The sequence below is a fragment of the Mycobacterium terramassiliense genome, assembly GCF_900157385.1.
GTDB classification, from domain to species: Bacteria; Actinomycetota; Actinomycetes; order Mycobacteriales; family Mycobacteriaceae; genus Mycobacterium; species Mycobacterium terramassiliense.
The window spans coordinates 1,723,862-1,778,768 of record NZ_LT717701.1; the positions used below are offsets into that span (position 1 = coordinate 1,723,862).

The 54,907-nt window shown below is 68.7% G+C and carries 58 protein-coding genes and 2 pseudogenes (2 of these 60 cut by a window edge); 36 read left to right on the forward strand and 24 right to left on the reverse strand.

Going from position 1 to position 54,907, the window contains the following annotated elements; all coding sequences use genetic code 11:
- On the reverse strand, nt 1-147 hold the 5' portion of the coding sequence (locus tag MTAB308_RS22925) for an enoyl-CoA hydratase/isomerase family protein (RefSeq protein WP_077102436.1). 900 nt of this gene lie to the left of the window's left edge; the window shows 147 of its 1,047 coding nt (coding positions 1-147); its start codon is at nt 145-147; its stop codon lies off the left edge, out of view.
- Between the two features lie 232 nt (nt 148-379).
- On the opposite strand from MTAB308_RS22925, the gene MTAB308_RS22930 reads away from it, so the two are divergent.
- The 3 genes from MTAB308_RS22930 to MTAB308_RS22940 all read left to right on the forward strand — a co-directional run bounded on the left by MTAB308_RS22930 (nt 380) and on the right by MTAB308_RS22940 (nt 3,474).
- Nucleotides 380-1,216 carry a Bax inhibitor-1/YccA family protein gene (locus MTAB308_RS22930; RefSeq protein ID WP_077102438.1) on the forward strand — a complete coding sequence of 279 codons (837 nt, stop codon included), beginning with the start codon at nt 380-382 and terminating at the stop codon, nt 1,214-1,216.
- Between the two features lie 207 nt (nt 1,217-1,423).
- Nucleotides 1,424-2,584, forward strand: coding sequence for an NAD(P)/FAD-dependent oxidoreductase (locus MTAB308_RS22935; protein ID WP_077102440.1), 1,161 nt, complete (start codon nt 1,424-1,426; stop codon nt 2,582-2,584).
- Nucleotides 2,581-3,474 (forward strand): RNA polymerase sigma-70 factor, encoded by an 894-nt coding sequence (locus MTAB308_RS22940; protein WP_077102442.1) that lies wholly within the window; start codon nt 2,581-2,583, stop codon nt 3,472-3,474. Before MTAB308_RS22935 ends, MTAB308_RS22940 begins: the two co-directional genes overlap by 4 nt.
- Before the next feature lie 16 nt (nt 3,475-3,490).
- On the opposite strand, the gene MTAB308_RS22945 is transcribed toward MTAB308_RS22940, so the two are convergent.
- Both MTAB308_RS22945 and MTAB308_RS22950 read right to left on the reverse strand, forming a co-directional pair.
- The gene (locus tag MTAB308_RS22945) at nt 3,491-4,708 is read right to left on the reverse strand and encodes an acetyl-CoA C-acetyltransferase (protein ID WP_077102444.1); all 1,218 of its coding nucleotides are present in this window, start codon (nt 4,706-4,708) and stop codon (nt 3,491-3,493) included.
- 72 nt (nt 4,709-4,780) lie between these two features.
- Nucleotides 4,781-5,761: an SGNH/GDSL hydrolase family protein gene (locus MTAB308_RS22950; RefSeq protein WP_077102446.1), complete on the reverse strand. Its 981-nt coding sequence runs from the start codon at nt 5,759-5,761 to the stop codon at nt 4,781-4,783.
- Between the two features lie 231 nt (nt 5,762-5,992).
- Here MTAB308_RS22950 and MTAB308_RS22955 point away from each other — a divergent pair, with 231 nt between their 5' ends.
- From MTAB308_RS22955 to MTAB308_RS22970, 4 genes are all read left to right on the forward strand, one after another.
- The gene (locus MTAB308_RS22955) at nt 5,993-7,060 is read left to right on the forward strand and encodes an alpha/beta hydrolase (RefSeq protein ID WP_077102448.1); all 1,068 of its coding nucleotides are present in this window, start codon (nt 5,993-5,995) and stop codon (nt 7,058-7,060) included.
- Between the two features lie 40 nt (nt 7,061-7,100).
- Entirely contained in the window at nt 7,101-8,507 is a 1,407-nt protein-coding gene (locus MTAB308_RS22960; RefSeq protein WP_077102450.1) for a cystathionine beta-synthase, read from the forward strand.
- A gap of 108 nt (nt 8,508-8,615) precedes the next feature.
- The gene (locus MTAB308_RS22965; RefSeq protein WP_077102452.1) at nt 8,616-9,305 is read left to right on the forward strand and encodes an RDD family protein; all 690 of its coding nucleotides are present in this window, start codon (nt 8,616-8,618) and stop codon (nt 9,303-9,305) included.
- A gap of 59 nt (nt 9,306-9,364) precedes the next feature.
- The gene (locus MTAB308_RS22970; protein WP_077102454.1) at nt 9,365-10,531 is read left to right on the forward strand and encodes a cystathionine gamma-synthase; all 1,167 of its coding nucleotides are present in this window, start codon (nt 9,365-9,367) and stop codon (nt 10,529-10,531) included.
- A 39-nt stretch (nt 10,532-10,570) separates the two neighbouring features.
- On the opposite strand, the gene greA is transcribed toward MTAB308_RS22970, so the two are convergent.
- Both greA and MTAB308_RS22980 read right to left on the reverse strand, forming a co-directional pair.
- On the reverse strand, nt 10,571-11,065 hold the full coding sequence (greA, locus tag MTAB308_RS22975) for a transcription elongation factor GreA (RefSeq protein WP_077102456.1): 495 nt from the start codon (nt 11,063-11,065) through the stop codon (nt 10,571-10,573).
- 199 nt (nt 11,066-11,264) lie between these two features.
- Complete coding sequence (locus MTAB308_RS22980) at nt 11,265-11,699, reverse strand: DUF4307 domain-containing protein (RefSeq protein ID WP_077102458.1); 435 nt, start codon at nt 11,697-11,699, stop codon at nt 11,265-11,267.
- A gap of 143 nt (nt 11,700-11,842) precedes the next feature.
- Between MTAB308_RS22980 and mca the strand changes: the two genes are divergently transcribed.
- From mca to MTAB308_RS23000, 4 genes are read left to right on the forward strand one after another with little or no spacing between them, the layout of a single operon-like run.
- The gene (mca, locus tag MTAB308_RS22985; protein ID WP_077102459.1) at nt 11,843-12,715 is read left to right on the forward strand and encodes a mycothiol conjugate amidase Mca; all 873 of its coding nucleotides are present in this window, start codon (nt 11,843-11,845) and stop codon (nt 12,713-12,715) included.
- A complete protein-coding gene (locus MTAB308_RS22990) occupies nt 12,712-13,005 on the forward strand; it encodes a hypothetical protein (RefSeq protein WP_077102460.1) in 294 nt (97 codons plus the stop codon). The genes mca and MTAB308_RS22990 overlap by 4 nt, the downstream gene beginning before the upstream one ends.
- Nucleotides 12,992-15,007: a thioredoxin domain-containing protein gene (locus tag MTAB308_RS22995; protein ID WP_077102461.1), complete on the forward strand. Its 2,016-nt coding sequence runs from the start codon at nt 12,992-12,994 to the stop codon at nt 15,005-15,007. Before MTAB308_RS22990 ends, MTAB308_RS22995 begins: the two co-directional genes overlap by 14 nt.
- Nucleotides 15,008-15,029: 22 nt before the next feature.
- Nucleotides 15,030-15,413 (forward strand): nuclear transport factor 2 family protein, encoded by a 384-nt coding sequence (locus MTAB308_RS23000; protein ID WP_077102462.1) that lies wholly within the window; start codon nt 15,030-15,032, stop codon nt 15,411-15,413.
- 9 nt (nt 15,414-15,422) lie between these two features.
- On the opposite strand, the gene trhA is transcribed toward MTAB308_RS23000, so the two are convergent.
- Entirely contained in the window at nt 15,423-16,169 is a 747-nt protein-coding gene (gene trhA / locus MTAB308_RS23005) for a PAQR family membrane homeostasis protein TrhA (RefSeq protein ID WP_077102463.1), read from the reverse strand.
- Between the two features lie 150 nt (nt 16,170-16,319).
- Here trhA and MTAB308_RS23010 point away from each other — a divergent pair, with 150 nt between their 5' ends.
- From MTAB308_RS23010 to MTAB308_RS23025, 4 genes are all read left to right on the forward strand, one after another.
- On the forward strand, nt 16,320-17,108 hold the full coding sequence (locus MTAB308_RS23010) for a (2Z,6E)-farnesyl diphosphate synthase (protein ID WP_077104688.1): 789 nt from the start codon (nt 16,320-16,322) through the stop codon (nt 17,106-17,108).
- Nucleotides 17,109-17,284: 176 nt separating this feature from the next.
- Entirely contained in the window at nt 17,285-18,658 is a 1,374-nt protein-coding gene (locus tag MTAB308_RS23015; protein WP_077102464.1) for a hypothetical protein, read from the forward strand.
- 168 nt (nt 18,659-18,826) lie between these two features.
- Nucleotides 18,827-19,798, forward strand: a complete 972-nt coding sequence (locus tag MTAB308_RS23020) for an acetylserotonin O-methyltransferase (RefSeq protein ID WP_245831476.1) — start codon at nt 18,827-18,829, stop codon at nt 19,796-19,798.
- A 199-nt stretch (nt 19,799-19,997) separates the two neighbouring features.
- The gene (locus tag MTAB308_RS23025; protein ID WP_077102466.1) at nt 19,998-20,411 is read left to right on the forward strand and encodes a hypothetical protein; all 414 of its coding nucleotides are present in this window, start codon (nt 19,998-20,000) and stop codon (nt 20,409-20,411) included.
- Here MTAB308_RS23025 and coaA read toward each other — a convergent pair whose 3' ends face one another.
- A complete protein-coding gene (coaA, locus tag MTAB308_RS23030) occupies nt 20,412-21,350 on the reverse strand; it encodes a type I pantothenate kinase (protein ID WP_077102467.1) in 939 nt (312 codons plus the stop codon).
- 115 nt (nt 21,351-21,465) lie between these two features.
- Between coaA and glyA the strand changes: the two genes are divergently transcribed.
- From glyA to MTAB308_RS23055, 5 genes are all read left to right on the forward strand, one after another.
- Nucleotides 21,466-22,746: a serine hydroxymethyltransferase gene (gene glyA, locus MTAB308_RS23035; RefSeq protein WP_077102468.1), complete on the forward strand. Its 1,281-nt coding sequence runs from the start codon at nt 21,466-21,468 to the stop codon at nt 22,744-22,746.
- A gap of 85 nt (nt 22,747-22,831) precedes the next feature.
- Nucleotides 22,832-23,659: an acyl-ACP desaturase gene (locus tag MTAB308_RS23040; RefSeq protein WP_077102469.1), complete on the forward strand. Its 828-nt coding sequence runs from the start codon at nt 22,832-22,834 to the stop codon at nt 23,657-23,659.
- A 264-nt stretch (nt 23,660-23,923) separates the two neighbouring features.
- Complete coding sequence (gene phoH2, locus MTAB308_RS23045; RefSeq protein WP_077104690.1) at nt 23,924-25,225, forward strand: RNA 5'-3' helicase PhoH2; 1,302 nt, start codon at nt 23,924-23,926, stop codon at nt 25,223-25,225.
- A gap of 133 nt (nt 25,226-25,358) precedes the next feature.
- Nucleotides 25,359-26,234, forward strand: coding sequence for a polysaccharide deacetylase family protein (locus MTAB308_RS23050; RefSeq protein WP_077102470.1), 876 nt, complete (start codon nt 25,359-25,361; stop codon nt 26,232-26,234).
- Between the two features lie 84 nt (nt 26,235-26,318).
- Complete coding sequence (locus MTAB308_RS23055) at nt 26,319-27,785, forward strand: adenylate/guanylate cyclase domain-containing protein (protein WP_077104692.1); 1,467 nt, start codon at nt 26,319-26,321, stop codon at nt 27,783-27,785.
- Here the strand turns inward: MTAB308_RS23055 and MTAB308_RS23060 are convergent.
- From MTAB308_RS23060 to glpX, 3 genes are read right to left on the reverse strand one after another with little or no spacing between them, the layout of a single operon-like run.
- On the reverse strand, nt 27,748-28,788 hold the full coding sequence (locus MTAB308_RS23060) for a hypothetical protein (protein WP_077102472.1): 1,041 nt from the start codon (nt 28,786-28,788) through the stop codon (nt 27,748-27,750). The two genes, MTAB308_RS23055 and MTAB308_RS23060, sit on opposite strands and share 38 nt — an antisense overlap.
- Nucleotides 28,789-28,805: 17 nt before the next feature.
- On the reverse strand, nt 28,806-30,218 hold the full coding sequence (locus MTAB308_RS23065) for a class II fumarate hydratase (RefSeq protein WP_077102474.1): 1,413 nt from the start codon (nt 30,216-30,218) through the stop codon (nt 28,806-28,808).
- A gap of 37 nt (nt 30,219-30,255) precedes the next feature.
- The gene (gene glpX, locus MTAB308_RS23070) at nt 30,256-31,296 is read right to left on the reverse strand and encodes a class II fructose-bisphosphatase (RefSeq protein WP_108637385.1); all 1,041 of its coding nucleotides are present in this window, start codon (nt 31,294-31,296) and stop codon (nt 30,256-30,258) included.
- Nucleotides 31,297-31,351: 55 nt separating this feature from the next.
- On the opposite strand from glpX, the gene MTAB308_RS23075 reads away from it, so the two are divergent.
- The 3 genes from MTAB308_RS23075 to MTAB308_RS23085 are packed head-to-tail and all read left to right on the forward strand — an operon-like array spanning nt 31,352 to nt 34,384.
- Entirely contained in the window at nt 31,352-32,026 is a 675-nt protein-coding gene (locus MTAB308_RS23075; protein WP_077102476.1) for a DUF4245 domain-containing protein, read from the forward strand.
- An 11-nt stretch (nt 32,027-32,037) separates the two neighbouring features.
- Nucleotides 32,038-32,835, forward strand: coding sequence for a dienelactone hydrolase family protein (locus MTAB308_RS23080; protein ID WP_077102478.1), 798 nt, complete (start codon nt 32,038-32,040; stop codon nt 32,833-32,835).
- A 13-nt stretch (nt 32,836-32,848) separates the two neighbouring features.
- Nucleotides 32,849-34,384 (forward strand): carboxylesterase/lipase family protein, encoded by a 1,536-nt coding sequence (locus tag MTAB308_RS23085; protein ID WP_077102480.1) that lies wholly within the window; start codon nt 32,849-32,851, stop codon nt 34,382-34,384.
- Between the two features lie 97 nt (nt 34,385-34,481).
- Here the strand turns inward: MTAB308_RS23085 and MTAB308_RS23090 are convergent, their stop codons facing one another.
- From MTAB308_RS23090 to MTAB308_RS23105, 4 genes are all read right to left on the reverse strand, one after another.
- On the reverse strand, nt 34,482-35,564 hold the full coding sequence (locus tag MTAB308_RS23090) for a 3-beta-hydroxysteroid dehydrogenase (protein ID WP_077102482.1): 1,083 nt from the start codon (nt 35,562-35,564) through the stop codon (nt 34,482-34,484).
- A gap of 77 nt (nt 35,565-35,641) precedes the next feature.
- Entirely contained in the window at nt 35,642-35,878 is a 237-nt protein-coding gene (locus MTAB308_RS23095; protein WP_077102484.1) for an exodeoxyribonuclease VII small subunit, read from the reverse strand.
- Entirely contained in the window at nt 35,868-37,115 is a 1,248-nt protein-coding gene (gene xseA, locus MTAB308_RS23100) for an exodeoxyribonuclease VII large subunit (protein WP_077102486.1), read from the reverse strand. Before xseA ends, MTAB308_RS23095 begins: the two co-directional genes overlap by 11 nt.
- A complete protein-coding gene (locus MTAB308_RS23105; protein ID WP_077102488.1) occupies nt 37,112-37,714 on the reverse strand; it encodes a lipid droplet-associated protein in 603 nt (200 codons plus the stop codon). The genes xseA and MTAB308_RS23105 overlap by 4 nt, the downstream gene beginning before the upstream one ends.
- A gap of 65 nt (nt 37,715-37,779) precedes the next feature.
- On the opposite strand from MTAB308_RS23105, the gene MTAB308_RS23110 reads away from it, so the two are divergent.
- Nucleotides 37,780-38,778 (forward strand): 4-hydroxy-3-methylbut-2-enyl diphosphate reductase, encoded by a 999-nt coding sequence (locus MTAB308_RS23110; RefSeq protein ID WP_077102491.1) that lies wholly within the window; start codon nt 37,780-37,782, stop codon nt 38,776-38,778.
- Here the strand turns inward: MTAB308_RS23110 and MTAB308_RS23115 are convergent.
- A pseudogene (locus tag MTAB308_RS23115) lies at nt 38,775-39,798 on the reverse strand (DUF6542 domain-containing protein). The gene MTAB308_RS23110 and the pseudogene MTAB308_RS23115 sit on opposite strands and share 4 nt — an antisense overlap.
- A 122-nt stretch (nt 39,799-39,920) precedes the next feature.
- On the opposite strand from MTAB308_RS23115, the gene ychF reads away from it, so the two are divergent.
- Both ychF and MTAB308_RS23125 read left to right on the forward strand, forming a co-directional pair.
- The gene (gene ychF, locus MTAB308_RS23120) at nt 39,921-41,012 is read left to right on the forward strand and encodes a redox-regulated ATPase YchF (RefSeq protein WP_077102493.1); all 1,092 of its coding nucleotides are present in this window, start codon (nt 39,921-39,923) and stop codon (nt 41,010-41,012) included.
- A 127-nt stretch (nt 41,013-41,139) separates the two neighbouring features.
- Nucleotides 41,140-41,520, forward strand: a complete 381-nt coding sequence (locus MTAB308_RS23125; protein ID WP_077102495.1) for a hypothetical protein — start codon at nt 41,140-41,142, stop codon at nt 41,518-41,520.
- 38 nt (nt 41,521-41,558) lie between these two features.
- On the opposite strand, the gene MTAB308_RS23130 is transcribed toward MTAB308_RS23125, so the two are convergent.
- On the reverse strand, nt 41,559-42,035 hold the full coding sequence (locus tag MTAB308_RS23130) for a hypothetical protein (protein WP_077102497.1): 477 nt from the start codon (nt 42,033-42,035) through the stop codon (nt 41,559-41,561).
- 179 nt (nt 42,036-42,214) lie between these two features.
- On the opposite strand from MTAB308_RS23130, the gene MTAB308_RS23135 reads away from it, so the two are divergent.
- Together MTAB308_RS23135 and MTAB308_RS23140 are read left to right on the forward strand one after the other, a co-directional pair.
- The gene (locus MTAB308_RS23135) at nt 42,215-42,610 is read left to right on the forward strand and encodes an Mtp family mycobacterial-type pilin (RefSeq protein ID WP_077102499.1); all 396 of its coding nucleotides are present in this window, start codon (nt 42,215-42,217) and stop codon (nt 42,608-42,610) included.
- Between the two features lie 106 nt (nt 42,611-42,716).
- A complete protein-coding gene (locus MTAB308_RS23140) occupies nt 42,717-43,115 on the forward strand; it encodes a VOC family protein (RefSeq protein ID WP_077102502.1) in 399 nt (132 codons plus the stop codon).
- Nucleotides 43,116-43,161: 46 nt separating this feature from the next.
- On the opposite strand, the gene MTAB308_RS23145 is transcribed toward MTAB308_RS23140, so the two are convergent.
- Nucleotides 43,162-43,767, reverse strand: a complete 606-nt coding sequence (locus MTAB308_RS23145; RefSeq protein WP_077102505.1) for a TetR/AcrR family transcriptional regulator — start codon at nt 43,765-43,767, stop codon at nt 43,162-43,164.
- A gap of 102 nt (nt 43,768-43,869) precedes the next feature.
- On the opposite strand from MTAB308_RS23145, the gene MTAB308_RS23150 reads away from it, so the two are divergent.
- The 4 genes and pseudogenes from MTAB308_RS23150 (at nt 43,870) to MTAB308_RS23165 (ending at nt 46,723) form a co-directional block, all read left to right on the forward strand.
- On the forward strand, nt 43,870-45,054 hold the full coding sequence (locus MTAB308_RS23150; RefSeq protein WP_077104697.1) for an aromatic ring-hydroxylating oxygenase subunit alpha: 1,185 nt from the start codon (nt 43,870-43,872) through the stop codon (nt 45,052-45,054).
- The gene (locus tag MTAB308_RS23155) at nt 45,054-45,536 is read left to right on the forward strand and encodes a nitroreductase family deazaflavin-dependent oxidoreductase (RefSeq protein ID WP_077104699.1); all 483 of its coding nucleotides are present in this window, start codon (nt 45,054-45,056) and stop codon (nt 45,534-45,536) included. Before MTAB308_RS23150 ends, MTAB308_RS23155 begins: the two co-directional genes overlap by 1 nt.
- A 121-nt stretch (nt 45,537-45,657) precedes the next feature.
- Nucleotides 45,658-46,089, forward strand: a pseudogene (locus MTAB308_RS23160) (peptidoglycan endopeptidase); the annotation flags it as partial.
- Nucleotides 46,090-46,399: 310 nt separating this feature from the next.
- Nucleotides 46,400-46,723, forward strand: a complete 324-nt coding sequence (locus MTAB308_RS23165) for a putative quinol monooxygenase (protein WP_077104701.1) — start codon at nt 46,400-46,402, stop codon at nt 46,721-46,723.
- On the opposite strand, the gene MTAB308_RS23170 is transcribed toward MTAB308_RS23165, so the two are convergent.
- From MTAB308_RS23170 to MTAB308_RS23180, 3 genes are read right to left on the reverse strand one after another with little or no spacing between them, the layout of a single operon-like run.
- Entirely contained in the window at nt 46,720-47,400 is a 681-nt protein-coding gene (locus MTAB308_RS23170; protein WP_077102509.1) for a guanylate cyclase, read from the reverse strand. The two genes, MTAB308_RS23165 and MTAB308_RS23170, sit on opposite strands and share 4 nt — an antisense overlap.
- Before the next feature lie 10 nt (nt 47,401-47,410).
- Nucleotides 47,411-47,782, reverse strand: a complete 372-nt coding sequence (locus tag MTAB308_RS23175) for a carboxymuconolactone decarboxylase family protein (RefSeq protein WP_077102511.1) — start codon at nt 47,780-47,782, stop codon at nt 47,411-47,413.
- Nucleotides 47,775-48,593 (reverse strand): SDR family oxidoreductase, encoded by an 819-nt coding sequence (locus MTAB308_RS23180; protein WP_077102513.1) that lies wholly within the window; start codon nt 48,591-48,593, stop codon nt 47,775-47,777. The genes MTAB308_RS23175 and MTAB308_RS23180 overlap by 8 nt, the downstream gene beginning before the upstream one ends.
- A gap of 21 nt (nt 48,594-48,614) precedes the next feature.
- Here MTAB308_RS23180 and MTAB308_RS23185 point away from each other — a divergent pair, with 21 nt between their 5' ends.
- Nucleotides 48,615-48,824, forward strand: a complete 210-nt coding sequence (locus MTAB308_RS23185; RefSeq protein ID WP_077102515.1) for a hypothetical protein — start codon at nt 48,615-48,617, stop codon at nt 48,822-48,824.
- Here MTAB308_RS23185 and MTAB308_RS23190 read toward each other — a convergent pair.
- Nucleotides 48,776-49,621 carry an adenylate/guanylate cyclase domain-containing protein gene (locus tag MTAB308_RS23190; protein ID WP_245831477.1) on the reverse strand — a complete coding sequence of 282 codons (846 nt, stop codon included), beginning with the start codon at nt 49,619-49,621 and terminating at the stop codon, nt 48,776-48,778. The genes MTAB308_RS23185 and MTAB308_RS23190 overlap by 49 nt on opposite strands.
- 129 nt (nt 49,622-49,750) lie before the next feature.
- Between MTAB308_RS23190 and MTAB308_RS23195 the strand changes: the two genes are divergently transcribed.
- Nucleotides 49,751-51,160: a glucose-6-phosphate dehydrogenase gene (locus MTAB308_RS23195; protein ID WP_077102519.1), complete on the forward strand. Its 1,410-nt coding sequence runs from the start codon at nt 49,751-49,753 to the stop codon at nt 51,158-51,160.
- Between the two features lie 14 nt (nt 51,161-51,174).
- Nucleotides 51,175-52,197 carry a phosphogluconate dehydrogenase (NAD(+)-dependent, decarboxylating) gene (gene gnd / locus MTAB308_RS23200; RefSeq protein WP_077102521.1) on the forward strand — a complete coding sequence of 341 codons (1,023 nt, stop codon included), beginning with the start codon at nt 51,175-51,177 and terminating at the stop codon, nt 52,195-52,197.
- On the opposite strand, the gene MTAB308_RS23205 is transcribed toward gnd, so the two are convergent.
- The gene (locus tag MTAB308_RS23205) at nt 52,194-53,060 is read right to left on the reverse strand and encodes an alpha/beta fold hydrolase (protein ID WP_077102524.1); all 867 of its coding nucleotides are present in this window, start codon (nt 53,058-53,060) and stop codon (nt 52,194-52,196) included. The genes gnd and MTAB308_RS23205 overlap by 4 nt on opposite strands.
- A 44-nt stretch (nt 53,061-53,104) precedes the next feature.
- Nucleotides 53,105-54,247, reverse strand: coding sequence for an amidohydrolase family protein (locus MTAB308_RS23210; RefSeq protein ID WP_077102526.1), 1,143 nt, complete (start codon nt 54,245-54,247; stop codon nt 53,105-53,107).
- A 130-nt stretch (nt 54,248-54,377) separates the two neighbouring features.
- On the opposite strand from MTAB308_RS23210, the gene MTAB308_RS23215 reads away from it, so the two are divergent.
- Nucleotides 54,378-54,860: a VOC family protein gene (locus tag MTAB308_RS23215; RefSeq protein WP_077102528.1), complete on the forward strand. Its 483-nt coding sequence runs from the start codon at nt 54,378-54,380 to the stop codon at nt 54,858-54,860.
- Here MTAB308_RS23215 and MTAB308_RS23220 read toward each other — a convergent pair.
- Nucleotides 54,850-54,907, reverse strand: the 3' portion of a protein-coding gene (locus MTAB308_RS23220) for a TetR/AcrR family transcriptional regulator (RefSeq protein ID WP_077102530.1). Its footprint extends 530 nt past the window's final position; only the last 58 of its 588 coding nucleotides appear in the window; its start codon lies off the right edge, out of view — the gene reads right to left on this strand; it ends in the stop codon at nt 54,850-54,852. The genes MTAB308_RS23215 and MTAB308_RS23220 overlap by 11 nt on opposite strands.

Below are 54,907 nucleotides of genomic sequence, written 5' to 3' on the forward strand. Positions count from 1 at the left end.
GTCGTCGGTTTCCCAACGGGTGAGTACGGCGCTCAACGCGTCCACCATGTTCTGATTCAGCGAGTTGATGGCCTTGGGGCGATTGAGCGTGATCAGCCCGACGGCGCCTTCGACTCGGGTCAAAACCTCATCGGATTCGTCACTCAACGCGCCAGCCTCCCAATCGCCGCCCGGTCTCGACCAGCAATCTAGATCGTCACGACTGCAGCGATGCCCGCGGGTAAGGTTTATGTTTGACAGGACGACAACAACAGAGCCCGTTTAAATAGCCTCGAAACGCCGAGAAAACAGCAGGTCCGTTGGGAACCCTGGCGACCCGCTGGTCGTTGAGCAAGTGTTCGCACAGCTCGAACCCACAGCCATAAGAGAGGATCAGACGGTGCGGGAGACAAGTAACCCGGTATTTCGCTCGCTGCCCAAGCAGCAGGGCGGATACGCGCAATTCGGCACTGGAGCAGCCCCCGGCTACTACCAGGCCGACCCCTACACAGCTCCCTACCAGGAGACCAAGGCTTCCCGTCCGCTGACCATCGACGACGTCGTCACCAAGACCGGCATCACGCTGGCCGTGCTGACCGCCGCGGCCGTCGTGTCCTACTTCATGGTGGCGTCCAACCTCGCGTTGGCGATGCCGCTGACCCTCATCGGCGCGCTCGGCGGCCTCGGTTTGGTGCTGATCGCGACCTTCGGTCGCAAGCAGGACAACCCCGCGATCGTGCTCAGCTACGCCGTTCTCGAGGGGCTGTTCCTCGGCGCCGTCTCGTTCGTCTTCGCCAACTTCCAGGTCTCCAACGCCAACGCGGGCGCGCTGATCGGCGAGGCCGTGCTGGGGACCTTCGGCGTGTTCTTCGGGATGCTCGTGGTCTACAAGACCGGCGCCATCCGGGTCACGCCCAAGTTCACGCGGATGGTGGTCGCCGCCCTGTTCGGGGTGCTGTTCCTGATGCTCGGCAACTTCGTGCTGGCGATGTTCCACGTGAACGGCGGCGCGGGTCTGGGCCTGCGCAGCGGCGGACCGATCGCGATCATTTTCTCGCTGGTGTGCATCGCCATCGCGGCGTTCAGCTTCCTGATCGACTTCGACGCGGCCGACCAGATGATTCGCGCCGGCGCGCCGGAGAAGGCGGCATGGGGCATCGCGCTCGGCCTGACCGTGACCCTGGTCTGGCTGTACCTCGAGATCCTGCGCCTGCTCAGTTACCTGCAAAACGACTAGCCCCGGCTCTGACGGGGAAAAACCGGCACGCCTGTGGGCGTGCCGGTTTTTTGTGCCCTGACGGCGTTGCGCGTGCCATGACGGCGGGGTTTGTCGCGGCGTGTCGCCGCCCTGATTTCACACCCGAGGCCGCCGTGCATGTCACAACCGCGACGGCCGGATGCGTCTGCTGATGGTCAGACGCATCCACTCGTGAAAGGCAGGACCATGAAGCACATCGTGATCATCGGCGGCGGCTACGCGGGCATGGCGGCGACGACCCGCTTGGCACGTCGGGTCAAGGGCCGCGACGACGTGCGCCTCACCCTAGTGAATCCGCAGACGCGTTTCACCGAGCGGCTGCGGTTGCACGAGGCGGCCTCGGGACGGCAGCTGGCCGATCTGCAGATCCCGGAGATGCTCGCCGGCACCGACGTCGAGTTCGTCCAGGGCTGGGTCACCGGCATCGACGCCGACGCGCGGACCGTTCGTCTCGACGACGAGCGCACGATCGGCTACGACACGCTGGTGTACGCGCTGGGCAGCGTCGCGGATAGCCAGGACGTGCCCGGCGTCGACGAATTCGCCTACACGCTCGACAGCTCCCACAACGCCGGGCTGCTGGCCCGGCAGCTGGACCGGCTCGGCTCCGGCCCGGTGGTGGTGGCGGGCGGCGGCCTGACCGGAATCGAATCGGCGGCCGAGATCGCCGGGCGGCATCCGGGACTCGACGTCGTCCTGCTCAGCAGGCAGGCGCCCGGGTCCGCCATGGGCCCCAAGGCGCGCGCCCGCCTGCACGCGGGTCTGGACCGGTTGGGCGTGCGGATCCGCGCCGGCGTCGACGTCGTCAAGGTGATGCCCGACGGGGTTGCCCTGGCCGACGGCGAGGTGGTCGCGGCGCGGGCGGTGCTGTGGGTGACGGGAGTGCGGGTGTCACCGGTGGCGGCGGCCGCGGGGTTGTGCGTCGACGAGCGCGGCCGGATCGTCACCGATGCCTCGCTGCGCTCGGTGTCGCACCCCAACGTCTACGTCGTCGGTGACGCCGCGGCGATCCGGCAACCGTACGGCGTGATGCACGGGACCTGCCAGAGCGGCATCCCGACCGGTTTGCACGCCGCCGCCAACATCGTCCGCGAACTCAAGGCCAAGCAGCCCAAGCGGTTCCGATTCGGCTACATCCATCAGCCGGTGAGCCTCGGACGGCGCGACGGCGTCATCCAGTTCACCCATCCCGATGACAGCCCGACGCGGTTCTATTTGGCGGGACGCTGGGCCGTGGCATACAAGGAAACGGTGAGCGCGAGCCCGTGGACGACGTACCGCCTGCTCAAAGTGCTGCCCTGGCTAGGCGCGGCGACCTGGCGGCGGGGTGGAAGCTTCACCCGATGAGCCCCGCCGAGCAGACCTTCATCGAACATCGAAAACTGTTGTTCGCCATCGCCTATCGGATCCTGGGTTCGGTGGCAGACGCCGAGGACGTGGTTCAGGATGCGTGGCTGAAGTGGTCGGCGGCTGATCGGGGCCAGGTCGCCGACCCCAAGGCGTACCTGTCCCGAGTCGTGTCGAACCTGTCGATGGAACGGCTACGCTCGGCCCGGCACAAGCGCGAAACCTACGTGGGGCCTTGGCTTCCCGAGCCCATCCTGACGAGCGCCGACTCGGCCGAGGACGTCGCGGCCGCCGAATCGGTGTCGATGGCGATGTTGGTCGTGCTCGAGACGCTCAGCCCGCTGGAACGCGCGGTGTTCGTCCTCAAGGAGGTTTTCGACTTCAGCTACGCCGAGATAGGTGCGGCCGTCGAGCGTTCGGAGTCGGCCGTGCGCCAGGCGGGCCACCGCGCCCGCAGTCACGTGCAGGCGCGCCGGCCCCGGTTCGAAGCCGACCGGGGCACGAAACGCGCGGTGACCGAACGTTTCTTCGCCGCGGCGACCGGCGGCGACATCAACGACCTCATGCAACTGCTCGCCCCCGACGTCACGCTGTGGACCGACGGCGGCGGAAGGGTGCGCCAGGCGCTGCGCCCCGTCGAGGGCAGCGCCAAGGTGGCCGCATGGCTCGCCGGCGTCACCAAGCGGCCCTACGAAGGCGTCGAGATCGCCGACATGATGGCCGAAGTCGTCGACATCAACGGTGGCCCCGGCGTCGTGTTCTCAGCCGCGGGCCGCGTCATCGCGACGCTCACCGTCGCCCTGGACGCCGACGGGCGCATCGCCGCCATCCATAACGTGGCCAACCCGGACAAATTGCATGCCGTCGCCGACGGCATCCGCCGCGGCTGAGTGACGGCGCGGCGGCCTAACTCAGCCGCTCGATCACCATCGCCATGCCCTGGCCGCCGCCGACGCACATCGTCTCGAGGCCGAGCGTCTTGTCGTGCGTCTGCAGGTTGTTGATCAGCGTGGTGGCGATGCGCGCGCCGGTCATGCCGAACGGGTGACCCAGGGCGATCGCCCCGCCCGACACGTTCAGCTTGTCCTCGTCCATGCCGAGCTCGCGCGCCGAGCCCAGCACCTGCACCGCGAACGCCTCGTTGATCTCGTACAGGTCGATGTCGCCGATCGACATGCCGGCCCGGGCCAGCGCCTTCTTGCACGCCTCGATGGGGCCCAGCCCCATGATCTCCGGCGACAGCCCGCTGACACCGGTGGACACGATGCGCGCCAGCGGCGTCAGGCCCAGCTCCTTGGCCTTGGTGTCGCTGGTGATCACCAAGGCGGCCGCGCCGTCATTGAGGGGACACGCGTTGCCCGCGGTGATGGTGCCGTTGGGCCGGAACACCGGCTTGAGCTCGGAGACCTTCTCGTAGGTGGTGCCCGCGCGGGGGCCGTCATCGGTGCTGACGGTGGTGCCGTCGGGCAGGGTCACCGGGGTGATCTCCCGCTCGAAGAAGCCGCTCTTGATCGCCTCCTCGGCCCGGTTCTGGCTGCGCACCCCCCAGCGGTCCTGGTCCTCGCGGCTGATGCCCGTCAGGATGGCGACGTTCTCCGCGGTCTGGCCCATCGCGATGTACACGTCGGGCAGGTTTCCGTCGGCGCGGGGATCGTGCCATTCGTCGGCGCCCGCGGCCGCCGCCGCCGAACGCTCCTGGGCCTCGTCGAACAGCGGGTTCTTGGTGTCGGGCCACGAGTCGGAGTTGCCCTTGCCGAAGCGGGAGACGGTCTCCACCCCCGCGGCGATGAACGCGTCGCCCTCGCCCGCCTTGATCGCGTGGAACGCCATCCGCGTGGTCTGCAGCGACGACGAGCAGTACCGGTTGACGGTGGTGCCGGGCAGGAAGTCATAGCCGAGCTCGACGGCGACGACGCGGGCCATGTTGAAGCCGGATTCGCCGCCCGGCAGGCCACAGCCGAGGATCAGGTCGTCGATCTGGTGCGGGTTCAGGGCGGGCACCTTGTCGAGCGCGGCCCGCACCATCTGGGCGGCAAGGTCGTCGGGCCGCATGGACACCAGCGACCCCTTCATGGCGCGGCCGATGGGCGAGCGGGCGGCTGAGACGATGACGGCTTCGGGCATGGCTGTTCCTTCCAGCGGATGCGGGCTCGCTTCGTAGGCGGGTGTTGTTCACCCCGACGGGCCAGAACAAATCTAGTCGGTGGTGACGGGAGCCCACGCAGACGGGGCGGGCGCCGACCCCGGCGCCGGGCGCCGCCACAGCCGCGACATCGTGCTCAGGCGTGTGTGCGCCGGGCCCAGCACCGGCGCCCCCGCGGGCACCGGGACGTCGGGCGCCGGGCTCGCGGCCGGTATGCCCAGCGCGTCGCACACCGCGACCAGCAGCGCCTCGGCGGCCAGCGCGTACGCGGTCGGCGACGGGTGGAACCCGTCGGCGGAGAACATCTGCTCGCGCTGGGTGCGGAAGCGGGGTGCGAGCAGCTGCGCCATGGGAACCGGCACGCCGCCGGCGCCGCGGACGGCGGCCGTCTGGGCGCGGGCGAGCTGCGTCGTCCGGGCGTGCGCCAGCGACCGGAGCGGTTGCGGGATGGCGCTGACCACGCCCAGGTCCGGGCAGGTGCCGACGACGACGACCGCCCCCCGGGAGCGCAGCTTGCGGACGGTCAGGGCCAGCCGCTGGGCCGACTGGCTGATGCCGTTGAGGGCGGTGACGTCGTTGGCCCCCAGCATCATCACGGCCACGTCCGGCGGCGGTCCTGCCACGAACATCGCGTCGACCTGACCGGCGACGCCCTTCGACGTGGCGCCGACGATGGCCTTGGTGCTCAGGCGCACCGGGTTGCCGGTCCGTTCGGCCAGCCCGCGCGCGATCAGCACACCCGGCACTTCCTCGGCGCTGGTGCACCCGTACCCGGTGGCGGTGGAGTCGCCGAAGATCATCAGGTGGACGGCGACGGGCATGCCGCGCTGCCACCGCTGCACGGGCCCGCCGCCGGGGCTGTACACGCCGTCGGCGCGCGGCGGGATGTCCCAGGCCTTCGGGATGACCGTGCGCGTGTGCGCCGCCTGGCCCACGAGCAGGTTGCGTGCGCCCAGATAGGCCGTACCTGTCGAGGCGAGCGCGCCCGCTGTGGCCAGGGCGATCGTCGAACGACGTGGCACCCGGATGGTCACGAAATCAGTTTAGATCCGCTCCGGGGTTTGCGCGGCCGGGTTGTCAACAATGCGGTCACGGTGTGAATCAAATGTGGTATCAAAACAGATTCTTCAAACGTTCTACTCAGTAACGCCTGTCAAGCTACTTTTTAGGGGTTGGCTGAACGCCCTGGGAGTCGGGCTGAACCGGACGCTTAGCTGCCTCGTCACATGCTGTATCGCACTACAACGGCGTAGGAAGTGTTGAGCATGACCGCACCCAGCAAGGTATCCGGCTCACCCCGGAATACCGTTCGGCCACACGAGGTCCTCAAGCGACGTAGAGTTGAGGCACGCAGATTTGCAATCAGCGACGGCGCACCGGTCGAGGTACTCGAGTCAGGGCCCAGCGTTGCTGCACGGGTAGCTAACCTCGCCTCACGCCTGACGATCCGGCCGGTTCTGGCCGTCGGCAGCCACGCCCCCAACTGGCCCTGGCCGTGGGGCCTCATCGACGTCGCCGCCCGCGTCCTGCTCCCGGTGTCCGCCACCGTCCGCGAGACCGTGAACTTGCCCAATGCCTCGGCGCAGCTGGTGCGCGCGCCCGGGGTGCTGCCCGCCGACGGCACCCGCCGGGTCGTCGTGTATCTGCACGGCGGGGCGTTCCTGACTTGTGGAGCAAACTCCCACGGCCGGCTCGTCGAAGCGCTGTCGGAGTTTGCTGACACGCCCGTGCTGGTGGTCAACTACCGCCTGTTGCCCAAGCATTCGGTCGGGATGGCGCTGTCCGACTGCCACGACGCCTACCGCTGGCTGCGCGAGCGCGGCTACCAACCGGACCAGATCGTGCTGGCCGGCGACTCCGCGGGCGGGTACCTCGCGCTGGCGCTGGCGCAACGCCTGCAGGAGGAGGGCGAGGAGCCGGCGGCGCTGGTGGCGATCTCGCCACTGCTGCAGTTAGCAAAGGAATGCAAGCAGGCCCATCCCAACATCAAGAGCGACGCGATGTTCCCCGCTAACGCGTTTGACGCGCTGGTCGAGTTGGTTGCTAGCGCCGCCCAGAAGAACATCGTGGACGGCAAACCCGAAGAGGTTTACGAGCCCCTGGAACACATCAAGCCCGGCCTGCCCCGGACCCTGATCCACGTTTCCGGATCCGAGGTCTTGCTGCACGACGCGCGGCTGGCGGCATCCCGGCTGGCGGCGGTCGGCGTGCCGGCCGAGGTGCGGGTGTGGCCCGGCCAGGTCCACGACTTCCAGCTGGCCGCGCCGCTGGTGCCCGAGGCGATCCGGTCGCTGCGCCAGATCGGCGACTACATCCGCGAGGCCACCGGCTAGCGGTTGTGCGCCGCCCGAACCCGCCTGACACGATGAACGCATGCGGATCGCGCAGCACATCAGTGACCTCATCGGTGGGACGCCGCTGGTTCGGCTGAACTCGGTCGTCCCCGACGGCGCCGGCACGGTGGCGGCCAAGGTCGAATACCTCAACCCCGGCGGCAGCTCCAAGGACCGGATCGCGGTCAAGATGATCGACGCCGCCGAGGCCAGCGGGCAGCTCAAGCCCGGGGGCACGATCGTCGAGCCCACGTCGGGCAACACCGGCGTGGGCCTCGCGCTGGTCGCCCAGCACCGGGGGTACAAGTGCGTGTTCGTCTGCCCGGACAAGGTCAGCGAGGACAAGCGCAACGTGCTGCTCGCCTACGGCGCGGAGGTGGTGGTGTGCCCGACGGCCGTGCCGCCCGACCACCCGGACAGCTACTACAGCGTCTCCGACCGTCTCGTCACCGAAATCGACGGCGCCTGGAAGCCCGACCAGTACGCCAACCCCGAAGGCCCGGCCAGCCACCACGCCACCACCGGCCCGGAGATCTGGGCCGACACCGACGGCAAGGTCACCCATTTCGTCGCCGGCATCGGGACCGGCGGCACGATCACCGGCGCGGGCCGCTACCTCAAGGAGGTGTCCGGTGGCCGGGTCCGCGTCATCGGCGCCGACCCCGAAGGCTCGGTGTATTCGGGCGGCAGCGGCCGGCCGTACCTGGTCGAGGGCGTCGGCGAGGACTTCTGGCCGGCGGCGTACGACCCCACGGTGCCCGACGAGATCATCGCGGTGTCGGACTCCGACTCCTTCGACATGACGCGGCGGCTGGCCCGCGAGGAGGCGATGCTGGTCGGCGGGTCGTGCGGGATGGCGGTCGTCGCCGCGATCCGCGTCGCGGAGGAAGCCGGGCCCGACGCGCTGGTCGTGGTGCTGTTGCCCGACGGCGGGCGCGGATACATGTCCAAGATCTTCAACGACGCCTGGATGTCGTCGTACGGGTTCCTGCGGGCCCGCCTCGACGGTTCGACGGAGGAGTTCAGCGTGGGCGACGTGCTGCGCCGCAAATCGGGCGCGCTGCCCGACCTGGTGCACACCCATCCGTCGGAGACGGTGCGCGACGCCATCGGCATCCTGCGGGAGTACGGGGTGTCCCAGATGCCGGTGGTGGGCGCGGAGCCGCCCGTGATGGCCGGCGAGGTGGCCGGCAGCGTGTCCGAACGCGAGCTACTGTCGGCCGTCTTCGAGGGCCGGGCGAAGCTGGCCGACGCCGTCTCTCAGCACATGAGCCCGCCGCTGCCGATGATCGGCGCCGGCGAGTTGGTCAGCGCGGCCGGCAAGGCGTTGCGGGACTGGGACGCCCTGATGGTGGTGGAGGAAGGCAAACCGGTCGGCGTGATCACCCGCTACGACTTGTTGGGATTCCTGTCGGAGCCGCCCCGCGGGACGTCGGGCCGGCGTTAGCGGAGCGCCGGGTGTCCGTGGCGCAATTCTCGCTTAATCCGCTTCGCGGACCCGGCCCTCAGGTACTGTAATGCGGCCTGGTTCAGCTAACTCAGTGGAGGGTTGTCCATGACCGATCAACCGTCGTCCGGCGAGCCTTATCAGCCACCCCCTGGGCCCGGCGGCCCGGCGTCTCCGCCACCGCCCCCCGGCGGGGGGTCCTACCGCGGCCCGGCGTCTCCGCCACCGCCCCCCGGCGGGGGGTCCTACCCGCCCCCGCCCCCGTCGTCGGGCGGCTATGCGCCGCCACCGCCCGGGCCGGCCATCCGCGCCCTGCCGCCGGAGTCCTACACGCCGTGGGTGACCCGGGTGCTGGCGTTCCTGATCGACAACATCCCGGCCGGCGTCCTGGTGGGTATCGGTGTGCTCATCCAGGCCCTCACGACGCAACAGTCGTGCGTCAGCGACATCAACCAGTACAGCGTCAACCAGTACTGCGTGAGCCAGCCCAGCGGCATCGGCATGCTCCTGTATTGGCTGACCGTCCTGCTGGCGCTGGCGTACCTGGTCTGGAACTACGGCTACCGCCAGGGCACCACCGGCTCGAGCATCGGCAAGTCCGTGATGAAGTTCAAGGTGGTCAGCGAGGTCACCGGCCAGCCGATCGGCTTCGGGATGTCCGTCGTGCGCCAGCTCGCGCACTTCGTCGACCAGGTCATCTGCTACATCGGTTACCTGTTTCCGCTCTGGGACGCCAAGCGGCAAACGTTGGCGGACAAGATCATGACGACGGTGTGCCTGCCGATCGAACAAGCCTGATCGGGGGCGGCATTCGGTCGGCATGGGGCCGCCGGAGGGTGGCACTAGGCTGATCCTCGATGAGCGAGGACCGTAGCCGGCACCACCGGTTCCAAGGGCTGGCCACCAAAGCCATTCACGCCGGTTATCGGCCGGATCCGGCGACCGGGGCGGTGAACGCCCCGATCTACGCGAGCAGCACGTTCGCCCAAGACGGTGTCGGCGGCCTGCGCGGCGGCTTCGAGTACGCGCGCACCGGCAACCCGACGCGCGCGGCGCTGGAGGCCTCGCTGGCCGCGGTCGAAGAGGGCGCCTTCGGGCGGGCGTTCAGTTCCGGGATGGCCGCCACCGACTGCGCGCTGCGGGCGATGCTGCGGCCCGGCGACCACGTCGTCATCCCCAACGACGCGTACGGCGGCACGTTCCGGCTGATCGACAAGGTCTTCACCATGTGGAACGTCAAGTACACGCCGGTGGCGCTGTCCGACCTGGACGCCGTCCGCGCCGCGATCACCCCGCAGACCCGGCTGGTCTGGGTGGAGACGCCGACCAATCCGCTGCTGACCATCGCCGACATCTCGGCCATCTCCGACATCGGCAAGCAGAGCTCCGCGAAGGTGTTGGTGGACAACACTTTCGCGTCGCCCGCGCTGCAGCAGCCGCTGACGCTGGGCGCCGACGTCGTGCTGCACTCGACCACCAAATACATCGGCGGCCATTCCGACGTCGTGGGCGGCGCGCTGATCACCAACGACCAGAACTTGGACGACGCCTTCGCGTTCCTGCAGAACGGGGCCGGCGCGGTGCCCGGTCCGTTCGACGCCTACCTGACGATGCGCGGCCTGAAGACGCTGGTGCTGCGGATGCAGCGGCACAGCGAAAACGCCTCGGCCGTAGCGGGATTCCTCGCCGAACACCCTTCGGTGAGCGCCGTGCTGTACCCGGGCCTGCCCGGCCACCCCGGGCACGAGGTCGCGGCGCGGCAGATGCGCGGCTTCGGCGGCATGGTTTCGGTGCGGATGCGGGGCGGCCGGCGAGCCGCCGAGGACCTGTGTGCCCGCACCGAGGTGTTCATCCTGGCCGAATCCCTGGGCGGGGTGGAGTCGCTGATCGAGCTGCCCAGCGCCATGACGCACGCGTCGACGGCCGGCTCGCAGCTGGAGGTGCCGGACGACCTGGTGCGGCTTTCCGTGGGCATCGAGGATGTCGCCGACCTGCTCGCCGACCTGGAACAGGCGCTGGCCTGATACGGCTCGCAAGCGGGAGGTGCCCCGCCTCACGCCAACTCAGGAGTGGTACGGCTCCGCGCTGACCAGCGTGACCTCGACGGTGTTGCCGTTGGGCACGGTGTAGCTGCGGGTCTCGCCCACCTTGGCGTCGATCAGGGCGCCGCCCAGCGGTGAGTTCGGCGAGTAGACCTCGAGCTTGCCCTCGTTGACGCCCTCCTGGCGGGTGGCGATCAGAAACGTCTCGCTGTCGGACTTGTCGCCGTTGTAGTAGACCTTGACCACCGAGCCGGGCAGCGCGACGCCGGACTGCTTGGGCGCTTCGCCGACCTTGGCGTTGTTGAGCAGGTCCTGCAGCTGGCGGATGCGGGCCTCCTGCTGGCCCTGCTCTTCGCGGGCGGCGTGATAGCCGCCGTTCTCCCGGAGGTCACCCTCCTCGCGGCGGTCGTTGATTTCCGCGGCGATAATCGGACGATTCGCGATCAACTGGTCGAGCTCGGCCTTCAGTCGGTCATGTGATTCCTGAGTCAGCCAGGTCACCTGAGTATCCGTCATCTTGTCGTGCTCCTCGTATCTGTATGTTCCGCGTAACCGCGTAAGCCTGTGAACCCCGCTGCTTGGGGCTACCGCCGCTCCGTTCTCACGGCCATTAATGCAGCAATACACGGTCCCAGCAGGAACCGTGCATTCACCCATGTTACCACCGCGCAAACAGTTGATGACTCGATATTCACCGTTCGCGTTTGTCGTGCGGTCAGGAGGCTCGCAGGTAGCCGGGCACGTCGGTGCCGCAGCCGTAGATGTCGGCCATCACCGGCGGCTGGGAGGATTTCACCGTGGTGGTCACCTGCACCGTGGCCGCCTCGGAGGGCGGGACCAGCACCTCCCGCCGGCCCGTCTCACTGCCGTCTTTGGCCTTGACCCGCACGATGCAGTCTACCGGGCGCGACGGGTCGGATCTCGTCACGCTGATCGTTACCGACGCGGTCTCGTTGTCGACCACCTGGTAGCCGGCCAGCGTGCCCGCGACGTCGCCGGTGCCGAGCCGCTGATAGCCGACGACCGCGACGGCGACGCCGGCCGCGACCACCAGCACGGCCAGCCCGATGACCACGCGACGGCGGGAGACGCGCGACAGCCGCGACCGGCCGTAGCGGGTCTCGGGGCGCGGAAGGGGAGTTTCGGTCATGCCTGGGTATGCCTGGGTGAGTGGGCTGCCGGACACCGGCCGACAGGATGCAACGATCGGAACTGGAATTATAAGGTCGCTTCTAGCTCTTGTAGCCCTTCAGGGGCGACCAGCGAATCGACTCGGAGAACTTTAGGGGGCACGTGAGCGAACTGCGGTTGATGGCGGTGCACGCCCACCCCGACGACGAGTCCAGCAAGGGTGCGGCGACACTCGCCCGCTACGCCGACGAGGGTCACCGTGTGCTGGTGGTGACGCTGACCGGCGGCGAGCGCGGCGAGATTCTCAATCCGGCGATGGACCTGCCCGACGTGCTGGAGCACATGGCCGAGATCCGCCGTGACGAGATGGCGAAGGCGGCGGAGATCCTCGGCGTGGAGCACACGTGGCTGGGTTTCGTCGACTCCGGCCTGCCCCAGGGCGACCCGCCGCCCCCGCTGCCCGACGGCTGCTTCGCGCTGGTGCCGCTCGAGGAACCGGTCGAGGCGCTGGTGCGGGTGATCCGCGAATTCCGGCCGCACGTGATGACCACCTACGACGAGAACGGCGGCTACCCCCACCCCGATCACATTCGCTGCCACCAGGTTTCGGTGGGCGCGTTCGAGGCGGCGGGCGACTACGCCCGCTTCCCGGAGGCCGGCGAGCCGTGGACGGTGTCCAAGCTGTACTACAACCACGGCTTCCTGCGCGCACGGATGCAGCTGCTGCACGACGAGTTCGTCAAGCGCGGCCAGGAGGGGCCGTTCAAAAAGTGGCTCAAGCATTGGGATCCCGAGCACGACCCGTTCGAGTCCCGGGTGACGACGCGCGTCGAATGCTCGGCGTACTTCAGCCAGCGCGACGACGCCTTGCGGGCGCACGCCACCCAGATCGACCCGAACGCCGAATTTTTCGCCGCACCCATCGAATGGCAGCAAAGGCTATGGCCGACCGAGGAATTCGAGCTGGCCCGCTCCCGCGTCCCCGTCAAATTCCCCGAGGACGACCTGTTCGCCGGAATCGAGGGTGACGGGTGAATCACTACCTGATCGGGGTGATCGCGGACGGTCCGCACAACCACGGCCCCGATTTCGGCAAGGCCAGCCCGGTGGGCCTGTTGGTCGTCGTGCTGCTGCTGATCGCGATCCTGTTCCTGTTGCGGTCGATGAACCGGCAACTGAAGAAGGTTCCCAAAACGTTCGACCCCGAACATCCCGAACCCGACCAGGCCGCCGACGAGGGCACCGACACGGTCGGCGAAGACCCGCCGCGGGGGCAGCCGAACGGATCCGCGCGGGCGCCAGGACCCGGCGATGAGCCCGGCTGATTCCGCCGGAACGAACACCCTTGGGCTGGCCACCAGCCCCTACCTGCGCCAGCACGCCGACAACCCCGTGCACTGGCGGCAGTGGACGCCGGAGGCGCTGGCGGAGGCCGCCGCCCGCGACGTGCCGATCCTGCTTTCCATCGGCTACGCCGCCTGCCACTGGTGCCACGTCATGGCCCACGAATCGTTCGAGGACGACGAGGTGGCCGCGGTGATGAACGCGGGTTTCGTCTGCATCAAGGTCGACCGCGAGGAGCGGCCGGATCTCGACGCGGTCTATATGAACGCCACCGTCGCGCTCACCGGGCAGGGCGGTTGGCCGATGACGTGTTTCCTGACGCCGGACGGCCGGCCCTTCTTTTGCGGCACGTACTACCCGAAAGATGGCTTCCTGCAGCTTCTTTCGGCTGTCTCCAGCACCTGGCGGGAACGCCGCGGGGAGGTCGAGGAGGCGTCGGACCGCATCGCCGGCGAGCTGCGCAAGATGGTTTCGGCGCTGCCCGGCGATGGTCCGGACGTGGCGCCGGCGCTGTGTGATCACGCGGTCGCCTCCGTGCTGGGCGACCAGGACACGGTGCGCGGCGGGTTCGGCGGCGCCCCCAAGTTCCCGCCGTCGGCGATCCTCGAGGCCCTGCTGCGCAACTACGAGCGCACCGGATCGGCGGCGGCGCTGCAGGCGGTGGCGCGCACGGGCAACGCGATGGCCCGCGGCGGCATCTACGACCAACTCGCGGGCGGCTTCGCCCGCTACAGCGTCGACAATGCTTGGGTGGTACCGCATTTCGAGAAGATGCTGTACGACAACGCGCTGCTGCTGCGGGTGTACGCGCACTGGGCCCGGCGCACCGCAGACCCGCTGGCCCGCCGCGTCGCCGCCCAGACCGCGGCGTTTCTGATCGACGACCTGGGCGAGGCCGACATGTTCACGTCGTCGCTGGACGCCGACGCCGACGGGCGGGAGGGCTCGACGTACGTCTGGACCCCGGCGCAGCTGACCGAGGTTCTAGGCGTCGACGACGGTCGTTGGGCCGCAGAGGTTTTCGCGGTCACCCCCAGCGGCACGTTCGAACACGGCAGCTCGGTGCTGCAGTTGCCCGCCGATCCGGACGATCCGCCACGGGCCGAACGCGTCCGGGCCGCGCTGCTGGCCGCGCGGCGCACCCGGGCCCAGCCGGCGCGCGACGACAAGGTCGTCACGTCGTGGAACGGGCTGGCGATCACGGCGCTGGCCGAGGCGAGCGTGGCGCTGGAGGATCCCGCGCTGGCCCAAGCGGCTCGGCGTTGCGCGTCGGCGCTGCTGGACACCCACGTCGTCGACGGCCGGCTGCGGCGCGCCAGCCTGGGCGGGGTGGTCGGCGACGGCCCCGGCATCCTCGAGGACCACGCGATGCTGGCCACCGGCCTGCTCGCGCTGTATCAGCTGACCGCCGAGGAGCCCTGGCTGAGCGCGGCGACCGAGCTGCTGGACACGGCCCTGCGCCGTTTCGCCGACCCGCAGCGGCCCGGTCGCTGGTTCGACACCGCCGACGACGCCGAGCAGTTGATGCTGCGACCCGGCGACCCGATGGACGGGGCCACGCCGTCGGGCGCGTCGTCGGTCACCGAGGCGCTGCTGACCGCGGCGCACCTGGTCGACGGTGAACGCGCCGAGCGGTACCTGCGGGCGGTCGCCGACTCGCTCGCCGCGCACTCCGTGCTGCTCGAGCGCGCGCCGCGCTCGGCCGGTCACTGGCTGGTCGTCGCCGAAGCCGCGGTGCGCGGGCCGCTGCAGATCGCGGTCGCCTGCGATCCGTCCCGGTCGGCGCTGCTGGCCGCCGCGCGCCGGCTGGCGCCCGGCGGGGCGATCGTCGTCGGCGGCGAACCCGACTCCTCGGCGCTGCTGGCCGGCCGGGGCCGGGTGGGAGGTGCCGATGCCGCCTACGTGTGCCGCGGTCGGGTGTGCGATCTGCCGGTGACCGGGGCGGCCGAACTGGCGGGCGCCCTGGGTGTTTCGGAGCGGTAGTCCGGCGGTTACCCTGCGTCCCATGCCGAACGCCACCGACAGGGTCCAAGCGATCACCGAGACCGTCAACCGCTACATCGAGCTGGTCGCCAAGGGCAGCGCCGACGACATCGTCGAGCTCTACGCCGACGATGCGACCGTCGAGGACCCGGTCGGCGGCGAGGTGCACATCGGGCGTCAGGCGATCCGCGGTTTCTACGCCGCGGTCAGCGACGTGCAGCGCGAATGCGAGCTGGTGACGCTGCGCGTGGCCGGCCATGAGGCGGCCTTCCAGTTCCGGCTGACGGTGACCGCGGGGGAGCACAAGATGGTGATCGAGCCGATCGACGTGATGGTCTTCGATGCCCAGGGCAAGGTCGCCGCGATGAAGGCCTACTGGTCGACCGCCGACGTGCGGCAGCTCTAGCGTCAGGCGTCAGGCGGGATTGCCGACGTAGAAGACCGCCAGCCACATCGCGATGTAGTGCAGGATCGCCGCGATCGCGGTGAAGGCATGGAAGAACTCGTGGTAGCCGAACGTCTTCGGCCACGGGTCCGGCCAGCGCAGCCCGTAGAGCAGGCCGCCGATGCTGTAGAACGCGCCGCCGACGGCGAGCAGCACCATCGCGGCCACCCCGGCGACGTGAATGATCGTCGGCGCGTACCAGACCGCCACCCAACCCAGCAACAGATACAGCGGCACGCCCACCCAGCGCGGCGCCGAGGGCCAGCACACTTTCAGCGCGACGCCCGCCAGGGCGCCGCCCCACACGATCCACAACACCACCCGCCCGTCCGCGGGCGGCATGGCCAGCATCGCGAACGGTGTGTAGCTGCCCGCGATGAACAGGAAGATCATCGAATGGTCGAGCCGCTTCATCAGCGTGCGGCTCTTGGCGGATTTCCAATTGACGCGGTGATAGGTGGCGCTGACGCCGAACATCGCCACCGTGGCGAGGGCGTAGGCGAACGTCGTCAGGCCGGCGCGGGTGGATGCCACCGCCCAGGACACCGACACCAGGGTCGCGCCGCAGACAATCGCCAACCACGCGGAGTAGAAGTGGATCCAGCCGCGCATGCGCGGCTTGGACATGGCCTCGGCGGCACCCTCGACGAGCTGTTCGACGGGATTACCTGGCGCGATGGCTTCTGTCTCGTGCGGCGCGTCGGTCTGGCTACTCATGACTCCCTCGGGACTGCATTGCGTCGTGTTGCCGTTCGCTCCTTTGCGCCAACAGTAGCCGTGAATCGCCACAGCACGCTGCCGGACGTGCGGTGACGACGCGGAAATGCACGCCGGAATTTGGCGCCGGTCACAGTAGTGTGGAGCTTCGTGGAGATCATCCCGCCGCGGCTCAAGGAGCCGTTGTACCGCGTCTACGAGCTGCGGCTGAGGCAGGGTTTGGCGGCCTCCAAATCCGAACTTCCCCGCCACATCGCGGTGCTGTGCGATGGAAACCGCCGGTGGGCGCGCAACGCGGGCTACGACGACGTCAGCTACGGCTACAGAATGGGCGCCGTCAAGATCGCCGAGATGCTGCGCTGGTGCCAAGAAGCCGGCATCGAAATGACCACCGTGTATCTGCTCTCCACCGAGAACCTGCAGCGCGATCCCGACGAGCTGGCCGGGCTCATCGAGATCATCACCGATGTGGTGGAGGCGATCTGCGCGCCGGCCAACCGCTGGAGCGTGCGCACCGTCGGGGACCTCGCGCTGATCGGTGAGGAGCCGGCCCGCCGCCTGCGCGACGCGGTGGAATCCACCCCGGCCGAGGCGCCCTTCCACGTCAACGTCGCCGTCGGCTACGGCGGCCGCCGCGAGATCGTCGACGCGGTGCGCGCGCTGTTGAGCAAGGAACTCGCTAATGGCGCCACGGCCGAGGAGCTCATCGACACGGTGACGGTCGACGGCATCTCCGAAAACCTTTACACCTCAGGGCAACCCGACCCCGACCTGGTGATCCGGACGTCGGGGGAGCAGCGGCTGTCGGGATTCTTGCTGTGGCAAAGCGCCTACTCGGAGATGTGGTTCACCGAGGCGCACTGGCCCGCGTTCCGCCGCGTCGATTTCCTGCGCGCGCTGCGCGACTACAGCCAACGGCATCGCCGCTACGGCAAGTAGCCCGTGCCGATCGCAAGCGCGGCGAAGCCGGGCGCGGCGGGTCGGCACGCATCGGGCCGTGCCGATCGCAAGCGCGGCGAAGCCGGGCGCGGCGGGTCGGCACGCATCGGGCCGTGCCGATCGCAAGCGCGGCGAAGCGAGTCGGTACGTTTCGGACCGCGTGACAGACTAGGTGCATGGCTGCGCTGTCGGCTGTCGTGTTCACGCTGAGCGGATGGCTGGGGTTGTACCTTCTCGCCCGCGATCCGCGGAAGCCGGTGCTGGCACTCGCGGCGGCGGGATTGTGCGGCTTCGCTTTGGTGGTGGCGCTGGACGCGGTGCGCTCCGTCGACGCCCCGCATCTCGCGCTGCTCGGGCGGCTCGAGATCTATTTGGTGGCGGTCCCCAGCGTGGCGTGGTTCGCGGTGCTCATCGAGCTGTCGCGGCCGGGCGATCACTGGCGGGTGCGCACCGGTGAGCTGCTGCTGATCGGGGGTGTCGCCGCGCTCACTTTGTTCGGGGCGATGATGGCCGGCACCGTCGAGGGCCCGCTGCGGCCGGGTCACGTGCTGATGATGGCCGTGATCTCGGTATCGACTCTGGGGGCGATGCTCGCCGCGCTGCGCCGGCGCGCCCAGCCGACGCCGGTCGCCGGCGTGGTGGTCATGGCGACCCTGTTCTTCGCGCTGGCCAACGCCATCCTGATCATTCCGCTCGGTCTGGTCCCCAGCCGGCTTGCCCTGGCCTCCACGGGCTTCGACGTCCTGGCGCTCGGCGTGGCGGTGGCGCTGTGGGACGCCTTCGACGAGGGCCAGGCGTTGCGCGCCGACATGCTGCGCTCGTTCGTGGGCTCGTCGGCGGTGGCCGTGCTGTTCGGCGGGCAGGCGCTGATCGGGCTCGCGGTGACCCGGCACGAGCCCACCACGCAGACGGTGCTGACCGTGCTGATGTTCAGCACCCTGGCGATCGCGATCACGGTGCAGGTGCTGGCCGATCCGCTGGCCGGGGTGCTGGACCGGCTGGCGTTCTCCAGGTCGCCCTCGCTGCGCGCCGACCGCGCCGCGCTGCGCCACACCGGGGCGGCGCTGCCGCTGCGCTCGGCCGATCCGCTGGTCGACGTCGACGACGACACCTTCGCCCGGCTCACCCGCCGGGCGCTGGGCCACTACGCCGACCTGACCAAGCTGGTCGCCAGCCCGCTGACGGCGCTGCCCGTGATCGACGAGCGGCTGGCCGCGCGGGGCGCGCCCGATCAGCCGCTGGAGCGAGCCAACGAGCTCAAGGCCGTCCTCGCCGACGGGATCGCCCGGCTCAAACCCCGCAACGCGGGCGATTTCGGCACCACCGAAGAGTGGCGTTACTACAACGCGCTGTACTTCCCCTACGTCGTCGGGGTGCGCGCGTACGCGCAAAACGCCACCGCCGCCGGATTGGACCCCACCGCCCGGCAGGCGTGGCAGTGGCTGGTCACCGAGGTCCCGCAGCGCTCCCTGCACAACTGGCAAAACGCCGCCGCCCGACTCATCGCCGCCGATCTGCGCGAGCGCGTCAGCTTGGCGCGACGGGGGTAACGCCGCAGGTTACGCTCCGGAAAGGTATTCCGACGCAAGGGGCAGCGATGGCTTCAACCAAGATTCCGCCGGCAAAGGCCGTCCGGGTCGTCGAACTGGCCAGGCATTTTCTGAGCCGGCTCCACGCCCGGACCTTTCCCGGCGCCGGCCGCGCTGATGGAAATGGTCATGAACGCCTGGGTTGCGCAGGCGATTACGGCCGCCGCCGACCTCGGCATTGCCGATGCACTGGCGAACGGGCCGCTGTCGGCAGAGGACCTTGCGACGGCGGTTGACGCGGACCGCGAGGCTCTGATCCGACTGATGCGGGCCCTGATCTCGCGCGGGATCTTCCGCCAGCGCCGCGACGGCCGCTACGACCTCACCCCACTGTCGCAACCTCTTCGCCGCGACGCCGAGGTATCCCTGGCGGCGTGGGCCCGATGGATGGGTTCGCCGGAGAATCGTGAGCATTGGAGTCACCTGAGCGAAAGTCTCCGTCGCGGCGAGTGCGTCGCCTGCGAAACGCGGGGCGGATCCCTGTTCGAGTACCTGGCCGGTCAGCCCGAATTGCAGGAAATCTTCAACCAGGCCATGACCGGCATCTCGGAAATCTCGATCGCACCGCTCGTCGCCGCGTACGACTTCAGTCCCTACGCCACCATCGTCGACGTCGGGGGCGGCCGTGGCCGGCTGCTTGCCGCGATGCTGAACGCCGCGCCGCAGGCGCGCGGCATCCTCTTCGACCAACCTCATGTCGTCATCGACGCCCCGGCCGAACTGCGCAAACACCGGGTCTTGGACCGGGTTCGGATCGCCGAGGGGTCCTTCTTCGATGACGACATACCGGCCGACGGCGATGCGTACGTTCTCAAGAACGTCATTCACGACTGGCCCGACGAGCAGGCCGTGCACATCCTGTCCAACGTGCGGGCGTCGGCAGGCGCGGGCAAACATCTGCTGCTCGTCGAGCTCGTGATTCCGGCACACAACCGCGAGTTCGCGGGCAAGTGGCTGGACCTGGAAATGTTCGTCAGTGCCGCCTCGCGTGAGCGCACCGCGGACGAATACGGTCGGCTGCTCGAGCGCGCCGGGTTTGAGCTGAGTCGGGTGGTGGAAACGGTTTCACCGTTCAGCGTCGTGGAGGCGATCGCGGTCTAGTCTCCCGCCGACGGATCGCGCCACCGACCCCACCGTTTGAGACACGTGTGGAATTAATTGTCCCGGGCGGGAATAGCCGGTGGAAATCCCTGGTCATTCTCCTCGTGGCAGCAGTTGGCAGCGCCACGCGTCGATATGGCAGTGCTCTGGCGGCACGCTCAAACCAGTTCGACCCCCCGCCATCGCAAGGAGTGATCACATGACCGCAGTTTCCGGTCTCCCCACCCGACCCCTATACGACTCGACCGACTCGCTGCTGCGTTTCGCCATGCGTGCCGATGCCACGCTGACGGGGCTGTGCGGCTTGGGCGTCGCCTTCTTCGCCGACCAGATCTCGTCGCTGACGGGGCTGACGTCCGGCCAGGAGTACGCGGTGGGCGCGTTCTTCGTGCTTGCGGGCCTCGCCGTGTTCACCCTCGCGGCGGCGCCGAACTTGCGGCGCGTCGGGATCGGCATCGTCGCGGCCAACATCGTCTTCACGCTGGCCGCAATCCTGGCCGCCGAGGCCTTGCCAATGACGGCCACCGGGGTGGCCGCGACGCTGGCCACGGGCGTCTACACCGCGGCGTTCGCCGGTTTGCAGTACCTGGGTGTGCGCCGCCTGGCGACGTAGCTACAGCTTGCGCAGCCGCAGCCGGTTGATGGAGTGGTCGGCGTCCTTGCGCAACACCAGGGTGGCGCGCGGACGGGTCGGCAGGATGTTCTCGACCAGGTTGGGCCGGTTGATCGAGCGCCAGATCTCCCGCGCGGCGGCGACGGCCTTGGTGTCGTTGAGGGCCGAGTAGTGGTGGAAGTGCGATTCCGGGTCGGCGAACGCCGTGCCGCGCAGCGACAGGAACCGGGACACATACCACTGCTCGATGTCCTCGATCCGGGCGTCCACATATAGCGAGAAGTCGAACAGGTCCGACACCATCAGCGTCGGGCCGGTCTGCAGGACGTTGAGGCCCTCCAGGATCAGGATGTCGGGATGGCGGACGACGTGCTTGGCGCCGGGGATGATGTCGTACTTCAGGTGCGAGTACACCGGCGCGCAGACGTAATCCGCGCCGGATTTGACCGACGTCACGAACCGCATCAGCGCCCGGCGGTTGTAGCTTTCCGGAAAACCCTTGCGGTGCATCAAGTTTCGCCGATCCAGCTCCGCGTTCGGATAGAGGAAGCCGTCGGTGGTCACCAGGTCCACCCGGGGGTGGGGATCCCAGCGGGCCAGCAGCGCCTGCAGCACGCGGGCGGTGGTCGATTTGCCGACGGCGACGCTGCCGGCCACGCCGATGACGAACGGCACCGGCCGGTCCGGGTTTTGTTGCGGTTCGCCGAGGAACTCCGCGGTGGCGGCGAACAGCCGCTGGCGGGCGGCGACCTGAAGGTGGATCAGCCGGGCCAGCGGCAGGTAAACCTCTTCGACCTCCAGCAGGTCGATCTGCTCACCGAGGCCGCGCAGGCCGACGAGTTCCTCTTCGGTGAGGGCCAGCGGCGTCGACATACGAAGCGCACGCCATTGCTTCCGGTCGAACTCCACATACGGGCTCGGCTCGCTAAGCCGCGGCATGGTGCCAAGTGTTGCAGGGGCGGACGCGCGCCCGACGGCTGGGCTGGCTAAAGCCACCCTGGATAGACTGGCGCCCGTGACTGCCGCACCCGACGCCCGTACTGCCTCCACAGTGATGTCGGCCCCGCTCGCCGAGGTCGACCCCGACATCGCCGAGTTGCTCGACAAGGAACTGCACCGGCAACGCGACACCCTGGAAATGATCGCCTCGGAGAACTTCGTGCCCCGCTCGGTGCTCCAGGCCCAGGGCAGCGTCCTGACCAACAAGTACGCCGAGGGATTGCCGGGCCGGCGCTATTACGGCGGCTGCGAGCACGTCGACGTCGTGGAGAACATCGCCCGGGACCGGGCCAAGGCGTTGTTCGGCGCGGAGTTCGCCAACGTCCAGCCGCACTCGGGTGCCCAGGCCAACGCCGCGGTGCTGCACGCCCTGATGTCTCCCGGCGAGCACCTGCTCGGCCTGGACCTGGCCAACGGCGGCCACCTCACCCACGGCATGAAGCTGAACTTCTCCGGCAGGCTCTACGACGCCGGCTTCTACGGCGTGGACCCCAAGACCCACCTGGTCGACATGGACGCGGTGCGGGCGAGGGCGCTCGAGTTCCGCCCCAAGGTGATCATCGCCGGCTGGTCGGCCTACCCCCGCATCCTCGACTTCGCCGCGTTCCGGTCGATCGCCGACGAGGTCGACGCCAAGTTGTGGGTGGACATGGCGCACTTCGCCGGGCTGGTCGCGGTGGGCCTGCACCCGTCGCCGGTGCCGCATGCCGACGTGGTCTCCACCACCGTGCACAAGACGCTCGGCGGCGCCCGTTCCGGCATGATCCTGGGTAAGCAGGAGTACGCCAAGGCCATCAACTCGGCGGTGTTCCCCGGCCAGCAGGGCGGCCCGCTGATGCACGTCATCGCGGGGAAGGCGGTCGCGCTCAAGATCGCCACCACCCCGGCGTTCGCCGACCGCCAGCAGCGCACGCTGTCCGGCGCGCGCATCGTGGCCGACCGGCTGCTGGCGGCCGACGTCGCCAAGGCCGGTGTCTCCGTGGTCAGTGGCGGCACCGACGTGCACCTGGTGCTGGTCGACCTGCGCGACTCGCCGCTGGACGGCAAGGCCGCCGAGGACCTGCTGCACGAGGTCGGCATCACCGTCAACCGCAACGCCGTCCCCAACGACCCGCGGCCGCCGATGGTGACGTCGGGCCTGCGGGTGGGCACCCCGGCGCTGGCCACCCGCGGCTTCGGGGACTCCGAATTCGCCGAGGTCGCCGACATCATCGCCACCGCTTTGGCGGCCGGCGCCTCCGCGGACGTGTCGGCGCTGCGGGACCGGGTGACGCGGCTGGCCAGGGATTTCCCGCTCTACGAGGGACTCGAGAGCTGGACGCTGGTCGACCGCTGACCCGATTAGGGACGAAAGTCACCAATCGGCTACAACACGCGCCAACAATTTCACAGCACCTGTACCTACGAGTTACAGTAACCGCATGGCACAGAAACCTGTTCCTAACGCGCTGACCCTCGAGCTCGAGCCCGTGGTCGAGCGGCTCATGGACAACCACCTCAACACCGAGGACCTCTGGTTCGCCCACGACTACGTTCCGTTCGAGCAGGGCGAGAACTTCGCGTTCCTGGGCGGACGCGACTGGGACCCGTCCCAGGCGACCCTGCCCCGGACCATCACGGACGCCTGCGAGATCCTGCTGCTGCTCAAGGACAACCTCGCCGGCCATCACCGCGAGCTCGTCGAGCACTTCATCCTCGAGGATTGGTGGGGCCGCTGGCTGGGCCGGTGGACCGCCGAGGAGCACCTGCACGCGATCGCGCTGCGGGAGTACCTGGTGGTGACCCGCGAGGTCGACCCCACCGCCAACGAAGAGGCCCGCGTCCAGTACGTGATGAAGGGCTACCGCGCCGACACCTACACCCAGGTCGAGACCCTCGTCTACATGGCCTTCACCGAGCGCACCCACGCCGTGTTCTGCCGCAACCTGGCCGCCAAGATCGAGGAGCCCATCCTGGCCGGCCTCATCGACCGGATCCGCAGGGACGAGGAGCGCCACGAGCACATGTTCGCCAGCCTCGTCGCGCACTGCCTCGAGTACACCCGTGACGAGACGATCGCGGCCATCGCCGCGCGGGCGGCACAGCTGCAGGCCGTGGGCGCCGACATCGACTCCTACCAAGACAAGGTGCGAAACGTCGCCGACGCGGGCATCTTCACCCCCGAGGATCTGCGCCAGGCGATCTCCGACCGCATCGCCGACTGGGGTGTGGCCGACGAACCGGCGCTCAAGCAATTCAGCGCCGGTTAAGTTCCAATAGGTCTGATCTTCACCCAAACCGGCCGCGGCCGCCGCGGCCGGTTTTTGGTGCCGCCGTGTCGGTCTCGGCGCGCCTGCCCGGCGGCCGAGCGGCCACAAGAGTAGCGTCGTTCTCGATGGCCAGCGACATGCTTTGCTGCCAGGGCGGCACCTCCCGTCACGACAAGGGCAGGACCGGCCCCGGTCCTGGTGCTGCGGCTCCCGCCGACATGCCTGTGCGGGTCCGCGCGGGCTTTCCCGCTCGAGGAGCGCTTCGTGACCGATCTCCGGACCTATGTGCTCGACACCTCCGTGCTGCTGTCCGACCCGTGGGCGTGCAGCCGGTTCGCCGAACACGAAGTGGTGGTGCCGCTGGTGGTGATCAGCGAACTGGAGGCCAAACGCCACCACCACGAACTGGGCTGGTTCGCCCGTCAGGCGTTGCGCCTGTTCGATGATCTTCGGCTCGAGCACGGAAGACTGGATCAGCCGATTCCCGTTGGGACACAAGGCGGCTCGCTTCATGTTGAACTGAACCACACCGACCCGTCGGTGCTGCCCGCGGGCTTTCGCACCGACAGCAACGACTCCCGGATCCTGAGCTGCGCCGCCAACCTCGCCGCCGAGGGCAAACGAGTTACGTTGGTCAGCAAGGATATTCCGCTTCGGGTGAAGGCCGCGGCGGTGGGTCTGAGCGCCGACGAATACCACGCGCAGGATGTCGTGGCCTCCGGGTGGTCGGGGATGCACGAGATCGAGACGGCCACCGAGGACATCGACGCGCTGTTCGCCGACGGCGAGATCGACCTCGCCGAGGCCCGGGATCTGCCCTGCCACACCGGAATTCGGCTGCTGGGCGGCAGTTCGCACGCGCTGGGCCGGGTCACCGCGGCCAAACGCGTGCAGCTGGTCCGCGGCGACCGCGAGGTGTTCGGGCTGCGTGGCCGCTCCGCCGAACAGCGCGTGGCGCTCGACCTGCTGCTTGACGAGTCGGTGGGGATCGTGTCGCTGGGCGGCAAGGCCGGCACCGGCAAGTCGGCGCTGGCGCTGTGCGCGGGCCTCGAGGCGGTCCTCGAACGGCGCACCCACCGCAAGGTGGTGGTGTTCCGTCCGCTGTATGCCGTCGGCGGCCAGGAGCTGGGCTACCTGCCCGGCAGCGAGAGCGAAAAGATGGGCCCGTGGGCGCAGGCCGTCTTCGACACCCTCGAGGGGCTGGCCAGCCCGGCGGTGCTCGAGGAAGTGCTGTCCCGCGGCATGCTCGAGGTGCTGCCGCTGACCCACATCCGGGGCCGCTCGCTGCACGACTCGTTCGTCATCGTCGACGAGGCGCAGTCGCTGGAACGCAACGTGCTTTTGACCGTGCTGTCCCGGTTGGGGACGGGCTCCCGGGTGGTGCTGACCCACGACATCGCCCAGCGCGACAACCTGCGCGTCGGGCGCCACGACGGCGTCGCGGCGGTGATCGAGAAGCTCAAGGGGCACCCGCTGTTCGCCCACATCACCCTGCTGCGCAGCGAGCGGTCGCCGATCGCCGCGCTGGTCACCGAGATGCTCGAGGAGATCGCCGGGCCGCACTGAGTGTGCGTCCAGGGCTTTGGGTGTGCACGCCGGGCGCGAAATTCGCCCGAATCGCGCCCCACACGCACACTCAAAGCCCCCAGTGCACACTCGACGCCAAGGTGGCACGGCCGCCCCCAGGTAAACTTCCTGGGTGCCGAAACGACCCGACAGCCAGGCCTGGCGATACTGGCGGACCGTTCTCGGCGCCGTCGCGGCCGCCGCGGTACTGCTGATCGGCGGCCTGACCGGCCACGTGACGCGCGCCGACAACCTCAGCTGCTCGGTGGTCAAGTGCATCGCGCTCACGTTCGACGACGGGCCGGGGCCCTACACCGACCGGCTGCTGCAGGTCCTCAAGGACGCCGACGCCAAGGCCACCTTCTTCCTGATCGGCAACAAGGTGGCCGCCAACCCGGCCGGCGCCAAGCGCATCGCCGACGCGGGGATGGAGATCGGCAACCACACCTGGGAACACCCCAACATGACCACACTCCCGCCCGAGGACATCGCCGGCCAGTTCTCCCGGAGCAACGACGCGATCACGGCCGCGACCGGCCGGGCCCCGTCGCTGTGGCGTCCCGCCGGCGGGCTGTCCGACGACTTGGTGCGCCAGACCGCGGGAAAGTACGGCCTGGCCGAAATCCTCTGGGACGTCATCCCTTTCGACTGGGCCAACGACTCCAACACGGCCGCGACGCGCTATATGCTGATGACGTACATCAAGCCCGGGTCGGTGGTGCTGTTCCATGACACCTACTCGAGCACCGTCGACCTGGTGTACCAGTTCATCCCGGTGCTCAAGGCCAACGGCTACCGCCTGGTGACGGTCACCGAACTGCTCGGGCCGCGGGCACCCGGCAGCACCTACGGCGGCCGGGAAAACGGCCCGCCCGCCAACCAACTTCACGACATTCCGGCCAGCGAGATCCCCGCCTTGCCCAACACGTCCTCGCCCAAGCCGATGCCCAACTTCCCGATCACCGACATCCCGGGCCAGAACTCGGGCGGCCCAAATAACGGCGCTTAGGTGATCAAGCCGGGCCGGCTTCGGGCTCCAGCGGCGGGGCGGCGAAAGTCCGCGCGCAGGTTGACGATCGACTATGCCACCGACCTGGCGCTGGCCTACATCCTGGCCTTTGTCGACGCGGCCGCGATCTTGATTCCGCTGCGGGGGCACACGTCCGTCGCGGCCGACACGGACTTCGCGCAGAAAAACACGGTGTTGATGTTGGTGCTCGTCACCGTGGGCGTCGCGGGCGTCGCGGCGGCCGGGGCGGTGAACCTGGCCCCCACGCTGCGCTGGTACGTCGCCGGGGAGGAACCGACCCCCGAACAGCGGGAAGCCACGATGAAGATGCCGGGCCGCCAGTCGGCGATCCTGGTGCTCGCCTGGGGGGCCGCCGGGGCGGTCTTCGCGCTGCTGAATCTGGCCGGCGGAGCGCAGATCCTGCTGCCCATTCTGCTGGGCGTGCTGCTGGGCGCGCCGGCCGCCGCCGGGACGGGGATGCTGCTCGCCCAACGCACCCTGCGCCCGATCATGGGCGCCGCCACGCTGGGGGGAGAGCCACGGCTGGCGGTGCCGGGCGTGTTCGCGCGGCTGGTGCTGCTGTGGTTCCTGTGCAGCGCGCTGCCGATCGGGGTGATCGCGACCCTGGTCGTGCTGCGCTCCTACGGCTGGCTGATCGAGAAGTCCGCCGCACTCGACGTGCCGATCCTGGTGGTGTCGCTGGCGGCGCTGGTCCTCGGGCTGCCGACGATGATCCTGACCTCGCGATCCATTGCCGATCCCCTCGGAGAGGTCGTCGACGCGATGGCGGAGGTCGAACACGGCCGCATCGGAACCCACGTGGGCGCCTACGAGCGCTCCCAAATCGGGCGCCTGCAAACGGGTTTCAACCGGATGGTCACGGGGCTCGCCGAACGAGACCGGCTGCGTGACCTGTTCGGGCGCCACGTCGGAACCGACGTCGCGCAGCGCGCCATCCAGGAGGGCGCCTCCCTGTCGGGGGACGTGGTCGACGCCGCCGTTCTCTTCATCGACCTGGTGGGTTCGACGCAGCTCGCGGAAAGCCGTCCGCCGCAAGAGGTTGCCGAGGTGCTCAACGACTTCTTCCGGATCGTCGTCGACGCCGTCGACGAACATCAGGGGCTGATCAACAAATTCGCCGGCGACGCCGCACTGGCGGTCTTCGGGGCGCCCCTGCGATCGGCCGAACCGGCGTCGGCGGCGCTGGCGACGGCGCGCGCGCTGGGCACCCAGCTGCGCCGGTTACCGGTGGTCGACTTCGGGATCGGCGTGTCGGCGGGGCGCGTCTTCGCCGGTAACGTCGGTGCCGAAAACCGGTATGAATACACGGTAATCGGTGACGCGGTCAACGAGGCCGCGCGGTTGGCCGACCTCGCCAAGACCTCCGACCGGCGGATCCTGTGTTCGGCGGCGGCCATCGACGGGGCCGATGATGCCGAGCGAGCGCACTGGGCCGAGTGCTATTCCACCGTGCTGCGTGGGCGCTCCGAAGCCACCCACGTCTCCGCGCCGGCTATTTCTTTACCTTCAGAGCCGCGACAGCCCCGTTGATGATGCCGGCGGAACCGGTGTCGCCGATGGGCGTCGCGCCCAAAAAGATGGTGACCGGCTTGGTGTCGACCGCGATGATGACCAGCGAATCGCCCTTCACGTTGCGTGCCGGATCGGCGATCGTGACGTCGGCGTCCACTCGTGCGGCCTTGACCCCGTCGACCGTGATCGACGACGTCTTCGTCGGCCCCAGCGTGGGCGTCGCGTTGGCGTAGCCGGGCCCGTTGGCCACGCAGTTCATCAACTTGGATGCCTGCGCGGCGACGTCCATGCTGGGCACGAAGTTGGTGATGCCGACCTCCGCCTGCATCATCCACTGGCTGGCGCCGGGCACCTCGGCCCCGACTCCCACGGCACCGATGAGGTTGGGGGTCTGGTCGTCGGAAAAACCCATCCAGCCGGGTGTCGCGCTGATCGGGAACGACAGCTTGCCCGCGCTGACCGTGTCGCCGACGGGCTTGTCACCGCCGGACACGTTGGGCGTGCAGCCCGTCGCCGTCTGCTGGGAATTGTTCGGCTGCGACGACGGGGCGCTGGTCGACGAGGGGGCCGTCGACGGCGCGGCCTTGTTCGGCTTGTTTCCGCTGTTGAGCCCGACCACCAAGAGCACCACCAGCGCGATGACGGCCAGCACCGCGAGACCGGCGACGATCAGCCACGGCGCCTTGGAGCGCGGGCCGCCCGGCGGCGGCCCCGGCGGGTACGGGCCGCCCGGCCAGCCGGGTGGCGGCCCCTGCTGACCGGGTGGGGGGAACTGCTGGGGCGGATACGGCCCCGCCGCATACGGATTCGCGGCGTCCGGGGGGTTGCCGTACGGGCCGCCGGGCGGCGGGTACGGGTAGCCGCCTTGCGGCGGGGCGCCCGGCGGCGGGGCGCCCGGCGGCGGGCCACTCGGGGGGTAGCCGCCGCCTTGCGGCGGCGGTCCGCCCCAATAGGGGCCCTGCCCATAGGGATTGGTCCCGTAGGGATCCTGGCCGTAGGGGCCGCCGGGGGGAGCCGTCATCGCTGAACCACCCTCATCTAGTCCTCCGCCTTCACCTTGGCCATCGCCAACACATCGAGGCGGCGGTCCAGCTCCTCGATCGACAGCTTGTCGCCGATCAGCCCGCGGTCGATGACGGTCTGGCGAATCGTCTTGCGCTCCTTGAGCGCTTGCTTGGCCACCGCGGCGGCCTCCTCGTAGCCGATCGCCGAATTCAGCGGCGTCACGATCGACGGCGACGATTCGGCCAGCTCGCGCAGGTGCTCGACGTTCGCCTTCAGCCCGGTGATGCAGCGCTCCGCGAACAGCCTTGAGACGTTGGTCAGCAACTTGAAGGACTCGAGGATGTTGCGGGCCATCATCGGGATGTAGACGTTGAGCTCGAACGCGCCGCTGGCGCCGCCCCAGGCGATCGCGGCGTCGTTGCCGATCACCTGCGCCGCGACCTGCGTGACCGCCTCCGGCAGAACGGGATTCACCTTGCCCGGCATGATCGAGCTGCCCGGCTGCAGGTCGGGCAGCTGAATCTCGGCCAGGCCGGTCAGCGGCCCCGACCCCATCCAGCGGATGTCGTTGGCGATCTTGGTCAGGGACACCGCGATGGTGCGCAGCGCGCCCGAGGCTTCGACCAGCCCGTCGCGGGCGGCTTGGGCCTCGAAAGAGTTTGCCGCCGGGCGCAATTCACCCAAACCGGTGGAGGCGACCAGCGTCTCGACCACCTTGGCCCCGAACCCGTCGGGAGCGTTGAGCCCGGTGCCCACCGCGGTGCCGCCGATGGCCAGCTCGCCGAGCCGCGGCAGCGTCGCGCGGACGCGCTCGATCCCGGCCTCGATCTGGCGGGCGTACCCGCTGAACTCCTGGCCCAGGGTCACCGGAACCGCGTCCATCAGGTGGGTGCGACCCGATTTGACGACCGTGTGCCACTCGCGGGCCTTGCTCGCCAGCGCCTCGTGCAGCACCTCGAGCGCCGGGATGAGGTGGCGCACCGCGGCCTCGGTCGCCGCGATGTGCGTGGCCGTCGGGAAGGTGTCGTTGGACGACTGGGACATGTTGACGTCGTCGTTGGGGTGCACCGTCACGCCGTTGGCCGCCGCAATGGACGCGATCACCTCGTTGGTGTTCATGTTCGAGCTTGTCCCCGAACCGGTTTGGAACACATCGATGGGGAACTGGTCGTCGTGTTGGCCGTCGGCGATCTCGGCCGCCGCGGCGATGATCGCGTCCGCCTTCTCCGGCGCCAGCAGGCCCAGGTCCTTGTTCACCTGTGCGCAGGCGCCCTTGAGCAGGCCCAGCGCGCGGATCTGCGCGCGCTCCAGGCCCCGGCCCGAGATCGGGAAGTTCTCGACCGCGCGCTGGGTTTGGGCGCGCCACAACGCTTTCGCGGGCACCCGGACCTCGCCCATGGTGTCGTGCTCGATGCGGTATTCGGTATCGGTGGCGCTATCGGCCATTGGTTGCAGTCCTTGTCTTTAAGGCATGGTTCCGGGTCTAGGGCAGGGGATAGGCGGCAGAGCTGTCGCCGGTGAAGTCGATCGCGGAGTACTCGTTGAGCTTGGACAGCCGGTGGTAGGCCTCGATCATGCGCACGGTTCCGGACTTCGACCGCATCACGATCGACTGGGTGGTGCAGCCGCCGGGGTAGTACTGGACGCCCTTGAGCAGGTCGCCGTTGGTGACACCGGTGGCGCAGAAGAACACGTTCTCGCCGGACACCAGGTCCTCGGTGGTCAGCACCCGGTCGACGTCGTGGCCGGCGTCGATCGCCTTCTGGCGCTCCTCGTCATCCTTGGGGGCCAGCTGCGCCTGGATGGCGCCGCCCATGCACCGGATGGCCGCCGCGGCGATGATGCCCTCCGGGGTGCCGCCGATCCCGGCCAGCATGTCGGTGCCCGACAGGTAGCGGCAGGCCGAGATGGCGCCGGCGACGTCGCCGTCGGTGATCAGCCGGATGCGCGCCCCGGTCGCGCGGACGTCCTCGATCAGCTGCGCGTGCCGCGGCCGGTCCAGGATGCACACCGTCATGTCGCGCACCGACAGCGCCTTCACCTTCGCGACGGCCTTGATGTTCTCGGCGATCGGCGCGGTGATGTCGAGCACGTCGGCGGCCTCGGGTCCGACGGCGATCTTGTTCATGTAGAACACCGCCGACGGGTCGAACATCGCGCCCCGGTCGGCGACCGCGAGCACGGAAATGGCGTTGGGCATGCCCTTGCTCATCAGCGTGGTGCCGTCGATCGGGTCGACCGCGAAGTCGCACTCCGGGCCGTCGCCGTTGCCGACCTCCTCGCCGTTGTAGAGCATCGGCGCGTGGTCCTTTTCGCCCTCGCCGATGACCACCACGCCGCGCATCGACACCGTGTTGACCAGTTCGCGCATCGCGTCGACGGCCGCGCCGTCGCCGCCCTCCTTGTCGCCGCGGCCCACCCAGCGGCCCGCAGCCATGGCGCCGGCCTCGGTGACGCGAACCAGTTCCAGGGCCAGGTTGCGGTCCGGCGCTTCGCCGCGCGACCGTGGCTGCGATGCTGTCATGGTTGGAGATTGTCCCAGAAGGGGATCGGTCTGCGGGAACTGGGATACTCGGGGGATGACCGAGCAGCCGCAGCCGAACGCCGAGGTAGGCGAGCCGGCACCGGCACCCCGGCCGGCCAAGCCCAGGCTGCTGCAGGACGGTCGCGACATGTTGTGGTCGCTCGTGCCGCTGGTGATCGGGTGCATCGTGCTGGCCGGCCTGGTGGGAATGTGTTCGTTCCAGCCGGTCGGGACCAACAAAGGGGTGATCCCGGCCTACGACGCGGCCGGGGCCCTGCGGGCCGATGCCCAGACGCTGGGATTCCCCATCCGGCTGCCCCGGTTACCCGGCGATTGGCACGCCAACTCCGGGGGCCGCGGCGGTATCGAGGGCGGCCGCAAAGACCCCTCGACCGGTCAGCGGCTCAACGCGGCCACCTCGACCGTGGGCTATATCAGCCCGACGGGTATGTATCTGAGCCTGACCCAGAGCAACGCCGAGGAGGACAGGCTCGTCGGCTCGATCCGCGCGTCGGCCTATCCGACCGGGACGGCCGACGTCGACGGCACCACCTGGGTCGTCTACCGGGGTGCCGGCCAGAACGACGCCGACGCCGAGCCGGTGTGGACCACCCGGCTCACCGCTCCGGCCGGGGCCACCCAGATCGCGATCACCGGCGCCGGTAGCGCCGATCAGTTCCGTACGCTGGCGGCGGCGACGCAATCGCAGCCGCCCCTACCTGCACGTTGAAGGGAAGGCATGTGACCGCACCCGAAGCAGACCTGTCCGGATGGTCGGTGGCGCCGTTCAGCGGCGGCGGCTACACCCACGACGTGTACCGCAAGGGCGCCGGCCCGGGGGTGGTGCTGATCCCCGAGATCCCCGGCATCCATCCCGGTGTGCTGGGCCTGGGTAATCACCTGGTGGACAACGGCTTCACCGTCGCCATGCCCTCCCTCTTCGGTGAGCCGGGCAAGCCGAAGACGGGTGCCTACATCCTCGGTTCGATCGCGCGGGCCTGTGTCGCAAGGGAATTCGCGGCGTTCGCCACCAACAAGCAGCGGCCGGTGTCGTTGTTTTTGCGAGCCCTGGCCCGTGACCTCAACGCGTCGACGCCGGGCAAGGGCGTCGGCGTCATCGGTCAGTGCTTCACCGGCGGCTTCGCGCTGGCCGCCGCCGTCGACGACAGCGTGCTGGCCCCGGTGCTTTCCCAGCCGTCGGTACCGCTGCCGTTGGGTCGCACGCGACGCGCCGACCCGGGGCTGAGCGAGGCCGAGCTGGCCACCGTCGCCGATCGTTGCGCCAACGACGGCCTGTGCGCGATGGGCCTGCGGTTCAGCGAGGACACCGTCTTGCCGCGGGAACGGTTCGCGACGCTCAAGGCGCGGCTCGGCGACGCGTTCGAGGTCATCGAGATCGACTCGGGTCCCGGCAACGCGGGGGGCTTCGCCAAGGGCGCGCATTCGGTGCTGACCGACGAGGTCCGCGAAGTCGACGGGCAACCCGCTTATGAGGCCCGCAAACGGGTAGTTCAGTTCCTCACCGAGCGGCTCAGTTAGGAAGTTCGAGATCATGGCGACCGACTACCGCGTGGTCGAAACCACCCACGGCCCGGTCCGGGGCGCTGACGACGGCGAGGTCAGGACCTGGAAGGGCATCCGCTACGCCGCGCCGCCCGTCGGCGACCTGCGGTTCCGGCGACCGGAGCCCCCGAAGCGCTGGGCGGAGGTCGCCGACGCCACGTCCTACGGCCCGGCCTGCCCGCAACCCGCCTTTCCCAACATGCCGCTGGATCTCGGTGCGCCGCAGGGCGAAGACTGCCTGAGCCTGAACGTCTTCGCCCCGGGAGCCACCGCGCCCGGGGACGGCAAACCGGTGATGGTGTGGCTGCACGGCGGCGCCTACGTGCTGGGGTCGGCCAGCCAGCCGCTCTACGACGCGCGGCGCCTGGTCGCCGGCGGCGACGTTGTCGTGGTGACGGTCAACTATCGGCTTGGGGCGCTGGGCTTTCTCGACCTGTCGTGCCTGAACACGGCGCGGCGCCGCTTCGACTCGAACATCGGGCTGCACGACGTGCTGGCGGCGTTGCACTGGGTGCGCGACAACATCGCGGCGTTCGGGGGTGATCCCCAAAGGGTCACGCTGTTCGGCGAATCCGCCGGCGCGGGAATCGTGACGACGCTGCTGGCCACCCCCGCGGCCGAGGGCGTGTTCGCCGGTGCGATCGCCCAAAGCTCGCCGGCCACATCGGTTTACGATCGCGGCCGGGCCGAGCGCGTCGCCGTGAGCTTCCTCCACAAGCTCGGAGTCGACCCCGCGACGTTGCCCGATGCCCCGATCGCGGCGATCCTGGCCGCGTCGCAGCGGGTGTTCGACGAAGTGCCCGTGCGCAATCCGGGCACGCTCGCGTTCGTCCCGATCGTCGACGGTGACCTGCTGCACGACTACCCGGTCAAGGTGGCGCAGGAGGGTCGCTCGCACCCGGTTCCGTTGATCATCGGCACCAACAAGCATGAGGCGGCGCTGTTCCGGCTGATGCGCTCGCCGCTGATGCCGATCACCCCGCACGCGATCACGTCGATGTTCACCCAGATCGCCGCCGAACAGCCCGACCTGCAATTGCCCAGCCAGGAGCAGATCGTGTCGGCGTACTCCGGATTACGGCGCAAGGCAAGGTTTTTGAGCATCGCGACCGACGTCGGCTTCCGGATGCCGTCGGTGTGGCTGGCCGAGGGGCACAGCAGCGTGGCGCCGGTTTACCTGTACCGGTTCGACTACTCGACCCCGTTACTGAAGCTGCTGCTGGTCAACGCGGCCCATGCCACCGAATTGCCTTACATCTGGGGCAATCTCGGGGCGCCGAAGGACCCGACCCTCAAGCTCGGCGGCGCCAAGACCGCCAAGGCGGTCTCGAAACGGGTGCGCACCAGGTGGGTCAACTTCGCCACCCACGGCAAACCCGAGGGCCCGGACGGTGAGCCGGACTGGACGCCCTACCAGGAGGCCGATCGCGCCTGCCTGCTCATCGACAAGCGCGACGCGATCGTCAACGACGTCGACGCACCCATCCGCGCGGCGTGGGGCACCCAGATGGTGAGCTTCCGCTGAGCTTCCGCTAGTGCTGGCGGCTTGTCATCGAGATTGACGCTGCCGCGAAGAATCGCGAGTGAGTCGCGCGCTAACGTCGATTTCGACGCGCAAGGTGCTACCCGCCCGCCGCCGCGGCCTTACTTTTCATCTGCTGGAACAGATCCACGTAGTACGGCAGGCATTCGGACATCGCCTTGTCGGTGGTGAACAGCGGCTCATAGCCGAGGTCGCGGCGCGCCTTGTCGATCGAGAAGTAGTTGTCCAGATACAGCCGCTCGACGGCCAGCGGCTCGAGCAAAGGCGCCGGTATCCCGAACCGGAAATGCATGCGCTGCCAGCCGGCCATCGCTGCGCGGACCAGTGGGCCGTTGACCCGCACCCGCGGCCAGTTCACCCCGCAGGCCTCCACCACCGGCCGGGCGAACTCGAACATGTTGATCGGGTCGGCGTCGTTGATGAAGTACGCCTGACCGGGCGCGGTTCCGCCGGGCACCAGGTGCTGGGCCGCCAGGATGAATCCGTGAATCAGGTTGTGCACGTAGGAGTTATCCAGCCGGGCCGACTTGCGGCCGATCAGCACCTTGACGTGACCGGCGATCACGCTTTCGAAGAGCCTGCGAAACATCGTCTGGTCGCCGCGGCCCCAGATGCCGCTGGGCCGGATCGCGCACGTCAGCATGTCGCTGACGCCGTTCTGGCTCAGGACGAATCGCTCGGCGACCACCTTGGTCTCGGTGTAGAGGTCGTTGAACCTGTCGGTGTAGGGGAGCGTCTCGTCGCCGCCGGCGATGTTCTGCCCGCCCATCACCACGCTGTTGGACGAGGTGTAGACGAACCGCTTCACTCCGGCCGCCTGCCCCGCGTGCACCAGGTTCTCGGTGCCACCGACGTTGACGGCGAAGCTGCGCTGACGGTATTCGTCGCTGACCGACGCCCCGCCCATCAGCTCGATGAGCGCGGCGGTGTGGAAGACCGTGTCGATGCCGTCCACCGCCGCCGCGCAGACGCCCGCGTCGGTGATGTCGCCCTGCAGGACCTCCAGGTGGGGGTGCTTGGGGAGCGGAAAGGGGGCGCGGTCGAAGGACCGCACCTGGTATCCGCGGTCGAGCAAGGTGGTCACCAGGTTGGCGCCGACAAATCCCGAGCCGCCGGTGACCAAAACGCGGCCCAGTTCGGTTGTCAGTGATGCATCACCCATAGTTGGCGAAGCATAGCCGAGAAAAACTGGAACCTGTTCCAAAGCTCCGGAGGCCGGTTGCGCGACACGGCCGGCCCTCAGCCTTCTTCCGGTTGGCCCGCCGCGAGCGCGTCCTCGATCCGCTGACGGGCGCCAGCTAAGTGCTGTTCGCACCGTTTCGCGAGTTCCTCGCCTCTTTCCCATAGCTTCAGCGACGCATCCAGGTCCAAGCCGCCCTGCTCGAGCAGCCGCACCACTTCGATCAGCTCGTCCCGGCAGGCTTCGTACCCAAGCTGACTAACGGGCGTAATCGGCTGCTCCTCGTTAGGGGCCATCGGTGCCTCCCTCGCTCACGGCCGCCACGGCGCCGTCGGCCACCCGTACCCGCAGCCGCGTGCCCGGGGGCGCGTCGTCGACCGAGCGCAGCACCGTGGCCGGTCCGGCATCGGGAACCGCCTGCACCACGGCGTAGCCGCGGGCCAAGGTGGCCGCGGGGCCCAGCGTGGCCAGCCGCGCGCTCAGGTGGCCGACGCGGTCGGTCTCCGCGGCGACCAGCCGCCGGATGTCGCGGCGCACCGCCGAGCGCGCGCGGTGGATTTCGTCGGCCCGCGCGCTCAGGGCCGACAGCGGTTCGGCCAGCACCGGCCGGCTGCGCAGCTGCGTCAGGGCGCGCTGCTCGCGCGACACCCAGCTGCGCAGCGCCTGGGCGCTGCGCCGGCGCAAATCGTCGATGAGCCGCTGCTCGGCGGCGGTGTCGGGCACCACCTTTTTGGCGGCGTCGGTGGGAGTGGCGGCGCGCAGGTCGGCGACCAGATCGCACAGCGGGTTGTCGGGTTCGTGGCCCACCGCGCTGATGACGGGGGTGCGGCACGCCGCGATTGCGCGGCACAGGGTTTCGTCGGAGAACGGCAGCAGGTCCTCGACGCTTCCGCCGCCGCGGGCCAGCACGATCACATCGACCTCGGGGTCGCGGTCGAGTTCACGCAGCGCCTCGACGATCTGCGCGACCGCGTTGGGCCCCTGCACGGCGGTGTTGCGCACGGCGAAACGAACCGCGGGCCAGCGGGCGCCCGCCACCGTCGTCACGTCGTGTTCGGCGGCGCTGGCCCGCCCGGTGATCAGCCCGATCGTGTTGGGCAGGAAGGGGATTGGCCGCTTGAGCCGCGGATCGAACAGACCCTCGGCATCCAGCAGGCGGCGCAGGCGGTCGATGCGCGCCAGCAGCTCGCCGACGCCGACGGCGCGAATCTCGCTGAGCCGCAACGAGAACGTGCCCCGCCCGGTGTAGAACGAGGGTTTGCCGCAGACCACCACCTGGGTGCCCTCGTCGAGTTTCACCGGCGCGTGGGCCACCAGGTCGCGCGAACACGTCACGGTCAGCGACATGTCCGCGGCCGGGTCCCGCAGCACCATGAACACCGTCTTGGCGTCGGGCCGCATCGTGATCTGGGCCAGCTGGCCCTCGACCCAGACGGTGCCCAGCCGGTCGATCCAGCCCGCGACCCGAATCGCCACCGCGCGCACCGGAAACGGGTTCTCCGCGGAGTTCGCGCCGGGATCAGTTCGGGTCACTTCGCGTTCGCGCGGGTGATCCTGTTGGCGAGCAGCGTCTGGAACGGAGCGCGGGCCTTGGTGGCCTGCTCGTAGGCCAGCAACGCCTCGAGTTCGTCGACGCTCAACGACTGCAGCCGGGCCCGCAGTTGGGCCAGCGTCAGGCTCGCGTAATTGAGTTCGGCCACCACCGCCGGTTCGGGCGCAGCCGTCTTCGCGGCCGCGGCCTTGGATTGCCGGGAAGGTTTGACGAGTGCGCTGGCGTCCTCGTGCGCTTCGGCGACCGAGTACAGCGCGAATCGTCCCTCGGCCCTGCGCTCGCCGTCGCCGCCTTCCGGCGCGGCGGCACTGGCCCCGTCGATCGCGTCATCGGGGACGTCTTCGTCGAAGGTCGCCCACTCCGGCTTCTCGTCCCTGGGCGGAAAGATCGACTCCAGGGTGCTGTCGCCCTTGATCACCAGCTCGGCCAGGTTTTGCTGAAACCGCATCACCAGGTGAGCCGCGGTGCTGACAACCGTCATGGGATACATCAGGATCGTCTTCGGCAGCTTCATCGTCTCCTCGACGGCGACCGTCGCCGCGCCGACTATCAGCCGAACTCCATACGGTGCAGTAGCCATGCGTCCAAGACTGCCTTAACCTGCGGCCAACTCCAAGCCCGCCGCCGGCCGGTACCCTCAGTGTCATGCCGCCGACTGTTGACATGGGAATTCCCGGCGCAGCCAGCTCGGTAGCCAACGACCCAGCCCGCAGGAGGGTGCTCCTGGCGGAGCCGCGTGGCTACTGCGCGGGGGTGGACCGGGCCGTCGAGACGGTGGAGCGCGCCCTGGAAAAGCACGGCGCCCCCGTCTACGTGCGCCACGAGATCGTGCACAACCGGCACGTGGTCGACACGCTGGAAAAGGCCGGGGCCGTCTTCGTCCAGGAGACCGACGAGGTCCCCGAGGGGGCCATCGTGGTGTTCTCCGCGCACGGCGTCGCGCCGACCGTCTACGCCGCAGCCGCCGAACGCAACCTGCACACCATCGACGCCACCTGCCCCCTGGTGACCAAGGTGCACAACGAAGCCAAGCGGTTCGCCAGGGACGACTACGACATCCTGCTGATCGGGCACGAGGGTCACGAGGAAGTCATCGGGACCGCGGGAGAGGCGCCCGAGCACGTGCAGCTGGTCGACGGGGTCGCCGCGGTCGCAAAGGTGACGGTCCGCGACGAGAACAAGGTGGTCTGGCTGTCGCAGACCACGCTTTCGGTCGACGAGACGATGGAAATCGTCGAGCGGCTGCGGCAGCGTTTCCCGAATCTGCAGGACCCGCCCAGCGACGACATTTGCTACGCGACCCAGAACCGGCAGGTCGCGGTGAAGGCGATGGCGCCGGAATGCGAGCTGGTGATCGTCGTCGGATCCCGCAACTCGTCGAATTCGGTGCGGTTGGTCGAGGTGGCGCTCGGCGGTGGAGCCGCCGCCGCCCACCTGGTCGACTGGGCCGACGACATCGACCCGGCGTGGTTGGAGGGCGTCACGACGGTGGGCGTCACCTCCGGCGCGTCGGTCCCCGAGGTGCTGGTGCGGGGTGTGCTGGAGCGCCTGGCCGAATGCGGCTTCGAGGTGGTGCAGCCGGTGACGACGGCCCAGGAAACCCTGGTGTTCGCGCTGCCCCGCGAAATCCGGTCGGCCCGCTAGCCTTCGTACTCCCAGGACTCCGCGGGAAACCCGCGGGGGGCGCGGCGGCGCCGCGCGGGCCCGGGATCTTCGGCCGGGCCCGAATCGCGGTACCGCACCTGTGAGATCGGGTGGTGCGTGGGGTTGGAGCCATTCCCGGTGGGGGTGGCGCGGCGCCGGCGCGGCTCGTACGGCTCGTAGGCGTCGTGGCTGTCGAAGCGGCTGCCGCGGGGCGCCGGGCGTTCGTAAGGCCGGTCGTAGGGATTGCGGCGGGTGCGCGGCTCGCGACGAGCGGCCGCGGCGGCGCCGCGGCCGCTCGTCGCGGGCGTCCCTGGGATCGCGTTCGTCGTCCAGCCCGGGTCGGGCATGCCGGGAGTGCGCGCGGCCGGGACGCTCGGGCCGATCGCCGCGCGTCGTGCGGCCGGTCCTCGAAGCGGCCTTCGGCGAGCGGCCGGGCGGGCGGGTCCGCTTCGAGCCGCCGGGCTCCGCCTCCTCCGCATCCTCGCTATCACCGAGGCCAAGAAGCGAATTCAACTTCGCGCCAAGGGCGCCGACGAAGGAGCTTCGTGTCGCCGCGGCCGCGGCGTCGTCCGTGGATTCGGTGGCCGCCGGCTGCGACTTGCCGAAATACCACCGCGCCAGGCCGATGAGCAGCACGGCGCCCGCGGTGCCCAGCATCAGCGGAAAACGCTCGATGAGCGGATAGCCGCAGTTGATCAGGAGGTCTTTCAGGTTGCCGGTTTTGCGTCCATGGAACATCCAGTAGGCGCCCGGCACCGCGCAGAAAAGAATCAGCGGGGGCTGAATGATCGCGGTGAACACGCCGTCTTGCCGCACGACCAGCACCGCGGCCACGCAGCCGGCGATATAGAAGCCCGCGAAGACGTGGGTCAAGTCCTTGTGACCGGCGTCGATCGCATAACCGACGGCCGTAGCGGTCACGGCGATGACCAGGGCCGCCCACCACGGCACGCCTGGGATGTTGGGGTGGATCGACCGGTGGCCAGCCTCGACCGCCGATCTCGCCCGCTGTTTTGGCACATGTAGACCGTACCGGGAATGGGCCGAAACGCCGGTAAAGACCTTGTTAGGGACCGCTGGCGTGCCACGGTGTCGCACACGCATGAACGCCCCGCCCCACCGCGCCCTACACTTGAATCCCCGTGAGCCTCAGCCTGGGAATCGTGGGCCTGCCGAACGTCGGCAAGTCGACGCTGTTCAACGCGCTGACCAGGAATAATGTGGTGGCGGCGAACTATCCGTTCGCGACGATCGAGCCCAACGAGGGCGTGGTTTCGCTGCCGGACCCGCGGCTGGACAAGCTGGCGGAGCTGTTCGGCTCCGAGCGCATCGTCCCGGCGCCGGTTACGTTCGTCGACATCGCCGGCCTGGTCAAGGGCGCGTCCGAGGGGGCCGGGCTGGGCAACAAGTTCCTGGCGCACATCCGCGAATGCGACGCCATCTGCCAGGTGGTGCGGGTCTTTTCCGATGACGATGTGACGCATGTGGCGGGAGAGGTCGATCCGAAATCCGACATCGAGGTCGTCGAAACCGAGTTGATCCTGGCCGACCTGCAAACGCTCGAGCGTGCGCTGCCGAGGCTGGAGAAGGAGGCGCGCACCAGCAAGGAGCGCAAACCCGTCCACGACGCCGCCGTCGCCGCGCAGGCGGTGCTGGACGGCGGCACGACGCTGTTTGCCGCGGGCACCGACGTCTCCTCGCTGCGCGAGCTGAACCTGCTGACCACCAAACCTTTCCTCTACGTCTTCAACGCCGACGAGGCGGTGCTCACCGACGCCGCGCGGGTCGCGGCGCTGCGCCAGCTCGTCGCACCGGCCGACGCGGTGTTCCTGGACGCGGCCATCGAATCCGAGTTATCCGAGCTTGACGACGAGTCGGCGGCCGAGCTGTTGGAGTCGATCGGTCAGACCGAGCGCGGCCTCGACGCGCTGGCGCGGGCGGGCTTTCACACGCTGAAGCTGCAGACCTTCCTGACGGCCGGGCCAAAAGAGTCCCGGGCGTGGGTGATTCATCAAGGCGACACCGCGCCCAAGGCGGCCGGGGTGATCCACAGCGACTTCGAGAAGGGCTTCATCAAGGCCGAGATCGTGTCCTACGACGACCTGATCGCCGCCGGATCCATGGCCGCGGCGAAGGCCGCAGGCAAGGTCCGCATGGAGGGCAAGGACTACGTCATGGCCGACGGCGACGTGGTGGAGTTCCGGCACGGGGCCACCACCAAGCCGACGCGGTAAGGCGCGTCGCGCGCTTTCCGGATCGCCGGCGGCTTCGCACCTCTCGGCATCGGGGTCCGTCGGCCCTTGAAATTCCCCCCAACCGGAGCGACGGTTGACGGGGGAGATCATTGGCCGGAGAGGAACGATGCCGACACCGCCTGGCGAGTCCGATTCCCGGGCCGCGCTCGATGAGCGCGAGCAGCTGCTCGCGCGGCGCGAGGCCGAGGTCTTGGCGCGCGAGTGGCGGGCCGACGAGCGGGATCGGGTCGCCGACGAACGCGATCGGTCGGCGGACGAGCGTGACCGGGTCGCCGGCGGACGGGACCAGGCCGCCGACGAACGGGAGCGGCGGGCGGACCAACGCGAGGGCTCGGCTGCGGAGCGTGAACTCGAGCGACTACGGCGCCAAGCCGACCGCGACGAGCGCCTGGCCGCCGATGGTCGCCTGGCGGACGCCCAAAATGCGCGCGAGCAGGCCGAGATTCGGCGTGAGATGGCCGCCAGCGAACGCCGCGACGACGAGTGATCCCGCCCCGCAGGGGACGGTGACGCCGTGGGGCCCCGCTAGGCGACGGCGGGAGCAAGAATTCCGGGCTGCCCCGAATCGCCACTCAGCCGGGTCAAGGTGAAACGGTGCGCGATGGGAATGCTGCTGTGGTCCGTATATCCGCAGGCGGCCTCGGTGCGGACGACAACCCTCGTGCCAATTCCCGTGGCGGGGTCCCAGGTCCATTCGTCGAAGCCCCGGTGCACCGACCCGTCGTTACAGCGCCACGCCGCAGGATTCGGCGGAAAGCTCGCGTGCCACAGATCGGCGTAGAACTGGGCCTGGCCGGAGGTGTTGGAAAAGCTGACTTGGGCGCAGCCGATACCGCACGGCGTGGCCTTGAATGTCAGGTCGTCGAGACTTCCATCATTGAAGTGGACGTTGTACATCCCACCGACCATCTGGTCGGCCACCACCGGGTCGGCTGACGCCGGCGCTGCGAGCGGGATCGCCACGATGCCCAGCGCGACGGTCGTCACGAAGATCGTCTTCATCAGCGTTCCTAACCGGGTAGCCCCTCCGGCAGCACGATACGATCATCTTCCCGGAAAATACAGGCCAGGAAATGGGTTTGCTGCCCACCCTGACTGAAGGGGATCGCGTCGCGCCTTCGCCGAACCCGAATGGGGAGCACTGCTTGCGCGGATTCGTGTCCAGGGGAAATCCTGGGCAGATGGCAACTGCAAAGCGGGCGAGGTCGTGGGTTCGGCGGTTTGTGAGCGCGCTGGTGGGCGGCGGGTTGGCATTGGCCGCGTTGGGGCTGAATGGCGGTCTCGACCCCGGGGCCCACGCCGCCCCGGCCCCCGCGTCCGGCAATCACTGGTGCCCGGGTGACCCGTGGGACCCGGGCTGGGGCAAGGCCTACAACTGGAACTGGAATGCCTGCCACGACTGGCAAGGTCCGGCCAACCAGGGCGGCCCGGCCGGCTGGGGTCCCTGGGGGCCCCCGCCGGGGTGGGCGCCGCCGCAGCCACCCCCACCGCCGTGGGCGCCCGGGGCCCAGCTGATGTGGAACCCGACCGTCAACGTCTGGGGGTTCTGGAACAACGGAATCTGGACCCCGGCTTAGCGCGTCGGCCGAAGCGTGCTCGGCCGAATGAGTCGTGCGGTTTGTCGGAGGTGTTGCCTAACATGCCTGGCGGCAATCACTGCGCACCAGGCACCCGGGAGGTTCCATGAAGTTCGTCTCGACCCGCATCATCACCGCTGACGTCAATCGGCTGGTCGATTTCTACGAGATGGTCACCGGGGTCGCCGCGGTGTGGGGGAACGAACTCTTCGCCGAGATCCCGACATCCGTTGGCACGCTGGCCATCGGCAGCGACAAGACTGTGCCGCTGTTCGGAGCCGGATCCGCCGAGCCGGCGGCCAACCGGAGCGCGATCGTGGAGTTCATCGTCGAGGACGTGGACGCGGAATTCGAGCGGCTCCGCGACCGCCTCGCCGAGGTCGTGACCGAGCCGACCACCATGCCGTGGGGCAACCGCGCGCTGTTGTTCCGCGATCCCGATGGAAATCTCGTCAACCTGTTCACCCCGGTCACCGACGACGCCCGGGCCAAGTTTGGACTCTGACCGGCCGCCAAGGGAATTCGAGGCGGCATCGGGACGAACCGATCCGTTAACGCATGTCGGCGTGCGCCCGCACCGATGGCGCGATCCAGTCCGTGAGGAAGCTCCGCAGTGCGTTGCCCGTGCGTGCGGGGCGCCCGGGGTCGACGATGAGCGACTGCAGCATGCGCAGCATGACCTCGACGAGCTCATCGAGCCGCTCGTCGGCGAATCCCGCTGCGGCCCAATCGACTTCGAATTTTTGCAAAATCGACCTGCCGAACGAGATCGCCATGTCCGAGGTCACCCCGGCGGTCAGGGCGCTGGCTTTGCCGGGCTGGAGCACCAGGCTGAGGTACTTGTCGTGGGCGATTTGCTCATACGTGTAAGCGATGCCTTCCACGACGGCTTGGGTGGGGTCGGTGATTGACCCCAAATGGACGGCAACCCGGTCCAGGAAGCCGTCGACGGACGACAGGGCCGCGGCACCCAGGAGCGCCTCATGGGTCGGCAAGTAGCGGTAGACGGTCTGACGGGTCACGCCGAGAGTTTGGGCGACCTCGGACACGCTCACGGTCCCGCGCTCGTCGATGGCGGTGCGCGCCGTGTCGATGATGCGAGCGACTGCTTCCTCGTCGTCCGCCGGGATGTTCCCGGCCCAGCCGTGCCGCCGCATTGCGTGATCGTCGCACAAAGCGCCCACGAAGCGGCCAGCCCTTGACAGTACAAACCATGTTGACTGTATGGTCAGACAGAGCCGACGAAGGAGACCGGGATGCTGTCGACGACCAACAGTCCGGTGCCTGGCACCGACGAGGACTTGACGCGGCGAGGCTTGCGCCACGCGCTGGATGGCACCACGGACCTGGCCGAGCGTGAGCTGAGGGTGCCGCTGCACTACTACCGCGATCCGAAGCTCACCGAGATCGAGGAGTCGCAGATTCTGCGCAGGGTGCCGTTGGCCATCGTCCCGTCGGCGCAGCTGCCGCACAAGAACGACTACGTGGTCCGCTCGGTGCTGGGCGATTCGCTGCTGGTGACCCGCGACCGGGCCGGCGCCAGCCACGTCTTGCTCAACTACTGCCGCCACCGCGGCGCGATGCCGGCGTGCGGGTCCGGCAACGCCTCGCGATTCGTCTGTCCGTATCACGCCTGGACATACCGGAACACCGGCGAGCTGTTCATGGTTCCGGGCAAGGCCGGGTTCGATTCCATGGACACCAAGGGCTACGGGTTGGTCGAACTCCCCTCGGAGGAGCGTCATGGCTTCATCTGGGCGGTGTTGGCCGCCGACGCGACCATCGACCTCGACGCGCACCTGGGCGTCCTTGGTGCCGAGTTGAAGCTGTGGAACTACGAGGCGTACGGGTACCACACGCAGCGGGAGTTCACCTCCGAGGTGTCATGGAAGGGCGCGCTGGAGGCCTTCGCCGAGGGATACCACTTTCCCTACGTCCATGGCCAGAGCCTCATCGGGCAGAACACGCTGGCCAACACGATGGTCTACGACGAGTTCGGCAAGCATCACCGCATCGGCTTCCCGTTCAACTGGATCACCAATGTGGAGACCGACCCCACCGCGCCGCGCGAACCGTCGGCGAACATGGGGGTGATCTACTGGGTGTATCCGAATCTCATCCTCGCCAATAGCCCTGTGGGCGTGGAGATTATCGACATATTGCCCGAGGGTGACCCGACGCGCTGCACGGTCCGGCACAGCTGGATGGGGCGAGTCCCGGCGACCAACGACGACCTGAGGGCAGGCTACGACGCGATCTACGAAGGGGTGCATGCCGCCGTCCGCGACGAGGACTTCGCGATGCTGCCTCAGTGCGGCGAAGGCGTCAGGCACGGGCAGCACGACCACATGATCATCGGCCGCAACGAGATTGGCGTCCAGCACATGATCAAGGTGTTCGGCCAAGAACTTGGCGTGGCGCTGCAGTGCGCCGGTGCGCCGTGATGGCCGCACCCAAGCGGCCCCGGCAGTTGGACTCCCCGCTACTGCCGGTCATTTTGAGTCACATGAGCCGGGCGCAAGTGTGGGTGTACCGCAAGACGAACGGCCGCATCGGGGGCAAGTGGCGCATCGGCGCCGGTTTTCGCAAACCGGTGCCGACGCTGCTGCTGGAACACCGCGGCCGCAAATCGGGCAGGCTGTTCACTGTCCCGCTGCTGTACCTGCGCGACGGGCAGGACCTGGTGGTGGTCGCTTCCCAAGGGGGGCTGCCAACTCACCCGCAGTGGTACCGCAATCTCGTCGCCTGCCCCGAGACGATCGCCCAAATCGGGGGTGAGCGGCGGCCGGTGCGCGCCGTGACCGCCGACGCGCGGGAGCGACGCCGCCTGTGGCCGCGCCTGGTCGAGCTCTACGCAGATTTCGATACCTACCAGAGTTGGACCGAGCGCGAGATACCCGTCGTGGTGTTGCGGCCGCGCTTGTAGGCCGGCGCGGCGAATTTCCTGTCCGGAAATTTGCTGCTTTGTCATCGAATTGGTATCGATGCGGCGAACGCCATTGCCGGCGGTGCGAATGACTTGCGCCACAAATTTTGATTCATTGTGAATGCTATTGCTAGCGTGCCTGCCCATGGTTGTACTAGCAACGTTAATGACGCTCATCAATCAGGTCTCCGGGACGCCCTATATCCCGGGCGGCGATTCTCCCGCCGGGACCGATTGCTCGGGGCTGGCTTCGTGGGTCGCCAACGCGGCGTCCGATAGGCCGGTCTTCGGCAGCAGGTTCAACACCGGCAACGAGGAGGCGGCGCTGTTGGCGCGTGGCTTCCAATACGGGACCGCTCCCAACGCCGTGGTGATCGGCTGGAACGGTGGCCACACGGCGGTGACCCTGCCGGACGGCACCTCGGTGTCCAGCGGGGAACGTGGCGGTGTGCACATCGGCGGTCCCGGCGCCTACCAGGCCGGATTCACCCACCACATGTTCCTGCCGCTACCGGATGGCGACGGTGCGGTGCCGCCGCCGCCCGACGCGCCGCCCCCACCGGCGGGCGCGCCGCCGCCCGGCGGCCCGGGAATTGCGAATACGTAACGAATTGAATCGCGTTCGATTCGTTTATCGAAAAACATTTCGTAATTTCGTCACGATTGTGAACTGACGCCGCATGGCCGGGAATTGTGGGCTACGTCACTGCGCCCTTGCGCGGAAGTTCAATACCAAGGATTTGCCTAGGCGTCAACGAGGACGCCTAGGCAAAACTTTGCTGTAGCCTGGATTTGGTGAGCGCTCGGGCGCGGCACGTATGCTGGCGCTGCCGGGGAGCTGCAAGCCAAGGTGGGGAGCGGGCGTGATCTTCATAGTCGTCAAGTTCGAGACCAAACCCGAGTGGACCGATCGCTGGCCGCAATTGGTTGCCCCGTTCACGGCCGCAACCCGCGCCGAGGAGGGCAACCTGTGGTTCGAGTGGTCGCGCAGCCTGGACAACCCGGCGGAGTACGTGCTCGTGGAGGCCTTCCGGGATGCTGACGCCGGAGGCGTTCACGTCAACAGCGATCACTTCAAGCGGGCGATGCGCGAGCTCCCGCAGGCGCTGAGGTCCACCCCCAAGATCATCAACCAAACCCTCGACGCCGCGGGGTGGTCCGAGATGGGGGAGATGTCGGTCGGTTAGCCTAGGGCAACCGAGATTTCGTGGCCCAGCTGATAACCAGGTGCAAGCGGAAGCGTGTCGCCGCTCCAGAACGAACCCGGGTCGAACCAGTTCGAGTACTTCTCCGTGGACAGCAACCCCATCTCCTCATAGGTGATGGCCACCGTCTCCGCGCAGTACGCGGCTTCCAGGCCGCCGCGCTGGCGCGCCTTGCGCCGCCGCGTCGACTCCCGAACCTTGCTGTCCACGACGGGAATTCCGCGTATCCAGTCGTACGCGGTCGGCAGCCGGCCGCGCAACCACCGCCCGGTCAGCCGAGCCGTGGTCGGAAACGCGGTGCCGTCCATCCGCGCAATGACCCGCAACAGCCTGTTCTCCTGTTCGCGGCTGGCGTAGGGCGTCAGCTGGCGCAGCCAGCACCGCTGGTGGTAGCGCTCCATCCATTGCTGGGCCGCTTCGCGAAGATCGTTGAGCTGCACGCCGCGGTGGTTGGTGCCCGTCCACACGTCGAGAAGTTTGTCGCCCAGTTCGGCGTGCCACATCAGCGGCGGCAGGTCGTCGATGGCCACCGTCATCCCGACGTGGTTCACCGGACTGTTCGTCAGGGTCTGGATGGCTCGGTCGGGTCCCGAACTGCCCCGGAACAACCAGATGTCTCCGGTCCGGGTTTCGTTCACGGCCTGGTCCAGGGTCGGCATGCGAGCCAGCTTACGAACGCCGAAGAACTTCGCGCGCGACCCGGCGCGCGCTGACGGCCGCCGGGTAACCCGCGTAGCCCGTCATGTGGTAGATCGCCTCTTCGATCTCCTCCAGGCTCAACCCGTTGTGCCGTGCGATCTGGAAATGGAGCTTCAGTTCGTCGCCGGCCCGCAGGGCGATGAGCGCGCCGAGGGTCACCAGGCTGCGGGAGCGCCGATCGAGGCCGGGCCGCGTCCATAATGCGCCGAAAACATGATCGAGGCTCATGTCACCGAGTTCGTCGGCGACGCCGCCGTCGCTCAGGCCGGTGGCGCCGTCCGGGACCACGCCGGGCAACATCTCCTTGAGCGCATCGAGGCCCCGGGCACGGGTGTCAACCATCGTTGTCTGCCTTTCGTTTTCGTGGTTCGCGGGATATCTGGTAGTCGATGTAGGCGTCCCAGTCGTCGACGCGGCGGCGCAGCTCCTCGACCACACCGGCGTGGGTGGGCACGAAGAACCGGTTGTGCAGGATCGCCTCGGCGACCTGCTCGCCGACGGGTGCCGGGTCGAGCAGCTCGAACTGCTCGCCGGGAATCCGCAGCGGCGCCCCGCCGCCGAATGTCGGCACGGCGGCGGCGATGTTGGTCAGCACCGGCCCCGGGCACAGCAGGGTGACGCCGATGTTCTTGGGCCGCAGATAAATTGCCAGGCCCTCGCTGATCTGCACGATGGCGGCCTTGGTGGCGGCATACGGCAGGCGGTCGTAGGAATAGGTGAAAAGCCCGGCGAAGGAGGCGGTGTTGACCACATGGCCGCTGCCCTGATCGAGCAACAGCGGCAGGAAGGCGGCGTTGCTGCGCACCACCGACATCAGGTTGATGTCGAGAATGCGTTGCCACTCGGTCACCGGGATGTCTTCGGGAAGGCCGTTCGTCAGCACGCCGACGTTGTTCACCACGACGTCGACCCGGCCGAATCTCCGCAGCGCCGCGTCCCGAATCCCGTCGAAGGCAACCGGATCCGAGACGTCGGCGGGCGCAACGAGCACGCCCGCGTCGGGCAGATCGCCGGCGACGGTCGCCAGGCGGGCGTCGTCGATGTCGACGGCCACGATGTGTGCGCCGCGGCCGGCGAGCGCGCAGGCGATGGCGCGGCCGATGCCGCTGCCCGCTCCGGTGACGACGGCGACCTTGTCGCGAAGGGTGTCCATTGCGGTAATAGCCTGTCAACCATGCGCAGCGTTTGGAAGTGGATCGGCCTGGCCGGTGTCGCGGGCGTCGTCGCCGGGGGAGTGCTGGTCGCCCGCGACCAACGCAAGCGACGCGCTTATACCGCCGACGAGATCCGCGCGCGGCTGCATCAGCGGCTGGCCGAATCCGATGGGGAGCGGTTTCAGTCCGAGTCCGGGTCGGCCTCGGGCTCGACGGCGAACAAGCGGTAGCTGCCCGAAAACCCTTTCAGCTCGACGTCGCGGCCCTCGTCGAACCGGATGCCTTGCAGCTCCGGGCGGTCGGCGACGGCGTCGCGCACCGGTTCGCTCACCAGGATCTGGCCACCGGTCGCTTCCGCGGCGACCCGCGCGGCCATCGCGACGTTGCGCCCGAACAGATCGTCCCCGCGTCGCACCGAACGGCCCATGTGGATGCCGATGCGCACCCGAATTTCCTCACCGCGCTTGCGTTTTGCGTCCTTGCGCAGCGCCTGCTGGACGTCGATGCCGCACCGCACCGCCTCTTCGGCACGCGCGAAGGCGATCATGTAGCCGTCCCCCTGGCTCTTCACAACGTGCCCCGAGCGCTGCCGCACCAGTCCCGAAATCAGCTTGTCGTGCGAGCCGATCAGCTTGACCCAGGCGCGATCGCCGATGCGCTCGTTGAGCGCGGTGGACTCCTCGATGTCGGTGAACAGGATCACCACCCGGCCGTCCGGGGTGACGCGGGCCAGGTCGGGCCGCTCGACCTCGGCCCAGTCGGCGAGGTCCTCGATCGAGCTGCGCACCGCGGCGCCGAAGCCCTCCTTGCGCATCAGGTTGGCCGCGTTCCACACCCGTTTGACGGCCTCGCGACCGCCCGTCAGCAGCTGGGTCCGGGGGTCGGTCCGGTGCGCCAACTCCTCGATCTCGCGGCGGCTGCGCACCAGCAGGACCGAGAGAATGGCGATCGCGCCCGCTTCGACCGCGGCGATTCCGGTCAGGACGTAGAGCGCGATATGCAGGACGTCGATTGCGTGCGAACCCACGCTTGGCATCCTGCCAAAGGCCGCGGTGGATTCAGGTTGTCGGGCCTGGTTGCGGTGTCTAGTGTTGAGGTCGACCGCCGCGGGTAGTGATTCTCCAGAGCCAATCAGGTTATTTCGGGAGGTGCGGGCTTGGCCGACGGCGGCGACAGTTCTTCAAACCTGCTGGTGATCTTCGGCATTACCGGCGATCTGGCCCGCAAGATGACGTACCGAGCCCTGTACCGGCTCGAGTCGCGCAGCCTGCTCAAGAGCCCGATCATCGGTGTGGCCAGTGACGACATGTCGGTCGAGCAGGTGGCCGAGCGGGCGCGCGATGCCATCAAGGCGTCCGGCGAGAACCTCGACGACGCGGTGTTCGACCGGCTGGCGGACCGGTTGTCCTACCTGCACGGCGACGTCACAGATCCCGAGCTGTACAAAGAGCTCGCCAAGCGGGTCGGCAAGGACTGCCGCCCGCTGTACTACCTGGAGATGCCGCCGTCGCTGTTCGCGCCCATCGTCGAGAACCTTGCGAAAGTGGACCTGCTGGAGCGCGCGCGCGTCGCGGTGGAAAAGCCGTTCGGCCACGACCTGGCCTCCGCGCGAGACCTGAACGCCCGGCTGCGCGCGGTCCTCGACGAGGACCAAATCCTGCGTGTGGACCACTTTTTGGGCAAGCAGCCCGTCGAGGAACTGCAGTACCTGCGCTTCGCCAACAACGGCCTGGCCAAGCTGTGGGACCGGGACAGCATTTCCGAGATCCACATCAGCATGGCCGAGGACTTCGGGATCGAGGACCGCGGCAAGTTCTACGACGTGGTGGGTGCGCTGCGTGACGTGGTGCAAAACCATCTGCTGCAGGTGCTCGCGCTGGTGGCGATGGAGCCGCCGGTCGGCCCGAGCGACGACGACCTGAACGACAAGAAGGCCGAGGTGTTCCGGGCGATGCCGGCGCTGGACCCGCAGCGCTGCGTGCGTGGGCAATACCGCGGCTACACCGACGTCGCCGGGGTGGCGAAGGATTCGAAAACCGAGACCTACATCGCGCTGCGGACCGAAATCGACAACTGGCGGTGGGCCGGGGTGCCGATCTTCCTGCGCGCCGGCAAGGCGCTGCCCGAAAGGGTCACCGAGGTCCGGATGTTCCTCCATCACGTGCCCGGGTTTTCGTTTCTGCCCAACCGCCGCCCGCCCGAGCCCAACCAGATCGTGCTGCGCATCGACCCCGACCCCGGGATGCGCCTGCAGCTGTCCGCCCAGGCCGGTGACTCCTGGCACGACGTCCACCTCGACTCGTCCTTCGCCGAAGACCTCGGCGAGGCCGTCCGGCCCTACGAACGGCTCCTCTACGCCGCGTTCACCGGCGATCGCCAGCTCTTCGCCCGGGAGGACGCCATCGAGGAAACCTGGCGGATCGTGCAGCCGGTGCTGGACAAGCCGGGCCGCGTCCATCACTACGAACCCGGCTCCTGGGGACCCGAGGCCGCGCAGTCGCTGCTGCACGGCCACCACAGTTGGCAGGAACCGTGGCTGCCCCACACCAAGCAGGCGAAAGACTAAGGAGACGGGACACGATGCAGCTAGGGATGATCGGCCTGGGCCGCATGGGCGCGAATATCGTGCGGCGGGTTGCCAAGGGCGGCCACGAGTGCGTGGTGTATGACCACAGCGCCGACGCGGTCAAGGCGATGGCCGGCGAGGACAACACGACCGGGGTGTCCTCGCTGCAGGAGCTCGCCGAGAAACTCTCCACCCCGCGGGTGGTCTGGGTGATGGTGCCGGCCGGGACCATCACCACAGGAGTCATCGAGGAGCTGGCCGACACGCTGGAGGCCGGGGACATCGTCATCGACGGCGGCAACTCCTACTACCGCGACGACATAAAGCACGCAAAGACCCTGTCCGACAAGGGAATTCACTTGCTCGACTGCGGCACCAGCGGCGGGGTGTGGGGCCGCGAGCGCGGCTACTGCCTGATGATCGGCGGCCACGAGGAGGCGTTCGCCCACGCGGAGCCGATCTTCGCCACCGTCGCGCCGGGGGTGGACGCGGCGCCGCGCACGCCCGGGCGCGACGGCGAGGTCGCGCAAGCGGAAAAGGGCTATCTGCACTGCGGCCCGTCCGGGGCGGGGCACTTCGTGAAGATGGTGCACAACGGGATCGAGTACGGGATGATGGCCTCGCTGGCCGAGGGCCTGAACATCTTGCGCAATGCCGACATCGGCAAGGACGTGCAAGAGGGCGACGCCGAAACCGCGCCGCTGTCCAACCCGGAGTTCTATCAGTACACGTTCGACATCCCCGACGTCGCCGAGGTGTGGCGCCGCGGCAGCGTCATCGGGTCGTGGTTGCTGGACCTGACCGCGATCGCGCTGCACGAATCGCCCGATCTGAAGGAATTCTCCGGGCGGGTCTCCGACTCCGGGGAGGGCCGCTGGACCGCCATCGCGGCCATCGACGAGGGCGTCCCGTCGCCGGTGCTGACCACCGCGCTGCAGTCCCGCTTCGCCAGCCGTCAGCTCGACGACTTCGCCAACAAGGCGCTGTCGGCGATGCGCAAGCAGTTCGGCGGGCACGCCGAAAAGCCGGCCAATTAACCTCGCTCGACGAAGGCCACTACGGCCTCGCTGAACGCGTCGTTGTCGTCGCCGGCGGCGGTGTGCCCGGCGTTGGACAGCTCGACGAACTCGGCCCGCGGCACCTGGGTCAGGAAATGCTCGACGCCTTCGGGGCTGACCACGTCCGACAGCTTTCCGCGAATCAACAGCACCGGGATCGTCAGGCTGGCCGCGGCATGCTCGAATTTTTCGGTGCGCAGCTCCGGGTCGTCGCCGGGCTTGGTCATGAACGCCGGGTCCCAGTGCCAAAACCAGCGCCCGTCGCGCAGCCGCAGGTTCTTCTTCAGCCCCTCGGGGCTGCGCGGCTTTTTCCGGTAGGGCAGATAGGCGGCGACGGCGTCGGCGGCCTGTTCCAGCGTTTCGAACCCGTCGAGGCCGCTGAACATGAAATCGCGGATGCGGGCGCTGCCGCCCTTTTCGAAGCGGGGCACCACGTCGACGAGCACCAACTGCGTCACCCGGTCGGGCCCGGCGCGGTCGGCGGCGAGGATGCCGGTCAGCCCGCCCATGCTGGCGCCGATGATCGCCACGGGCCGGCCGATGGCATCCAGCACGTGCATCACGTCCGCCGTCAGCGTCTCGACGTCGTAGTCGGCATCGGGCGCGCGGTCGCTGTCGCCGTGACCCCGGGAGTCCAGGGCCACGACGTGAAATCCGTCGTCGGCCAGGATCTGGCCGGTGTTCTTCCAGGAAAACCTGTTCTGGCCGCCGCCGTGCAACATCAGAATCGTGGGCCGGTCTGCCGCCGCGGCCGAGCCACGGTTCCACTCGTCGGCTACCAGGGTGATCCCGTTGTGGCCGGAAAATTCGACCGTCTGATTGCTGCTGCTCACGGCACTCACGGGCGTCCTCTTTCGTAGATGCCCTTCGACGTTACCTAGGCAATCTATTCACCGCCGACGTGGGCCCCCGGTGGCAGCGGCGCGTCGGGAAACAGCTCCGCGAAGCTGCCGAACAGGATGCGGTCCCGGGTCTTGGCGTCGACGCCGTCGAACAGTTGATGCAGCGTCGCCTGCGTGTGGCCGAAGGTCCCCTCGATGTGCGGGTAATCGCTGCCCCACAACACGTTGGTGAAGCCCATCGCCGTCATCGCCGCGACGGCCGACGAGTCGTGCTGGAACGACGCGTACACCTGCGAGTAGATGATCTCCCGCGGGCCGCGTTTGAGCTTGGGGCGCACCACCATTGCGTGCTGCCGGTAGCCCTCCTCCATCCTGTCGGCGATGAACGGCACCCAGGTGGCGCCGCCCTCCGACACCAGCACCTTGAGATCCGGGTGCCGATCCAACGCGCCGGACGCGACCAGCTTCACCACCGCGCGCTGCCCGCCGAAAGACGTTTCGGTGTAGTTCAGGACCGCGCCGCCGGGGCCGTGATAGGTCACACCGATCGAGTTGCCCGCGGCGAAATCGATTGGCTCGGTGCCGATGTGGAACGCGATCACCATGCCCGCTTCCTCGGCGGCCGTCCAAAACGGCTCCCACTCCTCGCGGTGGTAGTCGCGCTGGGCCGGGTGGGGCGTGACCGGGAGAAACACCGCCCTGAATCCCAGTGCGGCGCAACGGTTGAGCTCACCGACCGCGTCGTCGATGTCCATGGTCGACACCTGCGCCGTCGGGACGAGCCGCGGCGAGTGATCCATCAGGGCTTCCTTGGCCCAGTCGTTGGAGGCCCGCATCGCCTCGCGGAGCAGCTCGGGCGTGCGAAACGAGCCCGACCACATCCCCAAAGACGGGAACACCAGCTCCGCCCAGATGCCCTCGCCGTCGAGGTCGGCCAGCCGTTTTCCGACGTCGCGTGAGCCCGCCGCGGCGACCGTGGCCTGCATGAACTCCTGCTGGGCGAGGCTGGGCAGGCGCCGCCGGAACACCTGGCCGTCGACGTGGATGGACTCCCAGCGACCGTCGGGGTCCTTCTCGGTCCGCGGCACCAGCTCGGCCAGCCGCCGCGGCAGCCGCGAGCGCCACAGGTCGTCGGGCTCCAGGAAGTGCGAGTCGCCCGAATTGGCCCACAGCTTGGGTGCGGCCATAGCCAAATATTAGAATTGCGTTCTAATACTGTCAACGATCTCTAGGAATCTTTAGCGGCGCGATGAGTTCTCCCCGGCGCCGCGGTCTATCACTGAAACCGCCCACCCACGCACGCACAAGGAGCCGCCCATGCCCTCGATCACGCCCTCGCTGTGGTTCGACCACGACCTCGAGGAGGCGGCGGCGTTTTACACGTCGGTGTTCCCCAACTCCCGGATCGAGGGCTTCAACCGGACCACCGAGGCCGGCCCGGGGGAGCCGGGAACGGTCCTGTCGGGCAGTTTCGTGCTGGACGGCGCCCGGTTCATCGGCATCAACGGCGGGCCGCAGTTTCCGTTCAGCGAGGCGGTGTCCTTCACGATCGGATGCAAGGACCAGGACGAGGTCGACTACTACTGGGAGCGGTTGACCGACGGCGGCGAGGAATCGCAGTGCGGCTGGTGCAAGGACCGCTTCGGCCTGAGCTGGCAGATCGTCCCGGATCGGCTCTACGAGTTGATCGGCGACCCGGACCGCGCCCGCGCGGCGGCGGCTACCCAGGCGATGTACGGCATGCGCAAGATCGTCGTCGCCGACCTGGAGCGGGCCGTCGCGGGCGAGTTCACTCGGTAAGCCGGCCGATCCACTCGATCGTGGCGTCGGTGATGGCCGGCACCTCG

Bases quoted from the DNA above. Each gene is read 5' to 3' on its own strand.
- MTAB308_RS23210 (WP_077102526.1), bottom strand. From the start codon at position 54,247: ATGGCCGCACCCAAGCTGTGGGCCAATTCGGGCGACTCGCACTTCCTG.
- MTAB308_RS23060 (WP_077102472.1), bottom strand. From the start codon at position 28,788: ATGACGGCTCCCCCCGGCGGCCCCTACGGCCAGGATCCCTACGGGACC.
- MTAB308_RS23110 (WP_077102491.1), top strand. From the start codon at position 37,780: ATGCCGCCGACTGTTGACATGGGAATTCCCGGCGCAGCCAGCTCGGTA.
- MTAB308_RS22960 (WP_077102450.1), top strand. From the start codon at position 7,101: ATGCGGATCGCGCAGCACATCAGTGACCTCATCGGTGGGACGCCGCTG.
- MTAB308_RS22970 (WP_077102454.1), top strand. From the start codon at position 9,365: ATGAGCGAGGACCGTAGCCGGCACCACCGGTTCCAAGGGCTGGCCACC.
- MTAB308_RS23075 (WP_077102476.1), top strand. From the start codon at position 31,352: ATGACCGAGCAGCCGCAGCCGAACGCCGAGGTAGGCGAGCCGGCACCG.
- MTAB308_RS23155 (WP_077104699.1), top strand. From the start codon at position 45,054: ATGGCCGCACCCAAGCGGCCCCGGCAGTTGGACTCCCCGCTACTGCCG.
- MTAB308_RS22980 (WP_077102458.1), bottom strand. From the start codon at position 11,699: ATGACCGAAACTCCCCTTCCGCGCCCCGAGACCCGCTACGGCCGGTCG.
- MTAB308_RS23145 (WP_077102505.1), bottom strand. From the start codon at position 43,767: ATGCGGCGGCACGGCTGGGCCGGGAACATCCCGGCGGACGACGAGGAA.
- glyA (WP_077102468.1), top strand. From the start codon at position 21,466: ATGTCGGCCCCGCTCGCCGAGGTCGACCCCGACATCGCCGAGTTGCTC.
- MTAB308_RS23185 (WP_077102515.1), top strand. From the start codon at position 48,615: ATGCGCAGCGTTTGGAAGTGGATCGGCCTGGCCGGTGTCGCGGGCGTC.
- greA (WP_077102456.1), bottom strand. From the start codon at position 11,065: ATGACGGATACTCAGGTGACCTGGCTGACTCAGGAATCACATGACCGA.
- MTAB308_RS23130 (WP_077102497.1), bottom strand. From the start codon at position 42,035: ATGAAGACGATCTTCGTGACGACCGTCGCGCTGGGCATCGTGGCGATC.
- MTAB308_RS23215 (WP_077102528.1), top strand. From the start codon at position 54,378: ATGCCCTCGATCACGCCCTCGCTGTGGTTCGACCACGACCTCGAGGAG.
- MTAB308_RS23015 (WP_077102464.1), top strand. From the start codon at position 17,285: ATGGCTGCGCTGTCGGCTGTCGTGTTCACGCTGAGCGGATGGCTGGGG.
- gnd (WP_077102521.1), top strand. From the start codon at position 51,175: ATGCAGCTAGGGATGATCGGCCTGGGCCGCATGGGCGCGAATATCGTG.
- MTAB308_RS23085 (WP_077102480.1), top strand. From the start codon at position 32,849: ATGGCGACCGACTACCGCGTGGTCGAAACCACCCACGGCCCGGTCCGG.
- MTAB308_RS23065 (WP_077102474.1), bottom strand. From the start codon at position 30,218: ATGGCCGATAGCGCCACCGATACCGAATACCGCATCGAGCACGACACC.
- glpX (WP_108637385.1), bottom strand. From the start codon at position 31,296: ATGACAGCATCGCAGCCACGGTCGCGCGGCGAAGCGCCGGACCGCAAC.
- MTAB308_RS23025 (WP_077102466.1), top strand. From the start codon at position 19,998: ATGACCGCAGTTTCCGGTCTCCCCACCCGACCCCTATACGACTCGACC.
- MTAB308_RS22945 (WP_077102444.1), bottom strand. From the start codon at position 4,708: ATGCCCGAAGCCGTCATCGTCTCAGCCGCCCGCTCGCCCATCGGCCGC.
- MTAB308_RS22965 (WP_077102452.1), top strand. From the start codon at position 8,616: ATGACCGATCAACCGTCGTCCGGCGAGCCTTATCAGCCACCCCCTGGG.
- MTAB308_RS23125 (WP_077102495.1), top strand. From the start codon at position 41,140: ATGCCGACACCGCCTGGCGAGTCCGATTCCCGGGCCGCGCTCGATGAG.
- MTAB308_RS23040 (WP_077102469.1), top strand. From the start codon at position 22,832: ATGGCACAGAAACCTGTTCCTAACGCGCTGACCCTCGAGCTCGAGCCC.
- MTAB308_RS22995 (WP_077102461.1), top strand. From the start codon at position 12,992: ATGAGCCCGGCTGATTCCGCCGGAACGAACACCCTTGGGCTGGCCACC.
- MTAB308_RS23180 (WP_077102513.1), bottom strand. From the start codon at position 48,593: ATGGACACCCTTCGCGACAAGGTCGCCGTCGTCACCGGAGCGGGCAGC.
- MTAB308_RS23105 (WP_077102488.1), bottom strand. From the start codon at position 37,714: ATGGCTACTGCACCGTATGGAGTTCGGCTGATAGTCGGCGCGGCGACG.
- MTAB308_RS23135 (WP_077102499.1), top strand. From the start codon at position 42,215: ATGGCAACTGCAAAGCGGGCGAGGTCGTGGGTTCGGCGGTTTGTGAGC.
- MTAB308_RS22935 (WP_077102440.1), top strand. From the start codon at position 1,424: ATGAAGCACATCGTGATCATCGGCGGCGGCTACGCGGGCATGGCGGCG.
- MTAB308_RS22940 (WP_077102442.1), top strand. From the start codon at position 2,581: ATGAGCCCCGCCGAGCAGACCTTCATCGAACATCGAAAACTGTTGTTC.
- MTAB308_RS23090 (WP_077102482.1), bottom strand. From the start codon at position 35,564: ATGGGTGATGCATCACTGACAACCGAACTGGGCCGCGTTTTGGTCACC.
- MTAB308_RS23170 (WP_077102509.1), bottom strand. From the start codon at position 47,400: ATGCCGACCCTGGACCAGGCCGTGAACGAAACCCGGACCGGAGACATC.
- MTAB308_RS23140 (WP_077102502.1), top strand. From the start codon at position 42,717: ATGAAGTTCGTCTCGACCCGCATCATCACCGCTGACGTCAATCGGCTG.
- MTAB308_RS23000 (WP_077102462.1), top strand. From the start codon at position 15,030: ATGCCGAACGCCACCGACAGGGTCCAAGCGATCACCGAGACCGTCAAC.
- coaA (WP_077102467.1), bottom strand. From the start codon at position 21,350: ATGCCGCGGCTTAGCGAGCCGAGCCCGTATGTGGAGTTCGACCGGAAG.
- trhA (WP_077102463.1), bottom strand. From the start codon at position 16,169: ATGAGTAGCCAGACCGACGCGCCGCACGAGACAGAAGCCATCGCGCCA.
- MTAB308_RS23175 (WP_077102511.1), bottom strand. From the start codon at position 47,782: ATGGTTGACACCCGTGCCCGGGGCCTCGATGCGCTCAAGGAGATGTTG.
- MTAB308_RS23020 (WP_245831476.1), top strand. From the start codon at position 18,827: ATGAACGCCTGGGTTGCGCAGGCGATTACGGCCGCCGCCGACCTCGGC.
- MTAB308_RS22955 (WP_077102448.1), top strand. From the start codon at position 5,993: ATGACCGCACCCAGCAAGGTATCCGGCTCACCCCGGAATACCGTTCGG.
- MTAB308_RS23095 (WP_077102484.1), bottom strand. From the start codon at position 35,878: ATGGCCCCTAACGAGGAGCAGCCGATTACGCCCGTTAGTCAGCTTGGG.